Origin of the sequence: Luteibacter sp., from assembly GCF_051958795.1 — a bacterium.
In the GTDB taxonomy this organism is placed as follows: domain Bacteria; phylum Pseudomonadota; class Gammaproteobacteria; order Xanthomonadales; family Rhodanobacteraceae; genus Luteibacter.
Map to the genome: position 1 here is coordinate 1 of NZ_JBQCFT010000348.1, position 45,303 is coordinate 45,303.

A 45,303-nucleotide genomic window follows, 5' to 3' on the forward strand; every position below is an offset into this window, starting at 1 on the left:
GGCTCGGGGCTGATGCTCGCGAAGGGCCAGAAGCTCGACCTGGCGGCCGAGCAGCGCCGCCTCGAGGCCGCGGGCTACCGCAACGTGCCGCAGGTGGCCGAGCCCGGTGATTTCGCCGTGCGCGGCGCGCTGATCGATATCTATGCCATGGGCGCGAGCGAGCCCTACCGCATCGAGCTATTCGATGACGAGATCGAATCGATCCGCACGTTCGATACGGAAACCCAGCGCTCGCAGCACCAGGTGGAAGGCGTGGACCTGCTCCCCGCCCGCGAATTCCCCGTGACCGACGAAGCGGCCAAGGCCTTCCGCGTTGCCCTGCGCGATCGTTTCCCGATCGATGTGCGGCGTTGCCCGCTGTACCAGGACATGAAGGAAGGCGTGACGCCGGGCGGCATCGAGTACTACCTGCCGCTGTTCTTCGCGAAGACGGAAACGCTCTTCGAATACATCGCCGACAACGCCCTGTTCGTGCTCGGCGAAGGCGTGCTCGAATCCGCCGCCGCATTCTGGCAGCAGGTGGGCGACCGTTACGACCAGCGCGCCCACGATATCGAGCGCCCGGTATTGCCGCCGGCGGAGATCTACCTGCCGCCGGATACGCTGCGCGAGCAGCTGAACCGGCAGGTCCGCATCGATGTGGTCGAGAAGGCGCACGAGCACGCCGTGGACCTCGGCACCCAGCCTGCGCCGGAATTGCCGCTCAACCGCAAGGGCGAGGAACCCGGCACGGCCCTGCGGCACTTCCTCGCCCACTATCCCGGCCGCACCCTGATCGCCGCCGATTCCGCCGGCCGCCGCGAAGCGCTGATCGAGCAGCTCGCCGGCGCGGGCATGAAGCCGGCGAACGTCGACGGCTGGAAAGCCTTCCTCGCGTCGTCTGAAACGTTCACGATCACCGTGGCCTCGCTCGAACAGGGTTTTGCCCTCAACGAACCGGCCCTGACGGTCCTCACCGAACGCGAACTGTTCGGCGAGCGCGTGCGCACCGACCGGCGCAAGCGCGCTGGCGCCGCGCGCGATCCCGAAAGCATCATCAAGGACCTGACGGAGCTGCAGATCGGCTCGCCCATCGTCCACATCGACCATGGCGTCGGCCGCTACCAGGGCTTGCTGACCCTGGATGTCGGCGACATGCCGGGCGAGTTCCTCACCATCGAGTACGCCAAGGGCGACAAGCTCTACGTGCCCGTGGCCCAGTTGGGCCTGGTCAGCCGTTACACCGGCACCGCGCCGGAACTGGCGCCGCTGCACTCCCTGGGCGGCGATGCCTGGGAGCGTGCACGCAAGAAGGCGGCCGAGAAGGTGCGCGATGTCGCCGCTGAACTGCTGGCGATCTACGCGCAGCGTGAGGCCAAGCAAGGCGAGGCACTCTCCGTCGACCGGCAGATGATCGAGGAGTTCGCCGCCACGTTCCCGTTCGAAGAAACGCTGGACCAGCAACGGGCGATCGATGCCGTGATCGTGGACCTTGCCGCGCCGCGCGCCATGGATCGCGTCGTCTGCGGCGACGTGGGCTTCGGCAAGACGGAGGTCGCCCTGCGCGCCGCCTTCGCCGCCGCGACCGCGGGCAAGCAGGTCGCCGTGCTGGTGCCGACCACCCTCCTCGCCCAGCAGCACTACCGCAACTTCGCCGATCGTTTCGCCGACTGGCCGGTGCGCGTCGAAGTGCTCTCGCGATTCAAGTCGAAGAAGGAAGTGGACAACGCACTGGAACGCCTGGCCGATGGCCAGGTCGACGTGATGGTCGGCACGCACAAGCTGCTCCAGCCGGATATCCGCTTCAAGAACCTTGGCCTCGTCATCGTCGACGAAGAGCAGCGCTTTGGCGTGCGCCAGAAAGAGCAGCTGAAGAAGCTTCGCGCGGAGGTGGATCTGCTCACCCTCACCGCGACGCCGATCCCGCGCACGCTGAACATGGCCATGAGCGGCTTGCGCGACCTGTCGATCATCGCGACGCCGCCGGCCCATCGCACGGCCGTGCGTACGCTGATTTCCACCTGGCAGCCTGCCCTGATCCGCGAGGCGATCCAGCGCGAGCTGGCACGTGGCGGCCAGGTGTACTTCCTGCACAACGAGGTGGAATCGATCGAACGCCAGGCGCGTGAGCTGGGTGAGCTGATCCCCGAAGCGCGCATCCGCGTGGCCCATGGCCAGATGCCCGAGCGTGAGCTCGAGCAGGTCATGGCGGATTTCCACCGCCAGCGCTTCAACGTGCTGGTTTCCACCACCATCATCGAATCGGGCATCGATATCCCCACGGCCAACACGATCGTCGTGAACCGGGCGGATCGCTTTGGCCTGGCCCAGCTGCACCAGCTGCGCGGCCGCGTGGGTCGTTCGCACCACCGTGCCTATGCTTACCTGATCGTGCCGGACCGCAAGGCGATGACCGCCGACGCCGAGAAGCGCCTGGAGGCGCTCGCCTCCCTGGAAGAGCTGGGCGCGGGCTTTACCCTCGCCACGCACGACCTCGAGATCCGCGGTGCGGGCGAGATGCTGGGTGAGGAACAGTCGGGGCAGATCCAGGAAATCGGCTTCGGCCTGTATACCGAACTGCTCGATCGTGCCGTGCGCGCGCTGCGCTCAGGCAAGATTCCCGATTTCGACCTCACGTCCGAACACGAGACCGAGGTCGAGCTACATTTGCCGGCATTGATTCCGGACGACTACCTGCCTGATGTGCACACGCGCCTGACGCTCTACAAGCGCATCGCCAGCGCACGCAACGACGAAGGCCTGCGCGAACTGCAGGTGGAGATGATCGATCGCTTTGGCCTGCTGCCCGACCAGGCGAAGTGCCTGTTCTCGGTGGCTCAGCTCAAGCTGATGGCTACGCCGCTCGGCATCCGCAAGGTCGACTTCGGCCCTTCCGGTGGTCGCATCACGTTCCGCGAGAAGCCGGACATCGATCCGATGGCCCTGATCAAGCTGATCCAGCAGCAGCCGCGCATCTTCAAGATGGATGGCCAGGACAAGCTGCGCGTGATCATGGAGCTGCCGGGCAGCGCCGAGCGCATCCGCGCGGCGCAGGAAACGCTGGTTTCGCTAGGCGCGCGCAGGCCTAGCTAGCCACGCCGTCGTAGGAGCCCACCCTGTGGGCGACGCCGTTCGCACCATGGCAACAGGGCTCGTTGCCGTGACGCGAAAGATGTCGCCCACAGGGTGGGCTCCTACCTTGGCTGGTGTCAGGAAACGACGGGCGTGGAGCGCACCAGGTACTGCACGCTGAAGCGCTGGTCTTCGTCCATCCACACCTTCTCGACCGACAGGCCGGCCTTGTTGGCCATCTGGGCGAAATCATCCAGCGAGTACTTGCAGCTATATTCCACCTGCATCGCTTCGTCCTCGCGGAACGCGAAGACATCCTGGCCCACATGCACATCCTGGCGCTTCGTGCTCACCAGCGTGGTCTCGATGCGACCAGCGAGCGCGTTGTAACGCGCGCGATGGCGAAACGCATCCACCTCGAAATCCGTACCGATCTCGCGATTGAGCCGCACGAGCATGTTAAGGGTGAAGTCGCGGGTGACGCCTGCGGCATCGTTATATGCCGCCTCGATCTGCGCCGGGTCCTTCTTCAGATCCACGCCAACGATGATGCCGCCGCCATCGCTCATCTCCGTGCGCATCTGGCGCAGGATCTTGATCGCATCCTTCGTCTCGAAGTTGCCGATGGTTGAACCGGGGAAGTAAATGACCGTGCGCCGCGGTGAGCGCGCCGCCACCGGCAAACGCAGCGGCTGGGTGAAGTCCGCGCAGACCGGCTGCATCGGCACGCCGGGGAAGCGCGTCGCCAGTTCCGCCACGCTTTCCATCAGGGCCGTACGCGAGATCTCCACCGGCACGTACGCCACCGGCGTTTCCAGGTGCTCGAGCAGCATCCGCGTCTTGATGCCGCTGCCACTACCGTATTCCACAAGGCGTACGTCCGGGCCCAGGGTCTCGGCGATATCGCCCGCATGGTCGCGCATGATCGCGATCTCGGTGCGGGTCAGGTAGTACTCGGGCTGTTCGCAGATCGCTTCAAAAAGCGCGGAACCGCGTTCGTCGTAGAACAGGCGCGAAGGAAGCTTTTTCGGTTTGGCGGCCAGGCCGCGACGAACGGTGTGGAGGGTGTCCTCGATATCCGGGTGGCGGTCGTCCAGGCGGATGTCTTTCGGTTGAGCGCTCATCGATCGTTTCCAAGTCGTAGCCCCGAAAACTGCCAACGGGCGTGGGGCGGAAAAAAATTGCGATAGGTCGCACGCACATGGTCAGCGGGTGTAGCGCACGAACCTCCGCGGAGGATCCACTGCCCATTCATAAACTTTCCGTTGTACTCACCCAGCGCGCCATCCAGCGGACGAAACCCGGGATAACTGACATAAGGGCTCATCGTCCATTCCCAACAGTCGCCGTACATTTGCCCGAGCTCCGTCTCGAACGAGCTGGCACGGGGTTGGAACACCCCGCCTTCCTGAAGGTTCCCGCGCACCGGGAGATCGGCGGCCATCGTCTCCCATTCCGTGTCCGTCGGCAGGCGCGCGCCTGCCCAACGCGCGAAGGCGTCGGCTTCGAAGTAACTGATGTGGCATACGGGGGCATGCGGGTCGATGGCATGCCGGCCCTGCAGCGTGAATTCGGTTTCGCAGGCGTCGTCCCAATACAACGGACGCTGCCATTGTTCGGTTTGTACCGTGGCCCAGCCATCGGAAAGCCATAACGTCGGTGTGCGATATCCACCGTCTTCGATGAATGCACGGTACTCCGCGTTCGTGACAGGACGATTAGCGATCGAACCCGCCTGCCGGTAGGTCCGGTGTCGCGGCTGTTCGTTATCGAAATGGAAGCCGCTGCCGTCGTGCCCGATCTCGACAACGCGTTCGTCGAACGGAACGTATCGCAATGCCGGCGCCGCCACGGAGAGCGTGCGCGGTGCGTCGGGTGCGTAGGCCGGTTCCAACGGATTCTGTGCGAAGGCGTGCTTGATGTCAGTCAGCAACAGTTCCTGGTGCTGTTGCTCGTGCTGCACGCCAAGTTCGACCAGCGTTACCAGTGCCGCGTCGGCACCCTGCGCGATGAGCTCCGCAATTGCATCATCGATGCGTGCGCGGTAGGCATACACATCCGCCAGCGGTGGCCGCGTAAGCATGCCGCGGCGCGGCCGCGCGTGCATCGGCCCTACCGACTGGTAGTAGCTGTTGAAGAGGAAGAACCAGTCCGGATTAGGCGAACGATATGCCGCATCGCGGCCAAGGATGAACTGCTCGAAGAACCACGTCGTGTGCGCGAGATGCCACTTGGTCGGGCTGGCATCTGGCATCGACTGGATCACGGTGTCTTCCGGTTGCAGCCGCGACGCCAGCTCAAGCGTGCGGCGGCGGATGCGGAGGAAGCGTTCGGCGAGGTCCGCGCCCAGGGGCGTGGAGGGGGCGTTGCCGAGCGGGCGTGCGGTCATGCGCTGGGTTCCATGCTCAGCCAACGTTCCGTCAGCCGTGACGCATGACCATGCGCTAGGAAACGTTCAACCGGTGTGAGTGGTTGTGTCGCCGGCCTTAACGGAAGGTGGACCAAGCCCGTGCCCCCACTCGTTTTTCCCTGCGATACGGCTTAACGTGGTATTACCAACCACCGAGGGTCTCGCCATGCATGCCCGCTACCTGACCGCTGCCTGCCTGCTCATTGTCTCAGTGGCGGCCCAAGCCGCCGGTGCCGCCCCGCAGGAACGCCACGAACTCCCTGTAAACGATTGCATGCGAACCGACCGGATCTCGAACTACACCGTGGTCGACGCCCGCACCGTGACGGTCGCCAATGGCCCCAACTTCTTCAAGATCACCACGGACGTTGATTGCCCGCGCATGGACCTTGGCGGCGGGGTGCGTTTCCGGGCCGCCGACAACATCCAGGCCGTCCAGCCGTTTGCGATCTGCGGCAGCATCACGGAAAAGATCGTCCGCCGCGATGATCCGCCGTGCCAGATCCAGTCGGTCGAGAAGATCGACAAGGCGACCTACCAGCAGCTCAACAAGAGCCACAAGACGTCCGGCCCCGGCACCAGCGGCGGCGTGCGCTAATAAACTTGTGGGAGCGCGCTTGCGCGCGATGGAGCATGAGGCAACCCCCATCGCCCCCGAAGAGGGGATAAACGCGCAATCCCAGCGCGCTCCCACAACGACATGCCGGACTTCCGGCCACAAAAAAGCCCGGCCAAGGGCCGGGCTTTTTTAGTTCACGCTGCGCAACGATCAATAGCCGTCGTCACGCACGTAGCGGGTCGAGTAGCCATCGTCATACGTGGTCGTCGTGGTGGTGACGCGGCGCGTGACCACCGGGCCATCATCGTAGACCACCGTGCGCGGCTGGCTGTAGTACACCGGGCGGTCGACAACGACCGTGCGCGGCTGCGTGGCGTTGTAAACCAGGGCGCCTACGGTACCGGCGACAATGGCGCCAGCGATCCAGCGGCCGCTGTGGTCGTAATAGCCACCGCGGTGGTAACCGCCGTAGTAGCCACCGCCGTGGTAGTAGCCACCGCCGTGGTACCCGTAACCGCCATGGCCCCAACCGCGCGCAAACGTGGTCGGTGCGAACGCCATAAGGCCCACGGCAGCAAGGGCGATGGCGGACTTAACAAACTTGGCTTTCATGACAGTTACCTCCTCAGGTGAGCGCAGATTCGCGCTCGGCCACTGAATCCGAACTGAAGTTTTCTGCACCTGCCGTTCACGTTTTCCACGGATTCACGAACGGCTTCCGGAGCAGCCAGCACCCATGGATATCGTGGCGGCGGGCGAAGTCGAACGGGATGCTCGGTGCGCTCCAGTCTTCAATGGAAAGGTGGGGTTCGAGGGCCGCCTTATCAAGCTGGAAACGGCGGAAATTGTTCGAGAAAACAATGACCCCTTCCGGCAGCAGACGCTCCGCGCAAAGCAGCAGCAGCTTCACGTGGTCGCGCTGGACATCGAAGTCGTCCGCCTTCTTCGAGTTGGAGAAGGTCGGCGGGTCGACGTAGATCAGGCCGTACTGCATCGTGCGGCTCTCGAGGAACTTCACGGCGTCTTCCCGCACCAGGCGGTGCCGGTTGCCGGTGAAGTCGTTCAGGGCCAGGTTTTTCGAAGCCCAGTCGAGGTAGGTGCCCGACAGGTCCACGGTAGTGGTGTCGCGCGCGCCGCCCGCTGCGGCATAGACGCTGGCCGTGCCGGTGTAGGCGAACAGGTTGAGGAAATGCTTGCCGGCGGCAAGTTCCCGGATCTTCGCGCGCACCAGCCGGTGGTCGAGGAACAGCCCGGTATCGAGGTAGTCGGTCGGGTTGATCAGGAACTTCAGCCCGCCCTCGTGCACCTCGACGAACTGGCCCTGCTGGTCGAACTGGCCGTACTTCGAGCCACCCTTGCCGCGCTCGCGGGTCTTCACCGCGATGTGATCACGGTCAATGCCCAGCACCTCGGCGGCGACGCGCACGACCTCGCGCAGGCGGGTGCGTGCGACGTCCACCGGGATGTCCTGCGGCGCCTTGTATTCCTGGATGTGCAGCCAGTCCTCGTAGACGTCGATCGCGGCGGCGTATTCCGGCAGGTCCTGGTCGTACGCGCGCCAGCAGGTGATGCCCTCGCGGGCCAGCCGCTTGCGCAGGTGGCGGACGTTCTTCTCAAGCCGGTTCTTCAGCATCTGCGCGCCGTCGGACAACGGCTTCAGCTCGCGCGGCGGGGCATCGCCGGCAGCGCGCAGGCTGAACGTGAGCAGCGGCGTTTCCAGCGCGCCGTTGTAGAGCGCGTAGCGCTTGTCGGGGGACAGGCGCAGGGCGCGGCCCAGCTCCTCGTCGCCCGCGAGGACGGCGGCGCGCCAGCCCGGGAACCGATCCTTCAGGGCCTGGCCCAGCTGGCGGTACAGGTGCGGCAGCTCGGCGCGGTCACCCAGGCGCTCGCCGTACGGCGGGTTGGTGATAACGAGGCCCAGCGGCGTTTCCGGCGGCGGCTCGACATGCACCGCGTCGCGCCGATCGAGGTGGATGAAGCCCGCCACGCCCGCGGTCTGCGCGTTGCGCTTGGCGGTCTGGACCATGTGGGCATCGGTATCGCTACCGAAGAACACCGGGCGCAGGTTGCGCATGCCCTCGTCGGTGGTGGCCTTCGCCTCCTCCCACAACTGCTTCCACAGCGCGTAGTCGTGCTTGAGCCAGCCGAGGAAGCCGAAGTAGCCGCGACGCAGGCCGGGCGCCGCACCGGCGGCCATCAGCGCGCCTTCGATCAACAGGGTGCCCGAGCCGCACATCGGATCGACCAGCGCGCCGCCTTCGGCGTACAGGCGCGGCCACTGGGCGCGCACGAGCATGGCGGCGGCCAGGTTTTCCTTCAGCGGGGCTTCGCCCTGTCGCTCGCGCCAGCCGCGACGGTGCAGCGGTGAGCCGGACAGGTCGATGGAGAGCGTGGCGCGATCGCGGCGGACACGGACGTTCACCTGGACATCCGGCTCGTCCGTTTCGACGTCGGGGCGAGCGCCACTGGCCGTGCGGAACTGGTCGACGATGCCGTCCTTGGTCTTCAGCGCGATGAACTGGCTGTGGGTAAGCTTGCTCAGGGCGGTGTTGGCATCCACCGCGAGCGTGCCGTGCGGCGCCAGGTGCTCCGCCCAGTTGATCGACTGCACACCCTGGTACAGGTCTTCCGGCGTGGCCGCGTCGAATTCCGCCAGCGGCAGGAGCACGCGGCTGGCCATGCGCGACCAGAGGCAGGCGCGATAAGCCGTTTCCAGCGTGCCTGTGAACGAGACGCCCGCGAGCGCCTCCTTCACGTCCCCGGCGCCGATGGCGACCAGTTCATCTTTCAGGAGGTACTCGAGGCCCTTCGGGCAAGTGGCGAAAAAGTTCATGCCAGGCTGTCCAGGAAGCGGCGGAATTCGGCGTCGATATCGCCGAGGGTGGCGGAAAGGCGGTGGTCGTCCTGCACGAGCAGCAGCGGGGCACCCTGGCCGCGGGCGAAGGCGATGGCGCCTTCGACGGGGCAGATGTCATCCGCATAGCCGTGAACCAGGAACGTCGGCACATCCGGCTTCGCGGCGAAGGCGCGCGGGTAGCCCGGGATTTCGGCCGGCAGTGCCAGCAGGAACAGGCCGGCCACAGGCGAGTCGAGCGAGGCCAGGCCAGAGACGAAGGCGCCCATGCTGGAACCGACCAGGACCGGGGGCACCGGCGAGGCGGCGATGGCCCCGGCCAGGCGCGACAGGCGCGGGTCGATCGAGCCGGCGTGGCCCTTCAGGTCGTCCTCCCGGTAATCCGGGCGGTGGGTGGTCCAGCCAAGGGCTTCGGCGGTGGCCGCCAGGGCGCTGACCTTGGTGGCATCGGGGCCGGAATCGGACCCGTGGGAAAGAATGATGTGTCCGCGCATGGCGGTCTCCGTACGCGGATCGACTGGCTATGTTATCAAAGCGGCATGATCGACATCCTGCGCGCCCCCCTGCCCTATGAATCCCGGCTCCCTGAACGAGCGGGCGACACCATCGACCTCGTGGTCATCCATTGCACCGAACTGCCGGACCTGGCGATGGCCCGCGAATATGGCGAGCGCGTCCTGTACGAGGATCGCGGCACGGGGGCGTCCGGCCACTACTACATCGACCGGGATGGCTCGATCCTCTGCTACGTGGATCCGTCGCGGGTGGCCAACCACACGCGCGGCTACAACCCGCGCTCCATCGGCATCGAGCTGGTGAACCTGGGCCGCTACCCGGACTGGTTCCACACGGCGAAGCAGGAAATGACCGAGCCCTACCCGCCGGCACAGGTCGCCGCGTTGCGCTCCCTGCTCGACCACCTGGTGGAGCGCTTCCCGTCGCTGCGCCATATCGCCGGCCACGAAGACCTCGACACGGCCATGGTCCCGTCCAGCGATGATCCCGAGAACGAGGTGCCGCGCAAGCGCGACCCGGGCCCGCAGTTCCCTTGGGCACGCGCGTACGACGATGGCCGGCTCGGCCGGATCAAGGCCTGATTCCCTATAATCGGCGGCTACCGCGCACTGTTCCCAAAGGGATACCCATGCAGGACAACCACGTCGGCGAGCTCGTCGAACTGCTCGAACTCGAACGCCTCGAAGACAACCTGTTCCGCGGCCAGAGCCGCGACATCGGCACGCGCTTCGTCTTCGGCGGCCAGGTGCTGGGCCAGGCGCTCTCCGCCGCCCAGCGCACGGTGCCCCCGGACCGCGTCGCGCATTCCCTGCACGCCTACTTCCTCCGCGCCGGCGATATCGATGCGCCGATCGTTTACAGCGTCGAACGCACGCGCGATGGCGGCTCGTTCTCCGCGCGCCGCGTCGTCGCGATCCAGCACGGCCAGCCCATCCTCAACGGCTCCATCTCGTTCCAGGTGCCCGAGGGTGGGTACGAACACCAGATGTCGATGCCCGAGGTGCCTGCACCGGAAGACGTCGAGCCGATGCCGGCGATGTCTGCCGAACAGCTCGCCCGCCTGCCGGAGAAGACCCAGCGCTGGCTCGGCAAGGATGGCCCGTTCGAGTTCCGCCACGTCTGGCCCCGCGATGAACTGCGCCCGGCCAAGCGCCCGCCTTACCAGCACATCTGGTTCCGCCTGACGGCACCGATCGCCGATACGCTTTCGCTGCACCAGGCACTGCTTGCGTATGCGTCGGATTTCCACCTGATCGGCACAGCGACGCTGCCGCACGGCATCTCCTACCTCACCCGCAACATGCAGATGGCCAGCCTGGACCACGCCCTGTGGTTCCATCGCGACTTCCGCATCGATGACTGGCTGCTCTATTCGTTCGACAGCCCCACTTCGCAGGGTGGCCGTGGCCTGGCTCGCGGCATGATCTACACGCGCGATGGCAAGCTCATCGGCAGCACCGCCCAGGAAGGCCTGATCCGCGTGCGTCCTGACTGAGACGCCATGCAGATCGAGCTGCGGCACCTGCGATATTTCATTGCCGTGGCCGATGAGCTGCATTTCAGCCGCGCCGCCGAGCGGCTGGGAATTTCCCAGCCGCCTTTGAGCCAGCAGATTCGCGATCTCGAGGCACAACTTGGCGTGCGCCTGCTGCGCCGGACGAACCGCCGCGTTGAGCTCACGGATGCAGGGCGTGTATACCTCGTAGCGGCGCGCGACATTATTGCGCGGGTGGATGAAGCCGGGGACATGGCGCGCCGTGCGGAGCGTGGCGAGATCGGCGAGCTGCACGTGGGGTTCACCCAGAGCACGCCGCTGATCGAACGGTTTCCACGTGCAGTGCGCGCGTTCCGCGATGCCTACCCTGCCGTGCGACTGGTGCTGAAGGAATACAACACGCTGCAACAGATCGAGCGCTTGCTCGAGGGCACGCAGCAGGTCGGATTGATACGCGGAACCGACCTTCCACCACCGCTTGTGGCACGCAAGCTCGTCGACGACCCGTTGGTCGCCGTTTTACGCGCCGACCATCCACTGGCGAAAGGCCGCCGGCCGCGCGTCCGCGTCGAACAGCTCGCCGACGAACCGTTCGTGGTGTTCAGCCGCAATGCCGGCACGGGCGTAGCGGCGCAGGTCCAGCTGATGTGCCGCAATGCAGGCTTCGCGCCACGTGTTGCGCAGGAAGCTGGCGAGTCAGCGACGATGGTCGGTCTCGTCGCCGCCGGCCTCGGCGTCGCCGTACTCCCCGAATCGATGCGCCTGCTACACGTCGAAGGCGTGGCATACGTACCCATCGATTCACCCGACGCCGCGAGCGCCTTGCACCTCGTGCACCGCCGCTCCGATACATCACCGCTGGTGAAGGCGTTCATGCAGTTGATGCTGGGAAAGCCCCTGTAACGCGCCGTGGGAGCGTGCTTGCACGCGATGGGTGCTTGCGCCACCGCCGATCGCGCGCAAGCGCGCTCCTACGGGATCACGCAGCAACTGGCTTGAGATGCCGGAGCTTCAGCGCGATGCCGAGGCCTGCGGCAACCAGAATTGCCACGTACAGCGCCACACCCAGCCACCCCGCATGCACCCATGCCACGCCACCGAGCGAGCCGGCGATGCTGGAACCCATGTAGTAGGAGAACAGATACATCGACGAGGCGTGCGCCTTGGTGTGCTTCGCGCGCATGCCCACCCAGCCGCTGGCGATCGAGTGGCCGCCGAAGAAGCCGAACGTGATGAGTGCGATGCCTATGACGATGGCCCAGAGCGAATTGCTTGATGTGAGCGCGACGCCGGCAAGCATCATGACCAGCGTGGTCCACATCACCCGGCCTCGCCCCAGCCTGCTAGCGAGCGAACCCATCCAGGCCGATGCGCCCACGCCGATCAGGTACACCATGAAGATGGCGCCGACGTGCGATTGCGATAGCGAGAACGGCGGAGCGAGCAGCCTGTAGGACACGTAGTTGTAGATGGTGACGAACGCGCCCATCAGCAGGAAGCCTTCGGCGAAAAGCCAAGGCAAGCCCTTGTCCTTCAGCAGTTCGGCGAAGGTCGAAATCAACGCGCGCGGATGAGCGCGACGCTTCTCGAAATGCAGTGACGCCGGCAAGCCCTTGGCGACGAGGAAAGCGGCAAGGAGGCCGAGCGCGCCGATAACACCCACGGCCACGCGCCAGGACGCATGGTCTGCCGTGAACCCCGAGATCAACCGCCCGCTCATACCGCCGATCGCATTGCCTCCGATGTACAGGCCCATGGCGAAGCCCAGCGACTCACCGTGCACTTCCTCGCTCAGGTAGGTCATCGCAACGGCAGGCAAGCCAGCCAACGTCACGCCCAGCAACGCACGCGCTGTAAGCAACAAGGCCCAGCTCGGCGACACCGCCGTGAGCAGCACGAGGAGCGAGGACGACAACAGCGAGACCAGCATGATCGGCTTGCGGCCAAAGGCATCGGAAATGGCGCCGGCGAACAGCATGCCCACGGCCATTACCGCGGTCGTCAGCGACAGCGACAGCGAGCTGGTCGCCGAATCCACGCAGAACTCGCGCGAGAACGCCGGCATCAGCGGCTGCACGCAGTAGAGCAAGCCGAAGGTCGCGAAACCCGACGAGAAAAGCGCGAGATTGGTACGCCGGAACGCGGGCGTGCCATGGCGGATGCGCCGATCGACAACCGCCGGCGCGGCGGGGGACGAGCCGTCCACGGGGACCTCCAGGGAATGAGCCAGGTACATAGGCTAGACCCTGAATTGAGTCGAATCGATACCGCGAAAGCTCCGGTTCCATATGCACGACGGATCAATCGAGGCCGGCGTTGTGGGAGCGGGCTTGCGCGCGACGTCGGGTACCGCAACCCCATCGCGCGCGAGCGCGCTCCCACAACGACAAGGCGGGGCTTTTCAGCGTGCGGCAGTACCGGCTGGCAGGCCATCCCACTGCACCGCCTGCGCCAGTTCCTCGTCGGTCAGGGCGAGGTCGCCGGCATCTGCGGCGGCGTGTACGGCGACGATGTGACCATCGTGCCGCGAGAGTTCGCGGTTGCCGGCATCTGTGATGGCCTTCGCCCGCCCATCGTCGGCTGACAACAGCACGAGCAAGGTCTTGCTTCCGGCGGCGAACTTCACGCCGCTGGTCGCACCGGATTTCGCCAGTTCGGCCGATGAGAGCGGCACGGCCTTCACCTTCCCAGCCCAGCGCGGCGGCGCGATGAAGGTGTACCCCGCGGCCTCGTCGCGCCACTGGAAGCGTTTCATCGGCTCGGCGACGGGGGCCTTCTGACCATGCGTACCGGGTGGCGGCTCGGCATGGCTGGCCAGCGGAAGCGCGAGCAGGAGAAGGACGGCGGCGGTTTTCATGGTGGTGGCTCCGTTGAACGCAGCCAGCGTACGCGGGTGCCCCGTGGGCATGGCGTCAAGCGCCACGGTCGCCCGGGTCCTCAACGTGCCCTTCCCGCCCGCTCACCCAGGCGAACAGGACGATGCCCACGACGATGGCCACGGCGCCCAGGCCAGAGACGGCACCCGGCAGCGCTTCATGCAGGAAGCTCACGCCGATCGCCGTGGCGAAGAGCAACTCGGCCGCCTGCATGGCCTCCACGGCGGCCAGAGCCGTGGGCTGGCGGCCGACCCGTTCGGTCGCGTGGAAGAACAACACGGTGGCGATGACGCCCGAAGACAGTGCAACACCCCCGGCGAGAAGCGCCTCATGAGGCGTGGGCGGTCCGACTGTCGCCCACGTAGCCGCCGCGAACACCAGCCAGAGCGGCCAGCTCGCCAGGGTCATGCCGAACACGCGCTGCACCGGTCCCAGCCGGGTGCCGGTGTGTTCCAGGTGGAGAAGGATCTTCCGGTTGCCCAGTGGGTAGGCGAACGCCGCGAGGACGACGGCACCAACCGCGAGCCACGCCGACAGATCCAGTGACCCATGGGCATTGCCGAACTGGAGGAGCATGACGCCGGCGACGATCAGCGCGCCGATCGCCAGGGCGCCGCCGTGCCAGCGGGCGCGCTCGTCGCGATAGATAAACGGAGCCATCAACGGCCCGGCCAGCACGGTCATCTGGAAGCTGCCGGCGATCAGCCATGAGGGGCCACTGGAGGCCGCCCACGTCAGCGGCACGCCGAACAGCACGAAGCCGACGGAACTCCAGCCGAGCCATGCCCGCGGGTGTGAGCGCAATTCGGAAGGAAGCCTGCCCAGCCCACCCTGGAACGGGAGCACGATAGCCAGCAGCGGTAGCGTGAACAGGTAGCGCAGGATCACCGCCCATTGCCAATGGCCACCACTGCTGACGACGGCACGGTTGAGCACATAGGTAAACGTGAAGAACAGCGCCGACAGCAGCGCGATCGCCACGGCCTTCAGGGCGGTGGAACGCATGGGGAGCCTTGCGGGGGTGGAACGAACCCCGACTATGCCAGCCGGCGCACGCCTTCGTCAGCCGCTTCGTTGAGCTCGTTGAGCTCCAGGAACAGCTCCTGCAGGTCACCGCCGATAGAGCGGCCATCGACCACGAGCCCCACTGAACCCTTCACGCCCGCCACCGGGCAGCAGCCATCCGCGATGCCGAGCAGGTTGGCGGTGGTTTCGACCATGACCTGGCAGACGATATCCATAAGGGTCGCCTTGCCGTTCTCGTCCAGTGCCTGGAACAGCGAGAGCGCCCGGACCCAGTGCGGGTCGACGGCCTGGTCGGGCGACATCCTGAACAGGTCCGCGTAGACCGCGAGGTTGTCGCGAACCACGGCATCCTGCAGGGCCTGAACGAAACGTTCGGCGTTCATGGGGGTGTTACCGGTGAATGGGGGATGCGCTTTAGATGGTGGCTGGTGGCGCGGAGTCAATCTCCCCTGGGGCATCGTTCAGGATGGCGCCACGGAGAGCATCGCGCGCAAGCGCGCTCCCACGGTCCGGTGGTAGCTGGCGGCGCGGTAGTAGCGGACTCAGTGGTTTTCGCGGTTCATTCGGCGGGGGCGGCGGTGCGCCGGCACGTAGCCTGGCCAGATGGCGTCGTAGAAATAGCGTTCCTGGGCGCTGGGCGGCTCGTACGGCTTGCTGGCCGCCGGTATCCGCTTTCGCAATGAGGACTCATTGTGCTCGGCCCAGCGCATGATCATCCGCTGCATCAGGGAGACGCCCCGCAGCGTCATCCCCTGCCCCGCCCTGGGCCCATAACGCCAGCGAACGACCCAGCGATCGCCCTGCGGGCTGACACGCGCGAACGCCCGCGTGGTCCCTTCCAGGATCGCGTATTGCCGTTCCCCCATTTGCACCCAGTGGACCATCGCCATGGGGGCGACGTTACGCAGGCGCAGTCTCAGATATGTGGACGGAGTGCGCCGGGTTTCTTAAGTACGTGGCCCAAGCAACTGATTAGCCTGTGGGAGCGCGCTTGCGCGCGATGTGAGGTGCCGCGAGCACCCATCGCGTGCAAGCACGCTCCCACAGCACGCTCCCACAACAGCACGCTTCTACATGGGTTCGAGGTGGGTGATTAGCAGGCGGACGCTTTCGCGGCCTTGCCAGTCGTTGACCGTCAGTTCGTAGGCAGCGCGGAAGCGTTGCGGTGGCGGGGTGCCGTCGTAGCAGCTGAACATCACCGCATCCAGCGGTGCGCCGCCCTGTTCGTGGCGGAGCTGGAAGCGGAGGTGCTTCGTGCCCATGGGCTTCCATGAGGCGCATTCGAAAACGTTCTCGAACAGCGGTGCGGGGAACGCCTGGCCCCAGGGACCGGCGAAGCGAAGCTGTTTCGCGAGGTCGAGCGTGTGGTCGCGGTAGTCGAGTTCACCATCCGTATGCACGATGGCCTGAAGGCGTTCGTCGTCGAGATGCGCACGTGCGGTCGCGTCGAAGATCGCGGCGAAACGGGCGAATTCCGCGGCCTGCATGCTGAGGCCGGCCGCCATGGCGTGGCCGCCGAAACGCAGGATCAGGCCCGGATGCTTCGCATCGATCTCGGCGAGCGCATCGCGGATGTGGAAGCCGGGGATCGAACGCGCGGAGCCACGTAGCTCGTCGGTGTCGTCACCCGCTGGCGCGAATGCCATCACCGGGCGGTGCAGCTTTTCCTTCAGCCTGGAAGCGACAAGGCCGACGATGCCCGCGTGCCAGCCTGGATCAAACAACGCCACGCCCACGGCATCGACGTGCGCGGCGCGGGACACCATGGATTCGGCTTCCTCGACCATGCCCGCCTGCATCTCGCGGCGTTCCTGGTTGATGGCGCTGAGCTGTTCGGCATAGCGACGGGCGATGCCGGTGTCATCGGTGAGCAGGCAGGCGACGCCGAGCGACATGTCTTCGAGACGCCCAGCCGCATTGAGGCGCGGACCGATAGCGAAGGCCAGGTCGGTGGCAGTCACGGTGGCGACCGAGCGATTGGACGCTTCGATCAGGGCGGTGATACCCGCGCATGCCTTGCCGGCGCGCATGCGCTTCAGGCCGGCTTCGACGAACACACGATTGTTGAAGTCGAGCGGCACGAGGTCGGCGACCGTTCCCAGCGCAACGAGATCAAGCAGCGTACCAAGGTCGGGTTCGGCACCTTCAGCGAAACGCCCGGCCTCGCGCATCGCCGCGCGTACGGCGAGCAGCAGGTAGAACATGACGCCGACGCCGGCGAGCGCCTTGCTCGGGAACGCATCGCCATCGAGGTTCGGGTTCACCATCGCATCGGCGGCGGGCAACGTATCGCCCGGGAGGTGATGGTCGGTGATGAGCACGCGGATGCCGCGCGCATGCGCAGCGGCCACGCCCGCCACGCTGGCGACGCCATTGTCGACGGTGACGATCAGGTCGGGCGCCGGCTCCAGCGAAGCGACGAGCGCTTCGCTCAGGCCGTAACCGTGGACGAAGCGATTGGGGACCACGTGGGACACGTGCTTCGCGCCGAGCAGGCGCATGCCGCGCTCGGCGACGGCGGCGCCAGTCGCGCCATCGCAATCGTAGTCACCGGCAATGACGATGCGCTGGTCGTTATCGATCGCTTCGATCAGCAAGGCCACGGCGCGATCCATGCCGCCCAGCAACGTGGGCGAATGCATGCGCGCGAGGCGGTGTTCCGCACCATCCGGCGTACAGACGCCGCGCGCGGCGTAGATGAGCTGGATGACGGGATGGATGTGCGCGGGCCAGCCGCTGGGGGCGCTCTCGGCGGTGCGCTGGCGCCAGGTCTTCACGGCGTCGCCTTGCGCCAGAAGCGCAAGCGGTGGGACTTGTGCAGGACCGTGCGGCGGCCGTCGGCGAACGACAAGCGGAGTTCGCCGCCGTTGGTGAGGCGGCTCTCGAGGAACGGCCACCAGGTGCGGTCGAATTCCGAAGGTTGTACATCCTGCAGGTCCAGGAGTTCGGCGTGGCCTGCCCTGCCTGCGGTGGGGATCGCGCGCGAGCGCGCTCCCACAAGGGTGTCGCGGGGCAGGACTTCCACGCCGGCTTTGTGGCCTAGTGCCCAGACCAGGAGGTCGTCGCTGTAGATGCGGGACTGGCCGCATTCGACCCATGCCGGCAGCGTGCCGGCGCCCCACAGCCAGACGCTGTTGATGGGCGGCAAGCCATCCATCTGGCGTGCGCGGTTGGCCGGATGGTTGTGCAGGACCACCTGGGCTTCGTTGAGCAGCGCGCGCCAGCGGCGACCGTCTTCGCCCTTGGGGAGCTGTTCGAACAGGTCGGCACCCAGCGCCTCTTCGGGTTCGGGAAACGCCGGCACCTGGACGTAGTTCGGCACCTTGAGCTGCCAGTGCTGGGGATCGCCCACCATCAGCGCCATGCCCTCTTCCACGAACGTATCCTGTAACGCAGCGACCATGCTGGATGCGTCGGCGCTGCTCACCGCAAGGTTGCCGCAGCCGAGCAGGCGCGCGCCACTGAGTTCGGGCTGCACCCAGGCCGGGTCCGCACAGACCCACAGCGCATCCCCTGCATCACCGGCCACGCTCTGCCGGATCAGCGCCGCGACAGGGAGCGGGCCATCGGGCCAGCGAAAGCATTCCGACAAGGCGTGCATGTAGCCGGGCGTCGCCGCCGGCAACGACGTGCCACGCGCCAGCCACTGGTTGAACGCCGCAACGAAGCTGAGCTTGTCGCGGCCGGGCAGCAGCACATTCAACACCTGCGCCATCATCAGTCCTCGATTTTTTCGAGCAGTTCCATCCATTCGAACTCGAGCGATTCCTTCTCGCCGCGCAGTTCGGCCTGGCGCTGGCCAAGCCGCGCGAGCTCGGCGGTCGGGCCGCCGTAGACGGCTGGATCGGCGAGCTTCGTTTCGATGCCGGTGAGCTCCTTGTCCATGGCCTCAACGAGCGATTCGATCTTCTTCACCCGGGCGCGCATCGGCTTTTCCTTCTCGCGCTCCTCGGCGGTGAGCTTGCGCTTCTCCTTCGCCTTTTCCTTCACCGGCGCATCCGCCGGGGCGGAAGCGACTGCCGCCGTCTTGCGCGTGGTCGCACGCGTGCGCAGCCACTTCGCGTAATCGTCGAGGTCCCCGTCGAACGGACCCACCTCGCCATCGGCGACGCGCCAGAACTCGTCGCAGACCATGCCGAGCAGGTGGCGGTCATGCGAGACGAGGACGAGTGCGCCGTCGAAATCGGACAACGCGTCGGCCAGCGCTTCGCGCATGTCGAGGTCGAGATGGTTGGTCGGCTCGTCGAGCAGCAGCAGGTTCGGCTTGTCCCACGCGATCAGTGCCAGCGCGAGACGCGCGCGCTCACCACCGGAGAACGCATCGACGTGCTCGAACACGCGGTCGGCCGGGAAATTCCAGGTGCCGAGGTAATCGCGCAGCACCTGCTGGCCGGCAATGGGCGCCTTGTCCTGCAGGTGATCGAACGCGCTCCAGCCATCGTGCAGGCTCTCCACGGTGTGCTGGGCGAAGTAACCGATCTTCAGGTCCTTGTGGAACGGACGTTCGCCGGCCATCGGCTCGAGTTCGCCGACGAGGGACTTCACCATGGTGGACTTACCCGCGCCGTTCGGGCCGAGCAGGCCGATGCGGTCGCCCGCCTCCAGGCCGAAGGCGATGTCTTTCAGCACCACGCGGTCGCCGTAGCCTGCATCCACATGGTCCAGGCGCAGCATCGAGGTCGGCAGGCGCTCCGGCTTGGGGAAGCTGAAGCTGAAGGGACGCTCGGCGCGCACCGCTTCCGTGCCGCTCATCTTTTCCAGGCGCTTCATGCGCGACTGGGCCTGCTTCGCCTTGCTGGCCTTTGCCTTGAAGCGGTCGATGAAGGACTGCAGGTGGGCGCGCTCGGCCTGCTCGCGCACGTGCGCGATCTGCTGCTGGCGCAGGTGCTCGGCGCGCTGGCGCTCGAACTGCGAGTAGTTGCCGGTGTACAGCTTCGCGGTGCCGTCGTGCAGGTGCAGGGTGTGCGTCGTCACCGCGTCGAGGAACTCGCGGTCATGCGAGATGATCAGCAGGGTGCCCTGGTAGCGGCGTAGCCACTCTTCCAGCCACAGCACCGCATCGAGATCGAGATGGTTGGTCGGCTCATCGAGCAGGAGCAGGTCGGAGGGCGCCATGAGCGCGCGGGCCAGGTTGAGGCGCACGCGCCAGCCGCCCGAGAACGAGGCAACGGCCTGCTCATGGGTTTCCGGGCTGAAGCCCAGGCCGTGCAACAGGCGCCCGGCGCGGGCGCGGCCGTCGTAGCCGTTGACCTCCTCGATGCGCAGGTGGGCCATGGCCACCGCCTCGAGATCACCGGCATCGTAGGCGTCCTGCTCGGCCTTCAGGGCCGCGGCCACCTCGACGTCGCCACCCAGCACGTAGTCGATCGCGGCATCGGGCAGGGCCGGGGTTTCCTGGGCCACCGAGGCCATGCGCACCTTCGACGGCATGTCGAGGTCGCCCTTCTCCGGTTCCAGTTCGCCCTTCAGCGCGGCGAACAGGGTGGATTTGCCACAGCCGTTGCGGCCGATGACGGCCAGGCTCCACCCGGTCTGGATGGTGAGGTCCATCTTGTCGAGCAGGGTACGGGTGCCCCGGCGCAGGGCGAGGTTACGAAACGAGATCATGGCGGGCCGAAGAAGGCGAAAGGCGACTGCGCATGATAGCTGCCCTGCCCGCTGGCGTCGCCCGAATGCGACTTGGGGCACAGCCGTGAAGATGGCCACGCGCCGCCCATGGCGCGATTTCGGGCGATCTGTTAAAACGCTGTCCTGCGCCGCATGGGGAGCGCGACGGAGCCATCATGAACACCATCAAGCCTGTTTTCACCGCGATCGCCCTGGCCCTCGTGGCCGTTGCCGCGGCTCCGACCGCCCGTGCCGGCGATACCCTCCTGATGCAGCGCGTGCAGCAGGAGAAGGGCATGAACCTGCCGAGCAAGGGCATGAGCATGGCCGAAGTGGAGCGCCGTTTCGGTGCGCCGACCTCGAAGCTCGATGCCCGCGGTGGCGGCAGCCACAAGCAGCCGGTCATCAACCGCTGGATGTATCCGGGCTATATCGTCTATTTCGAGAAGAGCCACGTGATCCACACGGTGCTCAATACGCCGGCGGGCAACAACACCAACCCGCAGAACCCGAAATAACCCGGTCGGGCAGCGGTCATCGGGAAGCCTTACAATAGCGGGCTTCCCTTTCCCGACCCCGCCCGCCATGACGAACCCCGCTTCTTACCGCCTGCCCGCCGAATGGGAGCCGCAGGCCGGCGTACTCATCGCCTGGCCGCATGCCGGTACTGACTGGGCCGATCGCCTCGAAGGCGTCGAGACCACCTATATCGCCCTGGCCGCCGCGGTTACCCGCTTCGAGCCGCTGCATATCATCGTGGCCGATGCCGGGCTGCGCGAACGCGCGCGGCTGGCGATCGAGGAAGCCGGCGCCGACATGTCGCGCGTGCACTTCATCGAGCTGCCCTACGACGACACCTGGCTGCGCGATTCCGGCCCGATCACCCTGACCGGCCCCAACGGCGTGCTGCTCAACGATTACCGCTTCACCGGCTGGGGCGGCAAGTTCGGCGCCGAGCAGGATGACGCGATCATCGCCGGCCTGCTCCAGCGCGGCGTGCTCAGCGGCCTGCCGCACAAGCGTATCGACTGGGCACTGGAAGGCGGCGGCATCGAGAGCGACGGCAAGGGCACGATCCTGACCACCTGGAAGTGCCTGGTGCAGCGCCACCCGGATCTCTCCCGCGAATCCATGACCGACACGCTGGCTACCACCCTGCACGCCGACCGCGTGCTGTGGCTGGAGCATGGCTATCTTGAAGGCGACGACACCGACGCCCATATCGATACGCTCGCGCGCTTCAGCCCGGATGGCGGCATCGTCTTCCAGGCCTGCGACGACGCCAGCGATCCGCACTTCGAGGAACTGGGCCAGATGGCCACCGAACTCGCCGAGCTGCGTTCGCCGGAAGGTAAGCCCTATGTGCTGCACCCCCTGCCCTGGGCCCAGCCGATCATCGACGAAGGCCGCCGCCTGGCAGCGTCCTACGCGAACTACCTGATCGTGAATGGCGCAGTGCTGGTGCCGGCCTATGGCGACCGCGTCGACGCGGAAGCGGCCCGGATCATCGGGCTGGCCCACCCGGGCCGCGAAGTGGTGCAGGTGCCGTGCCGCCCGCTCATCTGGCAGAACGGCAGCCTGCACTGCATCACCATGCAGTTGCCCGCCGATATCGCCAAGTAAGTTATTCCGAGGACAGACAACCATGACCCGCAAGACCCTCAAGGTCGCCCTCCTCCAGGAAACCGACCGCGGCAGCCGCGATGCCAACCTCGATGCGATCGAGGCTGGCCTGCGCGAGGCTGCGAAAGCCGGCGTCGAGCTCGTGCTGCTGCAGGAGCTGCATAACGGCCCGTACTTCTGCCAGCACGAGAGCGTGGCGGAATTCGATCGCGCCGAGACGATCCCCGGCCCGGGCACCGACCGCATCGGCAAGCTCGCCGGGGAGCTGAAGCTGGTGGTCGTCGCTTCCATCTTCGAGAAGCGCGCCACCGGCCTGTACCACAACACCGCCGTGGTCTTCGACCGCTCGGCCGTCATCGCGGGCAAGTACCGCAAGATGCACATCCCGGATGATCCGGCGTTCTACGAGAAGTTCTACTTCACCCCGGGCGACCTCGGCTTCGACCCGATCCAGACCTCGGTCGGCAAGCTCGGCGTGCTCGTGTGCTGGGACCAGTGGTATCCGGAAGCCGCGCGCCTGATGGCGCTGGCCGGCGCCGATATCCTGTTCTATCCCACCGCGATCGGCTGGGATCCGAACGACGACGACGCCGAGAAGGCGCGCCAGCGCGAGGCATGGATCACCGTGCAGCGCGGCCACGCCGTGGCCAATGGCCTGCCCCTGCTCTCGTGCAACCGCACGGGTTACGAGGCGGATCCGTCGGGCGTCGGCAGCGGCATCCAGTTCTGGGGCTCCAGCTTCGTCGCGGGTCCGCAGGGCGAGTTCCTCGCCCAGGCCGGCACGGACGGGCGTGAGCTGCTCATCGTCGATATCGACATGGAGCGCAGCGAGCACGTACGCCGCATCTGGCCGTTCCTGCGCGATCGCCGCATCGATGCGTACGGCGACCTCACCAAGCGTTACCGCGATTAACCCCTAAGGACCACCGACGCGCATGCAGCCCGCCGAGCACGACGCCCCCCTCCCCGCGGCCCTGGAAGGCCAGCCCATCGAGCGCATGCGGCGCGACGGGGTCGACTACGTCATCCTCGGCACGGCGCATGTTTCGCGCGCCAGTGTCGATGCGGTCAACGCGTTGCTCGAGACCGAGCACTTCGACGCCGTGGCGGTGGAGCTCTGCGAAAGCCGTGCGCACGGTATCCGCGACCCGGAAGCCTTCAAGCAGATGGACCTGTTCCAGGTCATCCGCCAGGGCAAGGCCGGCATGGTCGCGGCCAGCCTGGTGCTTGGCTCGTTCCAGAAGCGCCTGGCGGCGCAGTACGGCATCGAGCCGGGTGCGGAAATGAAGGCGGCGATGGATGGCGCGGATACGCGCGGCATCCCCGTGTGGCTGGTCGACCGCGAGGTCGGTACCACGCTCAAGCGTGCGTGGCGCAGCGTCGGTTTCTTCCAGCGCTTCGGCCTGCTGGCCGGCATGCTTGGCAGCGTGTTCGAGCGCGAGGATATCGCCGAGGCGGATATCGAGAAGCTCAAGCAATCCGACCTGCTCGAGAGCGCGTTCAGCGATTTCGCCAAGGATTCGGCCCCGCTCTACCGCGCGCTGATCGCCGAGCGCGATGAGTTCATGGCCGCGAAGCTGCGCGAGAACGGCGACCGGATGGACGAAGCCGCTCCGAGCCGCAAGGTGCTGGTCGTGATCGGCGCGGGCCACCTCAAGGGCATGAGCCACGAGCTGGGCCACCAGCACGGTGTGCCATCGGCACTCGCCGACGAGCTGGCGGTGACGCCACCGCCGGCGAAGTGGCCGAAGTACCTTGCCGTGGGCATCGTGCTGGCGATCTTCGCCGTCATCGGCTACGCGTTCTATCGCAACCCGAGCCTGGGCAAGGAGGCGCTGCTCAACTGGGTGCTGCTCACGGGTGGCCTCTCGGCACTGGGCGCACTGATCGCCGGCGGGCATCCGCTGAGCATCATCGCCGCGTTCGTCGCGGGCCCGGTCAAGCCGTTCCGCCCGGGCATTCCCTCCGGCGCCGTCAGCGCCATGGTCGAGGCGTGGATCCGCAAGCCCCGCGTGGTCGACTTCGAGCAGCTGCGCGATGACATCACGCACTGGACCGGCTGGTGGAAGAACCGCGTGGCGCGGACCCTGCTGAATTTCTTCCTGGTCTGCATCGGGACGATCGCCGGCGAGTACATCGCGGGCATCCATATCATCCGGTCGTTGCTTTGACCCCGCCGGTTGTCGGCCGCCGGAAGGCGCCTCTATACTCCAATGGCTACTTTCCACCCCCGGCCCCGCCCGGTACCCAGGGAACCATTGATGAAGCGTCTGTATCTGTACGGTCTGATCGCTGTAGCCATGTGCGCCAACGCCGCGCACGCAGAAGGGGATAAAACGAGGGGACGCCAGCTCGTGTACACCTGCCAGGGTTGTCACGGCGTACCCGGTTACTCCAACGTCTACCCCTCGTACCACGTGCCGCACATCGCCGGCCAGAACGAGCAGTACATCGTCAACGCGCTGAAGGACTACCAGAAGGGCTTCAAGGCGCCTGGCACGGGCCGCACGCATCCCTCCATGGGTGCCCAGGCCGCTAGCCTGTCGGACAAGGACATCGCCGACATCGCCGCCTACCTTTCCAGTCTCGCCCAGTAAGCCGCCGAGGACGCATGATGATCCGTGGGTTCACCCTGACACTCATCGGCGCCGCGCTGGCGCTGACCGCTACCGCCACGCTTGCCTCTGGCGACCCCGCTGCGGGCGGCAAGAAGATCGCCACCTGCGTGGCCTGCCACGGCAAGGATGGCAACTCGGTCGACCCGCAGTACCCGCGGCTTGCCGGCCAGTACGCCGACTACCTCGCCCAGGCGCTGCACGAGTACAAGAATGGCAAGCGCGATAACCTGGTCATGAAGGGCTTCGCGGCCACGCTGTCCGACCAGGACATCGAGGATATCTCCGCGTATTTCCATACGATGCCGACCAAGCTGAGCGGGCTCGAGCACCACGTGCAGGGCGACTAAGCCACCCTGTCGCTACGCTCACGCGCAAATAAGCCCGCTCACGCGGGCTTTTTTGTGGCCGTCGCAGGAGCCCACCCTGTGGGCGACATCTTTCGCGGCGACGCTACAGGCCCTGTTGCCCTATCGCGAACGGCGTCGCCCACAGGGTGGGCTCCTACGAGGGGAACGCAAGCAGCGGCTAGCCCGCCTTGCGTTCGAAGTAAGGCTTCTCGCCGGTGGCGTGGTCGGTGACGTCGCGCACCTCGGTCACTTCGGGCACGCGCTCGCGCAGGGTCTTCTCGACGCCGTTCTTCAGGGTCACGTCGACCATGCCACAGCCGTGGCAGCCGCCGCCGAAGCGCAGCACGACGACGCCCTCGGCAGTGACCTCGACCAGCGAAATGCGGCCGCCATGCGAGGCGATGCCGGGGGCGATTTCAGTCTCGAGCACGTACTTCACCCGCTCGACCACGCCTGCGCCCTCACCCGGGGCCTCGCCCTTGATCCGCGGGGCGCGAATGTTGAGCTGGCTTCCCGTGGGGGTCATCTCGTAGTCGATGTTCGCCGGATCGAGCCAGGGCATGCTCTCGCCGTCGACATACAGGTTGAAGCCCTGGCATTCGATGGTCCATTCATCGCCGGTGAGTTCGCCCGGGGCGCAGAACTCCAGTTCGCACTGGGCCGAAGGGGTGCCGGCCGCGACGACGCGCAGGCGTACGCCAAGCCCATCTTCGCCCTGCTGGGCGATCAGCCGCTGGAAATGCGCCTGGGCGCGTTCCGTGATATCGATCATGGTGACTCCGGAATACCTGCCCGGCGCGGGGATCGCTGGGAAACAAGACCATTTTAGTACGGTTTCGATCTGGGCGCGCCCTTTTGACAATTCAACCGCGACCATCGACGCTTCGCACCTTTCCCCGGATGGACACCCCGCCATGTCGCTTTCACCGCTCGCCACCCAGCACTGCCAGCCGCGCAAGGGCGCCGAACATGCGCTGGACAGCGCCGCCATCGACGGTTACCTGAAGGACCTGCCGGGCTGGAAAGTGAGCGAGGACGGCAAGGCGATCGTGAAGGACTTCCCGTTCAAGGACTTCCACCACACCCTGGGCTTCATCAATGCGGTGGGCTTCATGGCCAACCAGGAAGACCACCACCCTGACCTGGAAGCGGGTTACGGCCATTGCCACATCCTCTGGTCCACCCACGATGTGGGCGGCCTGTCGCTGAACGATTTCATCTGCGCCGCACGCGTCGAGGCCCTGCTCGATCGCTGACGTGCCACCGCGCCACTATCGCGTGCCTGGGCTGGCCATGGCCGCCCTGGCCGTGGGCGCGTTTTTCCTTCTGCCGCTGCTGGCCGCCTCCGTGGTGCGCGCGGCGATGGAAGCGGATGGCGCGGCAGACCGTGCCGCCTACGCCAGCGGGGCATCGCCCTGGTCGTGGCGTTTCCGCGGTCCGGACGACATCGTCGCCGGGAAGGTCTTCGGTGATGCGAAGGCGGCGGCGGATGATAGCGGCCTGATGGTCTCGCCCTACCGAACGGGTCGCGGCGAGATCGGGTTTCCACTCAGCCGCCAGGCCGACCTCCGGCGGCTCAACCTCCTTCGCCTGGACGCGATCGCCCACGACGGCGACTTCAGCGTCGTGGTGCGCCCGACCCTCGCTGCGCCGCTCGTCCGTGCCAGCATCCCGGAGCTGGCGAACCCCATCAGGCTGGATCAACTCGCCTGGCATGATCCCGCGGGGAGGCCGGCTCCTCCCCCTGAACGGGCTGCGATGCTCCGGCTGGCCTTTGTGCTCCCGCCCGGGGCGACCCTGATCCTGCGTGACGCGAGCCTTGCCCAGGCCGATGGTCGACCGCCCGAAGCCGGAGTTGCCCTTCCCCACGACATGACCGCCGAAGGTCTTTTGCGCTGGCGCGACCGCCAGCGTGCGGGCAACCCACTTGTCACGTTTGGCGACGCCGTGACCGCCACGCCCTGGCCGACGCCAGCCCGCTGGGCCATCCCGTGTCTCTATGGGCTGCTGTTGGGCGCGGGCGCCCTTGTCACCCGGCGCCGGGCGTCAACCACCCCGGCGGGCGATCTGGCGAACGCGGCCCTTGTCCTGGCCGGACCCGTCTGGTTCATCGCCAGCCTGGGCCTGACCATCCATGCCCCCGCGGCGCAGGCCGTATCAATGTTCGCGGGCGGTGTGGCTTACGCCGTCTTCCTTACCTGGATTCGAGCCGTGCCCCGCTGGCACTGGACGCGAGGATGGCACATGGCCGGGTGGCCCTTGCTGGCGATCCCCGTGGCCATCGGCATCGCCGCGGTGGCCGGCCATGCGCCGGTGTGGCCGCCGACCGGCCGCATCCTGCTCTATGTAGGCTGGGCGTTCTTCCAGCAGTGGCTGATGCTAGCCGTGGTGGCCGCCCTGCTGGCCCGGGCTTTGCCGCGTCCGGTCGCCGTGCTGCTGGCGGCGCTGTCCTTCGCCCTGCTCCACACGCCCAACGGCCTGCTGATGCAACTGTGCTTCGTCGCCGAACTGGGCTGGGCGTGGTGGTACCTGCATCACCGGTCATTGCTGCCGGTGGCCGTCGCCCACGCGGCCGCGGCGGTGATCATGCAGGCCTGCATGGCCGGCGGGGTGCTGCGCTCGCTGGAAGTCAGCGCGCGGTTCCTGTCGTGGGAGCCCACCCTGGGGGGGACCTCTTTCGCGAGGGCCTTCGGGGCCTGTTTGGTCGATACGAACGGCGTCGCCCCCCCGGTGGGCTCCTACCGCCCGCGGGCTGTCAACTGCGCAGATTGTCCAGGAACGTCTTCAGATCGTCGGGCAACGGCGCCGAAAAGTCGTAGTTCTTGCCGTCGAGGTCGAAGCTCATCCGGGCCGCGTGGAGGAACATCCGCTTCAGGCCCTTGGCGCGCATGCGCTTGTTGGCCTCGGGGTCGCCGTACTTGGGGTCGCCGGCGAGCGGGTGGCCGATGTACTGGGCGTGGACGCGGATCTGGTGGGTACGGCCGGTACCGAGGGTCGCCCGCATCAGGCGGCTGCCCGGGTACTGCTCCACTTCCTGGAAGAAGGTGAGCGACGGCTTGCCCGCGTCATCGACCCGGACCATCCGTTCACCGCCGTGCATGACCGACTTCAGCAGCGGCGCGTTCACGTCCAACTTCGCCTTGCGGGGGGTGCCGGTCATCAGGCAGAGGTACTGCTTCACCACCTGGTTGTCGCGGATGAGCGCCTGGAGCCCGGTAAGGCCGGCCCGGCTCTTCGAAAACACCAGGACGCCACTGGTATCCCGGTCGAGGCGATGGACCAGCTCAAGGTGCTCATTGGGGCGGGCGGCGCGGAGCAGCTCGATCGCCCCATGGCTGACCCCGCTGCCACCGTGGGCTGCAATGCCGACCGGCTTGTCGATGACCAGGAAGTGCTTGTCTTCAAAGATGATCGAGTCCGTGACGGCCTTGACCATGCCGCTCGGCGCGACACCCTCTTCCCTTTCGGCAACCCGGATCGGCGGGATCCGCAGCATGTCGCCGGCGGCCAGCCGGGTATCCGGTTTGGCCCGCTTGCCGTTAATGCGAACCTGGCCCGTTCTCAGGATGCGGTAGACCAGGCTCTTCGGCACCCCTTTGCACAGGGTCATAAGCGCGTTATCCACACGCTGCCCGTCCCTCTCGGGGCCGATTTCGACCAGCCGTACACCTTGGCCGCCGTCGAGGGAAGTTGCCGTCTGCATTGATAAAACTCGAAATTGATAGGATACTCGGCGAGCGTCAGGCTCCGCTGAAGACTTATCTCTCGCGGGGTGCCGGTTCCGTCGCGTAAGGCGAGTGTCACGCTATCCCGTCCGAGGGGTCGGGAGGTGGAAGACACCCCATATCGTAATGGTTCGGGTTGCAGTTGTCCGGTTATCTGTAAGAAACGGGATGGCTGCAAGGCGCTTATTCACGAATCACGCCGAGGCCAGGTATCGGCCCCGGAAACCATGCCGCTTAAAGCCTTACCGCTGCGGCGCGATCCCCGGCAGGCCGCCACATGGGCGCCACCGCGGCGCGCGGCCGCGCGGCAAGGCCGAGGAATCTACAATGAAGCGTATGTTGATCAACGCGACTCAGCGCGAAGAGTTGCGCGTGGCCATCGTCGACGGCCAGAACCTTTACGATCTCGACATCGAAATCCCGTCCCGGGAACAGAAAAAGGCCAATATCTACAAAGGCCGCATCACCCGCGTCGAACCCTCCCTCGAAGCCTGCTTCGTCGATTACGGCGCCGAACGCCACGGCTTCCTGCCGCTGAAGGAAATCTCCCGCGATTACTTCAATCCGAACGCGGAAGGTAAATCGAATATCCGCGAGCTCCTGAAGGAAGGCCAGGAGATCATCGTCCAGGTCGAGAAGGAAGAACGCGGTAACAAGGGCGCGGCCCTCACCACGTTCATCAGCCTTGCCGGCCGTTACATGGTGCTGATGCCGAACAACCCGCGTGCGGGTGGTGTGTCGCGTCGCATCGAGGGCGAAGACCGCCAGGCCCTCAAGGAAGCGATGGAGCACCTCTCGGTGCCCGATGAGATGGGCCTGATCGTGCGTACCGCCGGCATGGGCCGCGACGCCGAAGAACTCCAGTGGGACCTGGATTACCTGCTCCAGTTGTGGAAGTCGATTTCGGCCGCCGCGACGTCGCAGAAGGCGCCGTTCCTGATCTACCAGGAATCGAAGCTGTTCATCCGCGCCCTGCGCGATTACCTGCGTAACGACATCGGCGAGATCCTGGTCGACGAGGAATCGTTGTTCAAGGACGCGCGCGACTTCGTCCAGCAGGTCATGCCGAACAACCTGCGCAAGCTCAAGCTGTACCAGGACCCGACCCCGCTGTTCTCGCGCTACCAGATCGAGACCCAGATCGAGTCCATCTTCGAACGCAATGTCCGCCTCCCCTCGGGCGGTTCCATCGTCATCGACCAGACCGAAGCCCTGACCGCCATCGACATCAACTCGTCGAAGGCCACCAAGGGCAGCGATATCGAAGAGACGGCATTCAATACCAACCTTGAAGCCGCCACCGAGATCGCCCGCCAGCTGCGCATCCGCGACGCCGGCGGCCTCATCGTCATCGACTTCATCGACATGGACAGCCCGCGCCACCAGCGCGAGGTGGAAGAGCGCCTGAAGGACGCCCTCAAGGCCGACCGCGCCCGCGTCCAGATCGGCCGCATCAGCCGCTTCGGCCTGCTCGAAATGTCGCGCCAGCGCCTGCGCCCGAGCCTGGGCGAAGCCACCCAGAACGTCTGCCCGCGTTGTGAAGGCCACGGCCACATCCGCAGCGTCGAGTCGCTGGGCCTGTCGACCCTGCGGCTTATCGAAGAGCACGCGATGAAGGAAAACACCGGGCAGGTCCTGGTGCAGGCCCCGCCGTCGGTCGCCAACTTCATGCTCAACGAAAAGCGCGCCAGCATCGTCGAGATCGAGCTGCGCCATAACGTCCACGTCGTGGTCGTCGCGGACGACAAGCTGGAAACCCCGCACCTCGAGATCACCCGTATCCGCGAGGCGGACATGGGCGAGCACAGCAAGCCGAGCTACGAGCGCACCACCCCAGTGGTCGCGACGGCCCTGCCGAAGATGGGCCAGATGCTGGGCAGCGGCGAGCAGCCGCTGGTGACCGGCGTGGTCCCCTCCTCGCCCGCACCCATCCGTGACGACGAGCCGGAAACGGCCGCCGCGCCGGTCCAGGCGACCCGCCCGGCCGCTCCTGCCGCACCCACCGGCGGATTCTTCTCGCGCCTGTTCAGCGGCCTGTTCGGTGGCGGCGCCAAGCCGGAGCCGGCAGCACCCGCGCCCGCCCCCACCTCGCGCCGCGAGGAGTCGCGCTCGGGCGGCCGTAACGATCGCAACGACCGCAACGACCGCAACCGCCGTGACGATCGCCGCGGCGAAGGCCGTGGCGAGGGTCGTGGCAAGGGCGAGCAGCGCCAGGGCCAGAACCGCAAGGACAAGGCCGAAGGCCAGGCCCGCCAGGGCCAGCAGCAGCAGCCCAAGCAGAAGCAGGAAAAGGGCCAGCAGCGCCAGGGCGAAGAGAAGAACCGCCAGAAGGACAGCCAGCAGGAGAAGGGTGGCCGCCAGGGTCGCCAGGACCAGCCGGAGAAGGCCCAGGCCAACGAGAACCGCCGCCAGCAACAGCCGCGCGGTGAGCGCCAGCCGCAGGGTGAGAAGGTCGAGAAGGTCGAAAAGGCCGCCGCACAGGCACAGCCGCAGCGCGCGCAGGCAGAAAAGCCGGCAGCACCGGCCGTCGCCCCTGTCGCCGACGAAACGCTGCTGACCGCACCGGTCGCCGAGCTGCCGGTCGCGGCAGATGAGTCCGTCAAGGCCGAAGGCGCCGATGGTGCCCAGGCTGAAGCCAACCGCGAGGCCGGTGAAGGCGGCCAGCGCCGCCGCCGCGGCCGTCGTGGCGGCCGTCGCCGCCGTCGCCAGGAAGATGGCGCCCAGGCAGGCGCGCTCGAGGGCGGCGCCGATGCCGACATGGACGATGACGAGGGTGACGACGAGGCCGGCACCGGTCGCGACAGCGCCAGCGTGCCGCCGGTGCTCGATACGCCGGAGGCCGCCGAGAACGCCATCAAGCTCGAGGCGCCGCGCACGGAGGCCACCCGGCCGTCCGAGCCGGGCGATGACGAGCACGTGCCGTCGGCACTTACCCTGCCCTCGCTGCCCAAGCTGCCACCCATCCCGGGCACGGCTGCACCGGCCGCCCAGGCACAGCCGTCGCATGAACCCGTCAGCCCGGCCGACTCGGTCGAGGTCCGCACCAGCGAGCGCCGCCAGACGGAATCGGATGCGCCGCTGAAGACGGCTCCGGCCGCCCCTTCGCATACGCCGGTCCCGGCCGCTGCCGCGGGTGAATCGGTGCTCGACGCGCCGGCGCGTGGCCTGCCCATCGACGACGTGCCCGCCACGCCTGCGGTCGAGCCCGTGAAGGCCGAAGCCGCTCCCGTGGTCGAGCCCGCTGCTCCGGTGGCTGAGCCGGTTAAGCCGGTCGAAGCACCGAAGGACGACGGCATCGCCCCGGAAGACGCCGCGGCTGCGCCGGTGGTGGACGCTGAGGAAGCTGCAAAAGCAGCCGAAGCCGTGAAGCCCGTCGCCGCTCCGGCCCCGGTTGCGGAGGCGCCGAATCCGGCACCGGCTCCGGTTCCCGTGCCGACGCCCGCTCCGGCCCCGACCCCTGCACCCGCCGCGGTAGCGGCCCCGGCTGAACCGGTCACGCCGAAGTCGCCGGAGGCGTCCAACGTCTCGCACGTGTCCCACGCCCCGGCTGCCCCCACGGAACAGCCGGGCTGGACGCCGCCGACCCAGGGCGACCTGCTGACGCGGCCTCGCCACGAGCCGCACGACGGCCAGCACTAAGCACGACGAAGCGACGGGGAGGCCAGGTGCCTCCCCGTTGCGTTCATGGCATCGAATTCCCCGGAGCGGACTGGCGGCCTAGCTGCCGACCTGGTGGTTGTGCGTATCGAGCAGGCCGTGGACGGTCATAAGGTGGGCAAGGCCTACCACGTGGTCCACGTGCAGCTTCTCCATCAGGCGCTGCTTGTAGGTGGAGACGGTCTTCGGGCTGAGGTTCAGCCGCTCGCCGATGGAAGTGAGCGGCATGCCGCGCACCAGCATCATCGATACCTCCATCTCACGGGTGGATAGCGAATCGAATGGCGAATCGGAGCCATCAAGCGTCGCCAGCGCCAGCTGCTGGGCCACCGTCGGGGCAAGGTAACGCCGCCCGCCGGCGACGGAACGCACGGCCGTCAGCAGTTCGTCCGCGGAACAACCCTTCGTGAGGTATCCCAGCGCGCCAGCGTCTAGCAGCCGCTTGGGAAACCGCGCGTCATCCACCACGGTGAGGATGACGATATTGGTGCGTAACTTGGCACGGATAACGCGCTCGGTGAGCTCCACGCCACTCATGCCCGGCATGTGCACATCGACGAGGGCGATATCCGGTGACTGCGCACGGATGAGGCGCAGTCCCTCCTCCGCGGTCCCGGCCTCACCCCTGATCCGGAGGTCAGCCTGCTGCTGCAGGATCATCCGGAAGCCGGTCCTGACCAGTTCATGGTCGTCGACCAAAACAACACTAATCATTCATTGCCCTCCCTGGGCCGACTTTACTTCTTTGCGCGCCCACTGCGCGCGGCCTGCGAACGCATACAATGCCAGATGTGCAGGCGTGACAACCAGCGCAGCCATATCATCAGGCACGGACAAACGGCGCTGTAGCGGCTTTCGCCGTCCCAGGTGAGGTGACAGTGCCCGGTCTTCGTGTCATCGTCCGACGCGAAAGTGTGTAGGCCAAGGAAGCATCATGGATGATCGTACCTATCTGCTCGGCAAGCTCGCCGCGCTGGAGATCGCATTGGAAGCCGCCATCTCGGCCCATCCCGAGCCCCGGGTGTTGACGCTCGCGCTATGCCAGGCCATGGCACGCCCCGCGCCAAGCCATCTCGCCACGGATCTGCGTGCCTTTACGGAAGGATGGCTGGCGATCGTGACGCCTTTATTGATCACGCACACGAAACCCGTGCGCAGCTCGCCACGACGCCGCACGAATTCGCTTCTTCATTAAGCGCCCCTGAGACGCTTCTCAGTCCGGTGCATCGAGCAACGCTTTCGCGTGCGCCTTCTTCGAGGCCTGGGCATCGATATAGCGACGCACCAGCACGATGCCAGCCAGGATCAGCAGGGTCGGCCACAAGCGCCCGCCCGTGGCCTTCGCCAGCAGCTTACCGGCGGCCATGGCGCCGATCGTGCTCGCGTGGTTGCTCGTTTGCGCCGTGGCCATGAGCGATCTCCCCAGCATCGGTGGACACCAGCCTCGCCAAGCGCACATTCGTGCGATGTGAAGCTGGCGGCGAGACCGCCTTCGCGTGCCTCACCAGATGCGTACGCGCTGCCCTGGCGGCAGGTATAAACGCATGTCAGGGTTAACCCGCCAGGCCGTGTTCCAGCTGTCCAGGTTGCGCATGGTCCACACGCGTTGCGTCCCGGGAGCGTGGCCGTTGGTCAGCAGCCGGCGGCGCAGGTCCGCGTCACGGTAACGGTAGCGCCACAACTGGGCCCAGCCCAGGAAGAAGCGCTGGTCGCCGCTGAATCCGTCGATGACGACCGCGCGCTGCCCTTCCGGTGAAGCCTTGTAGGCGTCGTAGGCGACGGTGAGGCCGGCGAGGTCCGCGATATTCTCGCCGAGGGTCAGGCCTCCATTCACGTGCGTGCCGGGCAACGGCTCGTACTGGTCGAACTGCCGCACCAGCGCCCCGGTCCGCTCCTTGAACGCCGCCACGTCGGCGGGCGTCCACCAGGTGGCCAACCGCCCGTGTTCGTCGTACTTCGCGCCCTGGTCGTCGAACTGATGGCTGAGCTCGTGGCCGATCACCGCACCGATACCACCATAGTTCACGGCCGCATCGGCATGGGGATCAAAGAACGGCCGTTGCAGGATGGCCGCCGGGAACGTGATGGCCACGGTCGGATAGTTGGCGAACGCATCGACCGTCATGGGCGTCGTCGTCCACTCCCAACGATCGACGGGCTTGCCGACGCGGCCGAGATCCCACGCATGCTTCCATTCGCGGGCCCGCATGGCGTTACCGAGCAGGTCATCCGCGCGCATGGCCAGCGTGCCGTAGTCGTGCCAGCGATCGGGGTAGCCGATGCGCGGACTGAAGTTGCGCAGCTTGGCGTGCGCGCGCTGCTTCGTCGCCGGCGCCATCCAGTCCAGCTTATCGAGACGGCGATCCATGGCCGCGATGATGTTGCGCACCATCGCGAGCGCCGCCGCCTTCGTTTCAGGCGTGAACCAGCGCGCGACATAGGCCTTGCTCACATCGTCGGGCACCGCATCCACGGCGAACTGTGCAGCCCGTTGTTCGCGCGGCTCACGCTGTTCGCTGCCCTCGAGCACCTTGCCATGGAAAGCGAAGTCCGCGTCGGCGACGTCATCGGGCAAGAGGTCGGCGTATGCATGGAGCGATGCCACTAGCAGCGCGTCGCGAAGCACGGGAACGGGCGTGGTCGCCACGAGCCGGTCGATGGCGGCAACGGCGTCCGGCTGCATCACGACGATGCGCGTGGAGGCATCCGCCGGTGCGCCAAGCAGCCGGTCGAAGCCGAGATTCGGCGACGCCGCCTGCAGCGCGCCGAGGTTCACCGGGTTATACGTACGCGTCGCATCGCGGTTCTGCAGCGGTGTCCAGCTGGCCTTCGCGATGGCCGTTTCGAATGCCATGACAGCGTCGGCACGCTTCTCCGTGCCGGTCTTGCCATCGGCCTGGGCAAGCATGTGGGCCAGCCATGCGAGGTACTTCGTGCGCGTTTCGCGCATGGGCGCAGCATCGTCGAGGTAATACGAGCGATCCGGCATGCCCAGGCCCGCCTGCGAAACGATCGCCGTATAGACCTCGGGATTGCCATCATCGGGCTGTACATCGACGGCTATGGGCAGGCCAATGCCCAGCCGCAATGCCTGCGGCAGCAGCGCCCGGTAGCTGGCGAGGTCGTGGATGGCGTGCACGCGATCGAGCCAGGGCTTGATGGGTGCCATGCCGCGTTGCTCGACGCGCTCGTGATCGAGGTAGCTCGCATACGCGGCGCCCATCCGGCTCGATGGGTCGCGTCTCGCCGCTTCCAGGATCTCGCGCACCCGCGCCGTGTTTTCGTCGGCCATGCGGGTGAACAGCGAGACCGTCGACCGATCCGGCGCGATGGGCGTCTTTTTCGCCCAGGTACCGTTCGCGTAGGCGTAGAAATCATCGCCAGGCCTGACCGTGCGATCCATGCCGGCCTCGTCGAATCCGAATCGGCCCGTCGCGGCCTGCTGTGCCGAGGTGGGCCCGGCCACGCAAAGAAGCGCGGCCGCAAAGGCCAGGCTGCGCGCCAGGCCGTGCCTGGTCATGTCGCTCTCGCTCATCGATGCTCCCATCCTGAATGCCTCGCGTATCAGCATAGCCCGGCATGCCCAGGGGCCGGGAATCGCCTTCCATCCCGGTCATTCCCGCATTCATCGGAAATCGCGCCACTTCGCGGGGCGCGGGACGGACACTCCGCTCACTCAATGACGATGGTCTGCGGAGGTAAGCATGGAACGGACCCGCTACGCTCGCCTGGGCTGCCTTGGCGCCTGCCTGTGCGCCGCGCTATTCACATCGGCCGTGGCCGCGGAGGGCCGGGCCAGCGCCGACATCGCGCTTTACGTGCGCCAGTGCGCCGCCGCCCTTGCCTGCAACGGCTCCTACCTGGTCGCGCGTTCGGGCGATGTCGTCTACGACGGGACCGTCGGCAAGGCATCCGCTGATCGCAGGTCGCGCCTGCTACCAGGGTCGGCTTTCGACATCGGCGCGATCGGCGAACAGTTCACGGTTGCTGCGGTGTTGCGGCTTGCCGAGCGGCACCAGCTCGCACTCGATGACGCGGTGAGCAAATACCCGCCAGGTTTTCCCGACCCCACCGTGACGATCCGTCAGCTGCTGACCCGCACCTCGGGGATTCCGGATGGTGCGAGCGAGAGGCAGCTGCGCGGCCTTGTCGCGAGCATCGCGGGACAGAGCTATGCCGATTTCGTGCGCGAGCAGTTCTTCGAGCCATTGGACATGCGGCACAGCTGGATACGCACCGCGACGAGTGGCGCGGACGATGATGCCCAACGCGCGCATGGGATGCGCATGACAAGGAATGGCTCGCTGAAGCCGATGGACGACACGACAGGATGCGACAGCAAAGGCCTCCATGGTACCTATTCGACGACCGGCGACCTGCTGCTATGGGCTCGTGCCCTGCAGGCGGGCAAGGTGGTCCCGAAGGAAGCATGGCGTGACGTGATGGGTGACGCACGCGTCTCGCAGGATGGGCGATGGGAGGGCTTCGCAAGCAACCTCACCGTCCTGCCGGATCAGGACACCGTCATCGTCATCCTGACGAACAACGACCGTCCCGAAGAAGTGCGCGATGCGCGTAACGCGTTCGTTGGCATCCTGCGCAAAGAGGCCAACCTGATCGTCGCCAGCGGGTAGCCCCCCCCCAAAAAGCGCAACTGGGAGGTTCATTCACCCACCAAGGCAAGGAAATTTTAAGCTATATTGGACACATAGCCACATTATGTCTATAATAGCGAACATGCCAAGAAAGCCGCCAGTCGTTTTTCCGCAAGAACAGCGCCTTCTCTCCGCGCTGGGAGAGCGGCTGCGCCTCGCCAGACTCCGGCGGAAGCTAAGCAACGCCGTCGTAGCGCAACGCGCCGGTATCTCGCGAACGACGCTATACAAGGTGGAAGGCGGCGATCCCGGGGCCACGCTGGGTTCCTATGTCCGGGTACTCGCCGTGCTCGGGCTCGAGAACGACCTCGAGACGCTGGCTGCCGATGACAAGGTGGGACGCAAGCTGCAGGATCTGGCTATGACGCCAACGCGTGCCGGTCGTGCGGGCAAGCACATCGCGAGGCCGACGCGCATGCCTTCCGATACGGAAGGCAAGTCATGAGTCCCCCAGATAAAGCGCTGGAAGTCTGGCTCGACGGTGATCTCGGCCCCGCCTGTCGTGTCGGCACGCTGGCCCATGATCGCGGCCAGATCCGCTTTCACTACGACCGCGCGTGGCTCGGCGACCCACGCGCGTTCGCACTCGACCCCGATCTGTCGCTCGACGAGCACCCCTTCTTTCCGAAACCGGAGCTTGGAAATTTCGGGATCTTCCTGGACTCCTCGCCCGATCGATGGGGCCAAACGCTTATGAAACGCCGCGAGGCCCTACAAGCCAAGGACGAACAGCGGGTGCCGCGCACACTCTACGCATGGGACTTCCTGATCGGCGTGCAGGACTTCACTCGCCAGGGTGCACTGCGATTTCGCCTTGCGGGAACGGAAGTCTTCCTCGGTAGCGACAAGATGGCAGCACCACCCGTCACTACGTTGCGCGAGCTTGAAGCCGTGGCGTACCAGCTCAGCAACCGCCGGATCGATGATCTGGACGCGTTGCGGAAATGGCTCGTGGTCCTCGTAGCCCCCGGCGCCTCCCTCGGCGGCGCTCGTCCAAAAGCCAACTTCACGGAAACCGACGGCTCACTCTGGATCGGCAAGTTTCCCGCACGGGACGACGACCGGGACATCGGGGCTTGGGAATATGTGGTGCATACGCTGGCCCGGAAAGCTGGCATCGATGTTCCTCCCGCCAGGCTGATCCGACTGAACAACGACTTTCATACCTTCTGCGTGCAACGCTTCGATCGCATCGAAGGCAAACGGCGATTCTATGCATCCGCCATGACGCTGCTGCGCAGGGACCAGAGCGAAGGCACGAGCTATCTTGAACTTGCTCAGTTCCTTCGCGCCCAGGGCGATGCCGCCAACGCGGATGCAGATCTTGCTCAGTTATTCCGCCGCGTTGCCTTCAACGTGGCGGTCGGTAATCGGGACGACCATCTGCGCAACCACGGTTTCGTACTGGGCGAAACCGGTTGGCGACTGGCACCCGCCTTCGACGTCAATCCAAACATCGACAAGGCAGAACACGTCTTGAACCTGGACGACGCTGACAACCGCCCGAGTCTCGAGACGGTACTGAACACTGCGGTGTTCTATGGCCTTTCCGAAGCGGAAGCCCGGCAGACCCTGGACGAGGTCGTGAACGCGGTCGACGACTGGCGGGAGGTCGCGCGACGAATGCGCATCAGCAACGCCGATATCGAACTGACTGCGGGAGCCTTCTCGGCTCATGCGGAATTTCGGGCGCCGTGAAAAAACAAAACCCCGGCGCAAGGCCGGGGTTTTGCAGAAAACTGGAGCGGGAAACGAGACTCGAACTCGCGACCCCGACCTTGGCAAGGTCGTGCTCTACCAACTGAGCTATTCCCGCGTCGTGAGCCGGCCATTATAGGGATCGGGAGGAGATTCGCAAGCCCCCTCCCCCATCCCGCTCACCCCATGCCGCGGGCGAGCTTCATGGCGAGGACCAGGGCGCCCACGCCCACGCCGACCGAGGCCGCCACGTAGGCCACGGCCAGGCCCAGCTGGCCGCGCTCATAGAGCAGCACCGTTTCCAGCGAGAAGGTCGAGAAGGTGGTGAAGCCGCCGAGGATGCCCGTGGCGACGAACAGGCGCAGCGACTGGGGCGACGTGCCCTGGGCCGCGAGCCAGCCGGTAAGCAGCCCCATCAGCGCCGAGCCGACGATGTTGATGAGCAGCGTGGGCCACGGAAAGCCCTGCCCGAGCAGGCGCATGCCGAACACGCTGATGCCATAACGGGCCATGGAGCCCAGGCCGCCACCGATGAATACCAGGAGATAACCCACGAAAACCTCGCGTCATTGAGAAAGGGCGACGCTCGTGGGACAGGCAAACGCCTGCCGTGGCACCGCGTCGCGGCCACTACGGCAGGAGCTATCAGCCAGACGGCGGTTATCGGGAAGCCCCATTCCCATCACGCACGAGCCTAAAGGCCGGTGCGCGCGCGTGCAAGCATCAGCTAGCGAACACGCGGGCGATCGCGTCGACCGGTTTGCGCAGCAGGGTCTCGTTGAATGCGAGATGCAGGCGGCCGTCATCCGGCTTCCCGACGAGGATATCCGCGTGGCGCGCGCGCTCGCGCAGCCCCTCGGCAATCTTCGGCTCGAGCACCGCGATAGCGATGTTGCTCGCGCGCTCCACGCGCTCGATGCGGATGCCCGGCATGCCGGCCAGCTTCGTCAACAACGCGTCACCAGCGGTGCGCACGCGGGCAAAGCGCTCACTAAATCCCTCGAGACGCTGTAGCGCGAGCACGGCCGCCGGGAAGCCGCGGAACAACGTGCCGCCGAAGATGTGGCGCACGTGCCGCGCGCGATCGATGCGGGCCTTATCGCCCGCGAGGATCGCACCGAACGGTGCGCCGAGGTACTTGTAGAGCGAGACATACACGGTATCGAACGGCGCCGCGTAACGCTTCGGATCGAACCCTTCCATGCCTGACATCAAGAGCAGCCGCGCGCCGTCCAGATGCATGCCGGTGCCGTTCTTCTTCGCGATATCCGCAATGCGCAGGATCGAATCGAGCGCGACGGTCGAACCATCCAACCGACGCACAGGGCTCTCCAGCGAAATGGCACCGATCTCCAGGGGGTAAGGGTCTTCCGAGCGCTGCTGATATGCCGCCTCGACCGACGCGACGAGCGCCTCCCCGGTACCGCCTTCGATCGGCACCGGGTTGATCCCGCTCAGCACCGGCGTCGCATCTTCCTCATCGCGGTAGACATGGCTCTCCTTCTGCAGCAGCAGGTGGCGGCGATCGCCGCACAGGATGCGCACGGCGATCTGGTTGGCCATGGTGCCCGTCGGCATGAACGCCGCATCCTCCTTGCCGAGCAGTTCGGCGAAACGCTTCTCCAGCTTTCCGACCGATCCCTCGTGCAGGTAGATATCGCCGACCTCGGTATCGCCCGCGATCGCCTCCTCTAGCCGGTGCGGAAGATAGATGGAGCGCGTCGGGATGTCATCGCCGACCAGGGCGACGACCTTTTCGACAGGTATCGGCTTCTCGGCGGCCGGGGCGGGAGCCGCGGCAAGGGCCAGTGGCGCGGCCCCCGCGGCCAGCGAAAGGGCGCCTAGCGGCACCGCCTGGAGGAACTCACGACGACTGACCATGGACGCCCTTCCCTTCGCTGTGGTGCGCGGAGCGTCACACGGAACCCACTACTCCGGCAACGCCCCACGCAGCGCTTCGGCATCGCGGCGCGGCGGCGCGCCGAACATGCGCGCGTATTCGCGACTGAACTGCGAGGCGCTCTCGTAGCCCACGCGAAACGCGGCGGTCTCAGCGTTCGCCGTGCCAGAGACGAGCAGGTGCCGCGCCTCGAGCAGGCGCAGCTGCTTCTGGAACTGCACGGGCGTCATCGAAGTGAGCGCTTTGAACTGGCGATGGAAGGCAGACGGGCTCAGCTGCGCGATGGCCGCGAGTTCGTCGATGCGCATGGCTTCCGCAAAGTTCGCGCGCAGCGCATGCACCGCGCTGAGGACGCGATGGGTGCGGCCATCGGCCAGTGCCACCTTTGCCACATCCGCCGCGTGGGGCCCGCTCAACAGCCAGTAAGCGATCTCGCGCATCACCAGTGGGGCCACGTGCGGAATGGCGTCCGGCGTCTCGAGCAGGCGCATCAGGCGGATCACGCAGTCGGCCAGCGGGCCATCGTAATCGGTGACGAACACGCCACGCGGCACCTGCGCCGATACCTTCACCGGCGTGGCCAGGCTATCCAGCACTTCGCTCATCAGCTTGCGATCGAGGCCGATGACGACCCCAAGGAATGGCTCGTCCGGGCTGGCCGCCACGACGCGGCTGAAGGCGGGCATCTCCACGCTCACCACGAGCGCCTGGCCCGGGCCGTACTCATACCGGCGGTGGCCGAACACGCTTTGCTTGCTACCTTGCGCCACCACGCACAGCGAGGGCTGGAACAGCAGCGCACCGGGCCGCTTCGGGAGGTCCGAGCGGAGGATGCCGACGTTGTCGATGGCGGTCATCCACGGGTTATCGCCGGGATGCGACTCGGTATAGCGCCGGACGAGGTCGATGAGGGACGGGTGCATGGGCGGCCTCCACGAAGAACGGCTGGCATCGTACCCAGCCTACGCTGCCTTGATGGGGGTGCAGGCAGGATCAGGCAAGAAGCGGCTGCCTTCCGGCATTCGGCCCCGCCACGCCAGGCCCTACCTTTTCCGTCACCCCCTTCCCCACCGGAGTTACCTCGCATGACCGCTTCCCAGGACACCACCCGCCGGATCGCCATCGTGACCGGCGGCAGCCGCGGCCTTGGCCGCAACACCATCGTCAATCTTGCCCGCCGTGGCGTGGGCAGCATCTTCACGTACCACTCGAACGAGGCAGAGGCGCGCGCCGCCGCCGACGCGGTCGCGGCAGAGGGCGCGAAGGCGGTGGCCATCCAGCTCGATACCGGTGACGCCGCCGCGTTCGACGGCTTCGTCGGCCAGGTGCGCCAGGCCCTCGCCAGCCTCGGCGCCGAGCGCTTCGACTACCTCGTGAACAACGCGGGCACCTCGCACCACACGCCCATCGCCGAGACGACGGAAGCGCAGGTGGATGCGCTGTACAACGTGCACTTCAAGGGCGTGTTCTTCCTCACCCAGAAGCTGCTGCCCTTGATCAACGACGGTGGCCGCATCATCAACCTGTCCAGCGGCCTCACCCGCTTCGCCATGCCCGGTAGCGCGCCGTACGCGGCGATGAAGGGCGCGATCGAGGTGCTCACGCGCTACTTCGCCAAGGAGTTCGCCGCGCGTGGCATCACCGCGAACACGGTGGCTCCGGGCGCCATCGCCACCGATTTCAGCGGCGGCATGGTGCGCGACAACCCCGAGGTGAACAAGCGCGTGGCTGAGTTCACGGCCCTGGGACGCGTCGGCGTACCCGACGATATCGGCCCCATGATCGCGAGCCTCCTCGCCGAGGAAAACCGCTGGGTGAACGGCCAGCGCATCGAGGTTTCCGGCGGCATGATGCTCTAGTCACGAGCCGACGATGGCCCGAGCGGCGATAATCGGCCCATGAAACCATCCAGGCCGAACCGCCGGACCATCCCGGACCACCACGTCAAGGTCCGCGGGGCACGCGAACACAACCTCAAGAACGTCGACGTCGACCTCCCGCGCGATGCGCTGGTCGTCTTTTCCGGGATCTCCGGATCCGGCAAGTCGTCGCTGGCTTTCGGCACGCTCTACGCGGAAGCACAGCGCCGATATCTCGAATCCGTCGCGCCGTACGCCCGCCGCCTGATCGACCAGGTCGGCGTGCCCGACGTCGATGACATCGACGCCCTGCCACCGGCGGTCGCGCTGCAGCAGCAGCGCGGGACGCCGGGCGCACGGTCATCGGTCGGCAGCGTCACCACGCTGTCGAGCATGGTCCGGATGCTTTACTCGCGCGCCGGCAACTACCCGGCGAACCAGCCCATGCTGTTCGCCGAGGATTTCTCGCCCAATACGCCGCAAGGCGCCTGCCCGCACTGCCATGGGCTCGGCCACGTCTATGAAGTGACCGAAGCCTCCATGGTGCCCGACCCGTCACTGACGATCCGCGAGCGCGCCATCGCGTCGTGGCCGCCGGCCTGGCACGGGCAGAACCTCCGCGACATCCTGGTCACGCTGGGCTACGACGTGGACATCCCATGGCGTGACCTGCCGAAGAAGCAGCGCGAGTGGATCCTGTTCACCGAGGAACAGCCGGTCGCACCGGTCTATGCGGGCTTCTCACCGGCGGAAACGCGAGCCGCACTGAAGCGCAAGACCGAGCCGAGCTACATGGGCACCTACATGGGTGCCCGGCGCTACGTGCTGCACACGTTCGCGACGACGCAAAGCGCGCTGATGAAGAAGCGCGTGTCGCGTTACATGATCGGCAGCGTGTGCCCCGTATGCGATGGAAAGCGGCTGAAGAAGGCTGCCCTGTCGGTCACGTTTGCTGGTCTCGATATCGGTGCGCTTTCGGCGTTGTCGTTCGACCAGATGGCAGAGGTGCTGCAGCCTGTGGCGGAAGGCCGCTTCGACGCCACGCCGGTTTCGCGCACCCGCAGCCGTGCCGAGGGCAAGAAGGACCTGGAGCGCCGGGTGGCCGAAGGCGGCCTGTCGCATGAAGGTTCATCCGATGTACGGCGCACACCCAACCTCTCCGAGGAGAAGCGGATCGCGGCCCAGCGCATCGCGCAGGACCTGCTTGCGCGCCTTGGGACTTTGCGTGACCTGGGCCTCGGTTACCTCTCGATGGATCGCGCCAGCCCTACGCTTTCGCCCGGCGAGCTGCAACGGCTGCGCCTGGCCACGCAGATTCGTTCGAACCTGTTTGGCGTGGTGTATGTGCTGGACGAGCCTTCCGCCGGCCTGCACCCTGCCGATGGCGAAGCGCTGATGTCGGCGTTGCTGCAACTCAAGCAGGCAGGTAATTCGATCTTCGTGGTCGAGCACGATCTCGACATGATGCGGCGCGCCGACTGGCTGGTCGATGTCGGGCCCGATGCGGGTGAACGCGGTGGTGAAGTGCTCTATAGCGGACCGCCCGCGGGCTTGAAGGGCGTCGCGGCTTCGCACACGGCGCGTTATCTGTTCGGCAAGGATCGCGTACCCGCGCGCCAGCCGCGCAAACCGGTCGGCTGGCTGCAACTTCGCGGCATCACGCGCAACAACCTGCACCGCCTCGACGTGGATTTCCCGCTGGGCGTGTTCACCGCCATCACCGGTGTGTCGGGCTCCGGCAAGTCCAGCCTGGTGAGCCAGGCGCTTGTCGAACTGCTCGGCGAGCATCTCGGCCAGGATGTCGCGGCCGCACCGGAGGAGACCGACGAGCCGGGCCCCAGTGTCATCGTCCGTACGGGCGGGCGCCTCCACGCCGGTGCGGAAGGCATCAAGCGCCTCGTGCAGGTCGACCAGAAGCCGATCGGCCGGACGCCGCGCTCGAATCTCGCCACGTATACCGGGCTCTTCGACCACGTAAGGAAACTCTTCGCCGCGACGAAGATGGCGCGATCGAAGCGGTTTGACGCGGGGCGTTTTTCGTTCAACCTGCCGAAGGGCCGCTGCGATACCTGCGAGGGCGAAGGCTTCGTCAGCGTCGAACTGCTCTTCATGCCGAGCGTGTATGCGCCCTGCCCGACCTGCCATGGTGCGCGGTACAACGAGCAGACACTCAAGGTGCAGTGGAACGGGAAGAATATCGCCGAGGTGCTGCGCCTCACGGTCGATGATGCCTGCGCGTTCTTCGCCACCGAGCCAGCGATCCTGAAGCCGCTGCAGCTCCTGCGTGATATCGGCCTGGGCTATCTCCGGCTCGGGCAGCCCGCCACCGAGCTGTCGGGTGGCGAGGCCCAGCGGATCAAGCTGGCTACGGAACTGCAGCGTCCGCAGCGCGGCGCCACGCTCTACGTGCTCGACGAGCCGACCACGGGGCTACATCCCTCCGACGTCGACAAGCTGGTCGCACAGCTGCAGGGACTGGTCGAGGCGGGAAACAGCGTCATCGTCATCGAACACGAAATGCGTGTCGTCGCGGGAAGCGACTGGGTAATCGATGTCGGCCCCGGCGCCGGTACCCAGGGCGGCGAGATCGTTGCGAGCGGGCCGCCCCGGGATGTCGCCAAGGTGGCGGGCAGCGTGACCGCACCGTACCTGGCGCGGGTCCTCGGCCCGTAGCGGCCACGGTACCCGCGCACCTTGCCTGTGGGAGCGGGGGGGGGGGGGGGGGGGGGTTTGGGGGGGGGCGAACCACGCCCCGCCCCGCCCCCCCCCCACCACGAGACAAACGCAAGGATAGGGGGGGTGGGGCGCCCCCCCCCCCGGCGGGCCG

40 protein-coding genes, 1 tRNA gene, 1 pseudogene and 1 riboswitch are annotated in these 45,303 nt (G+C 66.5%); of the genes and pseudogenes, 20 read left to right on the top strand and 22 right to left on the bottom strand.

Going from position 1 to position 45,303, the window contains the following annotated elements:
* The coding region (gene mfd / locus ACTHLF_RS18355; protein ID WP_440329228.1) for a transcription-repair coupling factor at positions 1-3,072 on the top strand (3,072 nt) is incomplete at its 5' end.
* A gap of 116 nt (positions 3,073-3,188) precedes the next feature.
* Here mfd and egtD read toward each other — a convergent pair.
* Positions 3,189-4,175, bottom strand: coding sequence for an L-histidine N(alpha)-methyltransferase (gene egtD, locus ACTHLF_RS18360; protein ID WP_440329230.1), 987 nt, complete (start codon positions 4,173-4,175; stop codon positions 3,189-3,191).
* Positions 4,172-5,440, bottom strand: a complete 1,269-nt coding sequence (gene egtB, locus ACTHLF_RS18365) for an ergothioneine biosynthesis protein EgtB (RefSeq protein WP_440329231.1) — start codon at positions 5,438-5,440, stop codon at positions 4,172-4,174. Before egtB ends, egtD begins: the two co-directional genes overlap by 4 nt.
* Before the next feature lie 187 nt (positions 5,441-5,627).
* Here egtB and ACTHLF_RS18370 point away from each other — a divergent pair, with 187 nt between their 5' ends.
* Positions 5,628-6,059 carry a DUF6491 family protein gene (locus ACTHLF_RS18370; RefSeq protein ID WP_440329233.1) on the top strand — a complete coding sequence of 144 codons (432 nt, stop codon included), beginning with the start codon at positions 5,628-5,630 and terminating at the stop codon, positions 6,057-6,059.
* A 171-nt stretch (positions 6,060-6,230) separates the two neighbouring features.
* Here ACTHLF_RS18370 and ACTHLF_RS18375 read toward each other — a convergent pair whose 3' ends face one another.
* From ACTHLF_RS18375 to ACTHLF_RS18385, 3 genes are all read right to left on the bottom strand, one after another.
* Positions 6,231-6,632 (bottom strand): hypothetical protein, encoded by a 402-nt coding sequence (locus tag ACTHLF_RS18375; RefSeq protein ID WP_440329234.1) that lies wholly within the window; start codon positions 6,630-6,632, stop codon positions 6,231-6,233.
* Positions 6,633-6,708: 76 nt separating this feature from the next.
* Complete coding sequence (gene rlmKL / locus ACTHLF_RS18380) at positions 6,709-8,853, bottom strand: bifunctional 23S rRNA (guanine(2069)-N(7))-methyltransferase RlmK/23S rRNA (guanine(2445)-N(2))-methyltransferase RlmL (RefSeq protein ID WP_440329236.1); 2,145 nt, start codon at positions 8,851-8,853, stop codon at positions 6,709-6,711.
* The gene (locus ACTHLF_RS18385) at positions 8,850-9,368 is read right to left on the bottom strand and encodes an alpha/beta hydrolase (protein WP_440329238.1); all 519 of its coding nucleotides are present in this window, start codon (positions 9,366-9,368) and stop codon (positions 8,850-8,852) included. The genes rlmKL and ACTHLF_RS18385 overlap by 4 nt, the downstream gene beginning before the upstream one ends.
* A gap of 45 nt (positions 9,369-9,413) precedes the next feature.
* Here ACTHLF_RS18385 and ACTHLF_RS18390 point away from each other — a divergent pair, with 45 nt between their 5' ends.
* The 3 genes from ACTHLF_RS18390 to ACTHLF_RS18400 are packed head-to-tail and all read left to right on the top strand — an operon-like array spanning position 9,414 to position 11,788.
* Positions 9,414-9,971, top strand: coding sequence for an N-acetylmuramoyl-L-alanine amidase (locus ACTHLF_RS18390; RefSeq protein ID WP_440329240.1), 558 nt, complete (start codon positions 9,414-9,416; stop codon positions 9,969-9,971).
* A gap of 47 nt (positions 9,972-10,018) precedes the next feature.
* Complete coding sequence (locus ACTHLF_RS18395; protein ID WP_440329242.1) at positions 10,019-10,885, top strand: acyl-CoA thioesterase; 867 nt, start codon at positions 10,019-10,021, stop codon at positions 10,883-10,885.
* A gap of 6 nt (positions 10,886-10,891) precedes the next feature.
* Entirely contained in the window at positions 10,892-11,788 is an 897-nt protein-coding gene (locus ACTHLF_RS18400; protein WP_440329243.1) for a LysR family transcriptional regulator, read from the top strand.
* A 76-nt stretch (positions 11,789-11,864) separates the two neighbouring features.
* On the opposite strand, the gene ACTHLF_RS18405 is transcribed toward ACTHLF_RS18400, so the two are convergent.
* From ACTHLF_RS18405 to ACTHLF_RS18440, 8 genes are all read right to left on the bottom strand, one after another.
* Positions 11,865-13,115, bottom strand: a complete 1,251-nt coding sequence (locus tag ACTHLF_RS18405; RefSeq protein ID WP_440329299.1) for an MFS transporter — start codon at positions 13,113-13,115, stop codon at positions 11,865-11,867.
* A gap of 171 nt (positions 13,116-13,286) precedes the next feature.
* Positions 13,287-13,742, bottom strand: a complete 456-nt coding sequence (locus ACTHLF_RS18410; RefSeq protein ID WP_440329245.1) for a hypothetical protein — start codon at positions 13,740-13,742, stop codon at positions 13,287-13,289.
* Between the two features lie 55 nt (positions 13,743-13,797).
* Complete coding sequence (locus ACTHLF_RS18415) at positions 13,798-14,766, bottom strand: multidrug resistance efflux transporter family protein (protein ID WP_440329247.1); 969 nt, start codon at positions 14,764-14,766, stop codon at positions 13,798-13,800.
* 32 nt (positions 14,767-14,798) lie between these two features.
* A complete protein-coding gene (locus ACTHLF_RS18420) occupies positions 14,799-15,170 on the bottom strand; it encodes a hypothetical protein (protein ID WP_440329249.1) in 372 nt (123 codons plus the stop codon).
* Between the two features lie 159 nt (positions 15,171-15,329).
* On the bottom strand, positions 15,330-15,677 hold the full coding sequence (locus tag ACTHLF_RS18425; RefSeq protein WP_440329250.1) for a hypothetical protein: 348 nt from the start codon (positions 15,675-15,677) through the stop codon (positions 15,330-15,332).
* 180 nt (positions 15,678-15,857) lie between these two features.
* A complete protein-coding gene (recJ, locus tag ACTHLF_RS18430; protein ID WP_440329252.1) occupies positions 15,858-17,564 on the bottom strand; it encodes a single-stranded-DNA-specific exonuclease RecJ in 1,707 nt (568 codons plus the stop codon).
* On the bottom strand, positions 17,561-18,505 hold the full coding sequence (locus ACTHLF_RS18435) for a phosphoglycerate mutase (protein ID WP_440329254.1): 945 nt from the start codon (positions 18,503-18,505) through the stop codon (positions 17,561-17,563). Before ACTHLF_RS18435 ends, recJ begins: the two co-directional genes overlap by 4 nt.
* Positions 18,505-20,394, bottom strand: coding sequence for an ABC-F family ATP-binding cassette domain-containing protein (locus ACTHLF_RS18440; protein WP_440329256.1), 1,890 nt, complete (start codon positions 20,392-20,394; stop codon positions 18,505-18,507). The genes ACTHLF_RS18435 and ACTHLF_RS18440 overlap by 1 nt, the downstream gene beginning before the upstream one ends.
* Positions 20,395-20,570: 176 nt before the next feature.
* Between ACTHLF_RS18440 and ACTHLF_RS18445 the strand changes: the two genes are divergently transcribed.
* The 6 genes from ACTHLF_RS18445 to ACTHLF_RS18470 all read left to right on the top strand — a co-directional run bounded on the left by ACTHLF_RS18445 (position 20,571) and on the right by ACTHLF_RS18470 (position 24,982).
* Positions 20,571-20,912 carry a hypothetical protein gene (locus ACTHLF_RS18445; RefSeq protein ID WP_440329257.1) on the top strand — a complete coding sequence of 114 codons (342 nt, stop codon included), beginning with the start codon at positions 20,571-20,573 and terminating at the stop codon, positions 20,910-20,912.
* Positions 20,913-20,979: 67 nt separating this feature from the next.
* On the top strand, positions 20,980-22,017 hold the full coding sequence (locus tag ACTHLF_RS18450) for an agmatine deiminase family protein (protein WP_440329259.1): 1,038 nt from the start codon (positions 20,980-20,982) through the stop codon (positions 22,015-22,017).
* A gap of 22 nt (positions 22,018-22,039) precedes the next feature.
* Positions 22,040-22,930: a carbon-nitrogen hydrolase gene (locus tag ACTHLF_RS18455; RefSeq protein WP_440329261.1), complete on the top strand. Its 891-nt coding sequence runs from the start codon at positions 22,040-22,042 to the stop codon at positions 22,928-22,930.
* 22 nt (positions 22,931-22,952) lie between these two features.
* Positions 22,953-24,188: a TraB/GumN family protein gene (locus tag ACTHLF_RS18460; protein WP_440329263.1), complete on the top strand. Its 1,236-nt coding sequence runs from the start codon at positions 22,953-22,955 to the stop codon at positions 24,186-24,188.
* Positions 24,189-24,278: 90 nt separating this feature from the next.
* Positions 24,279-24,614: a c-type cytochrome gene (locus ACTHLF_RS18465; protein WP_440329265.1), complete on the top strand. Its 336-nt coding sequence runs from the start codon at positions 24,279-24,281 to the stop codon at positions 24,612-24,614.
* Between the two features lie 14 nt (positions 24,615-24,628).
* A complete protein-coding gene (locus ACTHLF_RS18470; protein WP_440329267.1) occupies positions 24,629-24,982 on the top strand; it encodes a c-type cytochrome in 354 nt (117 codons plus the stop codon).
* Positions 24,983-25,160: 178 nt separating this feature from the next.
* Here the strand turns inward: ACTHLF_RS18470 and ACTHLF_RS18475 are convergent, their stop codons facing one another.
* Positions 25,161-25,754: an NfuA family Fe-S biogenesis protein gene (locus ACTHLF_RS18475; RefSeq protein ID WP_440329269.1), complete on the bottom strand. Its 594-nt coding sequence runs from the start codon at positions 25,752-25,754 to the stop codon at positions 25,161-25,163.
* A 142-nt stretch (positions 25,755-25,896) separates the two neighbouring features.
* Between ACTHLF_RS18475 and ACTHLF_RS18480 the strand changes: the two genes are divergently transcribed.
* Positions 25,897-26,238: a 4a-hydroxytetrahydrobiopterin dehydratase gene (locus ACTHLF_RS18480; RefSeq protein WP_440329271.1), complete on the top strand. Its 342-nt coding sequence runs from the start codon at positions 25,897-25,899 to the stop codon at positions 26,236-26,238.
* 988 nt (positions 26,239-27,226) lie between these two features.
* Positions 27,227-27,547, top strand: a pseudogene (locus ACTHLF_RS18485) (CPBP family glutamic-type intramembrane protease); the annotation flags it as partial.
* 190 nt (positions 27,548-27,737) lie between these two features.
* Here ACTHLF_RS18485 and ACTHLF_RS18490 read toward each other — a convergent pair.
* A complete protein-coding gene (locus ACTHLF_RS18490; RefSeq protein WP_440329273.1) occupies positions 27,738-28,685 on the bottom strand; it encodes an RluA family pseudouridine synthase in 948 nt (315 codons plus the stop codon).
* Between the two features lie 349 nt (positions 28,686-29,034).
* On the opposite strand from ACTHLF_RS18490, the gene rne reads away from it, so the two are divergent.
* A complete protein-coding gene (gene rne, locus ACTHLF_RS18495; RefSeq protein ID WP_440329275.1) occupies positions 29,035-32,346 on the top strand; it encodes a ribonuclease E in 3,312 nt (1,103 codons plus the stop codon).
* Positions 32,347-32,424: 78 nt separating this feature from the next.
* On the opposite strand, the gene ACTHLF_RS18500 is transcribed toward rne, so the two are convergent.
* Positions 32,425-33,078, bottom strand: coding sequence for a response regulator (locus ACTHLF_RS18500; RefSeq protein WP_440329277.1), 654 nt, complete (start codon positions 33,076-33,078; stop codon positions 32,425-32,427).
* Between the two features lie 220 nt (positions 33,079-33,298).
* Between ACTHLF_RS18500 and ACTHLF_RS18505 the strand changes: the two genes are divergently transcribed.
* A complete protein-coding gene (locus ACTHLF_RS18505) occupies positions 33,299-33,559 on the top strand; it encodes a hypothetical protein (protein WP_440329279.1) in 261 nt (86 codons plus the stop codon).
* Positions 33,560-33,577: 18 nt separating this feature from the next.
* Here the strand turns inward: ACTHLF_RS18505 and ACTHLF_RS18510 are convergent, their stop codons facing one another.
* Both ACTHLF_RS18510 and ACTHLF_RS18515 read right to left on the bottom strand, forming a co-directional pair.
* Entirely contained in the window at positions 33,578-33,775 is a 198-nt protein-coding gene (locus ACTHLF_RS18510) for a hypothetical protein (protein WP_440329281.1), read from the bottom strand.
* A 90-nt stretch (positions 33,776-33,865) separates the two neighbouring features.
* Positions 33,866-35,899 carry a M13 family metallopeptidase gene (locus ACTHLF_RS18515; RefSeq protein ID WP_440329283.1) on the bottom strand — a complete coding sequence of 678 codons (2,034 nt, stop codon included), beginning with the start codon at positions 35,897-35,899 and terminating at the stop codon, positions 33,866-33,868.
* A 169-nt stretch (positions 35,900-36,068) separates the two neighbouring features.
* Between ACTHLF_RS18515 and ACTHLF_RS18520 the strand changes: the two genes are divergently transcribed.
* The 3 genes from ACTHLF_RS18520 (at position 36,069) to ACTHLF_RS18530 (ending at position 38,717) form a co-directional block, all read left to right on the top strand.
* On the top strand, positions 36,069-36,998 hold the full coding sequence (locus ACTHLF_RS18520; RefSeq protein ID WP_440329285.1) for a serine hydrolase domain-containing protein: 930 nt from the start codon (positions 36,069-36,071) through the stop codon (positions 36,996-36,998).
* 103 nt (positions 36,999-37,101) lie between these two features.
* Positions 37,102-37,464, top strand: a complete 363-nt coding sequence (locus ACTHLF_RS18525; RefSeq protein WP_440329286.1) for a helix-turn-helix domain-containing protein — start codon at positions 37,102-37,104, stop codon at positions 37,462-37,464.
* Complete coding sequence (locus ACTHLF_RS18530) at positions 37,461-38,717, top strand: type II toxin-antitoxin system HipA family toxin (protein WP_440329288.1); 1,257 nt, start codon at positions 37,461-37,463, stop codon at positions 38,715-38,717. The genes ACTHLF_RS18525 and ACTHLF_RS18530 overlap by 4 nt, the downstream gene beginning before the upstream one ends.
* Before the next feature lie 42 nt (positions 38,718-38,759).
* Here the strand turns inward: ACTHLF_RS18530 and ACTHLF_RS18535 are convergent.
* From ACTHLF_RS18535 to ACTHLF_RS18550, 4 genes are all read right to left on the bottom strand, one after another.
* Positions 38,760-38,835, bottom strand: a tRNA-Gly gene (locus ACTHLF_RS18535).
* A gap of 61 nt (positions 38,836-38,896) precedes the next feature.
* Positions 38,897-39,271 carry a fluoride efflux transporter CrcB gene (gene crcB / locus ACTHLF_RS18540; protein WP_440329289.1) on the bottom strand — a complete coding sequence of 125 codons (375 nt, stop codon included), beginning with the start codon at positions 39,269-39,271 and terminating at the stop codon, positions 38,897-38,899.
* A gap of 75 nt (positions 39,272-39,346) precedes the next feature.
* A riboswitch (Fluoride riboswitch) is annotated at positions 39,347-39,407 on the bottom strand.
* A gap of 33 nt (positions 39,408-39,440) precedes the next feature.
* A complete protein-coding gene (locus ACTHLF_RS18545) occupies positions 39,441-40,598 on the bottom strand; it encodes a threonine aldolase family protein (protein WP_440329291.1) in 1,158 nt (385 codons plus the stop codon).
* Between the two features lie 48 nt (positions 40,599-40,646).
* On the bottom strand, positions 40,647-41,540 hold the full coding sequence (locus ACTHLF_RS18550; protein WP_440329293.1) for an AraC family transcriptional regulator N-terminal domain-containing protein: 894 nt from the start codon (positions 41,538-41,540) through the stop codon (positions 40,647-40,649).
* Between the two features lie 162 nt (positions 41,541-41,702).
* Here ACTHLF_RS18550 and ACTHLF_RS18555 point away from each other — a divergent pair, with 162 nt between their 5' ends.
* A complete protein-coding gene (locus tag ACTHLF_RS18555; protein ID WP_440329295.1) occupies positions 41,703-42,476 on the top strand; it encodes an SDR family NAD(P)-dependent oxidoreductase in 774 nt (257 codons plus the stop codon).
* A gap of 39 nt (positions 42,477-42,515) precedes the next feature.
* On the top strand, positions 42,516-45,149 hold the full coding sequence (locus ACTHLF_RS18560; RefSeq protein ID WP_440329297.1) for an excinuclease ABC subunit A: 2,634 nt from the start codon (positions 42,516-42,518) through the stop codon (positions 45,147-45,149).
* Positions 45,150-45,303 lie beyond the last annotated feature (154 nt).

Coding starts and splice junctions, on each gene's coding strand:
- egtD (WP_440329230.1), bottom strand. CDS start 4,175: ATGAGCGCTCAACCGAAAGACATCCGCCTGGACGACCGCCACCCGGAT.
- ACTHLF_RS18445 (WP_440329257.1), top strand. CDS start 20,571: ATGAACACCATCAAGCCTGTTTTCACCGCGATCGCCCTGGCCCTCGTG.
- ACTHLF_RS18450 (WP_440329259.1), top strand. CDS start 20,980: ATGACGAACCCCGCTTCTTACCGCCTGCCCGCCGAATGGGAGCCGCAG.
- ACTHLF_RS18465 (WP_440329265.1), top strand. CDS start 24,279: ATGAAGCGTCTGTATCTGTACGGTCTGATCGCTGTAGCCATGTGCGCC.
- ACTHLF_RS18390 (WP_440329240.1), top strand. CDS start 9,414: ATGATCGACATCCTGCGCGCCCCCCTGCCCTATGAATCCCGGCTCCCT.
- ACTHLF_RS18470 (WP_440329267.1), top strand. CDS start 24,629: ATGATGATCCGTGGGTTCACCCTGACACTCATCGGCGCCGCGCTGGCG.
- ACTHLF_RS18505 (WP_440329279.1), top strand. CDS start 33,299: ATGGATGATCGTACCTATCTGCTCGGCAAGCTCGCCGCGCTGGAGATC.
- ACTHLF_RS18395 (WP_440329242.1), top strand. CDS start 10,019: ATGCAGGACAACCACGTCGGCGAGCTCGTCGAACTGCTCGAACTCGAA.
- egtB (WP_440329231.1), bottom strand. CDS start 5,440: ATGACCGCACGCCCGCTCGGCAACGCCCCCTCCACGCCCCTGGGCGCG.
- ACTHLF_RS18520 (WP_440329285.1), top strand. CDS start 36,069: ATGGAACGGACCCGCTACGCTCGCCTGGGCTGCCTTGGCGCCTGCCTG.
- ACTHLF_RS18530 (WP_440329288.1), top strand. CDS start 37,461: ATGAGTCCCCCAGATAAAGCGCTGGAAGTCTGGCTCGACGGTGATCTC.
- rne (WP_440329275.1), top strand. CDS start 29,035: ATGAAGCGTATGTTGATCAACGCGACTCAGCGCGAAGAGTTGCGCGTG.
- ACTHLF_RS18375 (WP_440329234.1), bottom strand. CDS start 6,632: ATGAAAGCCAAGTTTGTTAAGTCCGCCATCGCCCTTGCTGCCGTGGGC.
- ACTHLF_RS18410 (WP_440329245.1), bottom strand. CDS start 13,742: ATGAAAACCGCCGCCGTCCTTCTCCTGCTCGCGCTTCCGCTGGCCAGC.
- ACTHLF_RS18490 (WP_440329273.1), bottom strand. CDS start 28,685: ATGCAGACGGCAACTTCCCTCGACGGCGGCCAAGGTGTACGGCTGGTC.
- ACTHLF_RS18480 (WP_440329271.1), top strand. CDS start 25,897: ATGTCGCTTTCACCGCTCGCCACCCAGCACTGCCAGCCGCGCAAGGGC.
- ACTHLF_RS18440 (WP_440329256.1), bottom strand. CDS start 20,394: ATGATCTCGTTTCGTAACCTCGCCCTGCGCCGGGGCACCCGTACCCTG.
- ACTHLF_RS18435 (WP_440329254.1), bottom strand. CDS start 18,505: ATGATGGCGCAGGTGTTGAATGTGCTGCTGCCCGGCCGCGACAAGCTC.
- ACTHLF_RS18420 (WP_440329249.1), bottom strand. CDS start 15,170: ATGAACGCCGAACGTTTCGTTCAGGCCCTGCAGGATGCCGTGGTTCGC.
- ACTHLF_RS18460 (WP_440329263.1), top strand. CDS start 22,953: ATGCAGCCCGCCGAGCACGACGCCCCCCTCCCCGCGGCCCTGGAAGGC.
- ACTHLF_RS18525 (WP_440329286.1), top strand. CDS start 37,102: ATGCCAAGAAAGCCGCCAGTCGTTTTTCCGCAAGAACAGCGCCTTCTC.
- ACTHLF_RS18515 (WP_440329283.1), bottom strand. CDS start 35,899: ATGAGCGAGAGCGACATGACCAGGCACGGCCTGGCGCGCAGCCTGGCC.
- ACTHLF_RS18370 (WP_440329233.1), top strand. CDS start 5,628: ATGCATGCCCGCTACCTGACCGCTGCCTGCCTGCTCATTGTCTCAGTG.
- ACTHLF_RS18385 (WP_440329238.1), bottom strand. CDS start 9,368: ATGCGCGGACACATCATTCTTTCCCACGGGTCCGATTCCGGCCCCGAT.
- ACTHLF_RS18400 (WP_440329243.1), top strand. CDS start 10,892: ATGCAGATCGAGCTGCGGCACCTGCGATATTTCATTGCCGTGGCCGAT.
- rlmKL (WP_440329236.1), bottom strand. CDS start 8,853: ATGAACTTTTTCGCCACTTGCCCGAAGGGCCTCGAGTACCTCCTGAAA.
- ACTHLF_RS18500 (WP_440329277.1), bottom strand. CDS start 33,078: ATGATTAGTGTTGTTTTGGTCGACGACCATGAACTGGTCAGGACCGGC.
- ACTHLF_RS18550 (WP_440329293.1), bottom strand. CDS start 41,540: ATGCACCCGTCCCTCATCGACCTCGTCCGGCGCTATACCGAGTCGCAT.
- ACTHLF_RS18510 (WP_440329281.1), bottom strand. CDS start 33,775: ATGGCCACGGCGCAAACGAGCAACCACGCGAGCACGATCGGCGCCATG.
- ACTHLF_RS18545 (WP_440329291.1), bottom strand. CDS start 40,598: ATGGTCAGTCGTCGTGAGTTCCTCCAGGCGGTGCCGCTAGGCGCCCTT.
- ACTHLF_RS18455 (WP_440329261.1), top strand. CDS start 22,040: ATGACCCGCAAGACCCTCAAGGTCGCCCTCCTCCAGGAAACCGACCGC.
- ACTHLF_RS18475 (WP_440329269.1), bottom strand. CDS start 25,754: ATGATCGATATCACGGAACGCGCCCAGGCGCATTTCCAGCGGCTGATC.
- ACTHLF_RS18555 (WP_440329295.1), top strand. CDS start 41,703: ATGACCGCTTCCCAGGACACCACCCGCCGGATCGCCATCGTGACCGGC.
- ACTHLF_RS18415 (WP_440329247.1), bottom strand. CDS start 14,766: ATGCGTTCCACCGCCCTGAAGGCCGTGGCGATCGCGCTGCTGTCGGCG.
- ACTHLF_RS18560 (WP_440329297.1), top strand. CDS start 42,516: ATGAAACCATCCAGGCCGAACCGCCGGACCATCCCGGACCACCACGTC.
- ACTHLF_RS18425 (WP_440329250.1), bottom strand. CDS start 15,677: ATGGCGATGGTCCACTGGGTGCAAATGGGGGAACGGCAATACGCGATC.